The organism is Candidatus Allofournierella merdavium, from assembly GCF_944382735.1.
In the GTDB taxonomy this organism is placed as follows: domain Bacteria; phylum Bacillota; class Clostridia; order Oscillospirales; family Ruminococcaceae; genus Allofournierella_A; species Allofournierella_A merdavium.
In genome coordinates, this window is record NZ_CALWND010000006.1 from 170731 (window position 1) to 216985 (window position 46255).

Genomic DNA, 46255 nt, shown 5'->3' on the forward strand with positions numbered 1-46255 from the left:
GTGCTGCGCAGCGGCTGGTACATCCTGGGCCGCGAGGTGGAGCAGTTCGAAACCGAGTGGGCCGGGTACATCGGCGCCAAATACTGCGTGGGCCTTGCCAGCGGGCTGGATTCTTTGTGGATCAGCTTCAAGCTGCTGGGCATCGGCCGGGGGGACGAGGTGATCGTCTCCGCCAACGCCTACATCGCCTGCGTCATGGGCATCTCCATCAACGGGGCCACCCCGGTGTTCGTGGAGCCGGACCAGTACGACAACATCGACGCGGAGAAGATCGAGGCCGCCGTCACCCCCCGCACCAAGGCCATCCTGGCGGTGCATCTGTTCGGCCAGAGCTGCGACATGACCCGCATCATGGGCATCGCCGCCCGCCACGGCCTCCGGGTGGTGGAGGACTGCGCCCAGAGCCACGGCAACCACTGGCAGGGGCAGACGGTGGGCACCTTCGGGGACGTGGGCTGCTTTTCCTTTTATCCCACCAAGGGCTGCGGCGCCTTCGGCGACGCGGGCTGCATCGTCACGAACGACGAGGCCCTGGCCCAAAAGTTCCGGGTGTTCCGCAACTACGGCAGCGAAAAGCGCTACCACAATCAGGTGGTGGGCACCAACTCCCGGCTGGACGAATTGCAGGCGGGCCTTTTGCGGGTGAAATTGCAGCACCTGCCCCAGTTTGACGCCGAGCGCCGGGCCATCGCCGGGCGGTACCTTGAGGAACTGAAACACCCCCGCATCCGCCTGCCCCGGGTGCGCCCGGGGGCGGACAGCACCTGGCACCAGTTTGTGATCCATGTGGAAAAGGGCCGGGACGAGCTGGCCGCCTATCTGAAGGAGAAGGGCATCGGCACCATCATCCACTATCCCATCCCGCCCCATCTGTCGGAGGCCTACCGGTACCTGGGCAAAAAGCGGGGGGATTATCCCATCGCCGAGCGCTACGCCGACGAGGTGCTCAGCCTGCCCATGTACAACGGCATGACCGAAGAGGAACAGACCTATGTGATCGAGGCCATCAACGCCTGGGAGCCCTGATATGCTGAAAAACGACAATTACGACCGGGTGAAGCTGCTGTCCTTTGCCGACCTTGGCGACGAGCGGGGCAGCCTCATCGTGGTGGAGGGCGCGCAGCAGGTGCCCTTTGAGATCAAGCGGGTGTTTTACATGTACGGCAGCGACGCCACCGTGGTGCGCGGCCAGCACGCCAACCGGCGCACCGAGTTCGTGCTCATCAACGTGGCGGGCCGCAGCAAGGTGCGGGTGGACGACGGCTGCGGCCGCCAGGAGGTCTTTTCGCTGGACAGACCCAACACCGGCATCTACATCCCCCGCATGGTGTGGAAGGATATGTACGATTTTTCCCCCGACAGCGTGCTGCTGGTCCTGGCCAGCGAGCACTACGACGGGGGCGAATACCTGCGGGACTACGAGGGCTTCAAGGCCGCGCTGGCCGCGGGCGATCAGGAGTAAAGGGGTAAAACGATGGGAAAATTCAAATTCATTGAGACGGAACTGCCGGGGGTGCTCATCGTGGAGCCCACCGTCTTCGGCGACGCCCGGGGCTACTTCATGGAGACCTTCCAGAAGGAGGAGTTCGCCGCCGCCGGCATCACCGACGAGTTCGTGCAGGACAACCAGTCCCGCTCCTCCCGGGGCGTTTTGCGGGGGGTGCACTTTCAGAAGGAGCACACCCAGGGCAAGCTGGTGCGGGTGACGAAGGGCGAGGTGTTCGACGTGGCGGTGGACTGCCGGCCCCACAGCCCCTTCTTCGGCAAATGGACCGGCGTGACCCTGAGCGAGGAGAACAAGCGCCAGTTCTATGTGCCCAAGGGCTTTGCCCACGGCTTTCTGGTGCTGAGCGACGTGGCGGAGTTCTGCTATAAATGCACCGACTACTACGACCCCGCCTCCGAGGGTGGCATCCCCTACGACGACGCCACCGTGGGCATCCGGTGGCCGGACTGCGGGTGTGAATACCTTTTGAGCGAAAAGGACAAACACCACACCCCCTTCGCAAGCCAGAGCTTTGAGTATTTTGAGAGGTGGTAAAGCCCTTGGGCACGGTCAAATTGTATCTGAAGGATTTCATCCGCTACCGGTACCTGCTCTATAACCTCATCAGCCGGGACTTCAAGCTGAAGTACCGCCGCAGCGTGCTGGGCGTGGCCTGGAGCGTGCTCAACCCCCTGCTCATGTGCGGGGTGATGGTGGTGGTGTTCGGCAACCTGTTCCAGTTCCGGGGCGAGGGCATCACCAACTATCCGGTGTATCTGGTCATCGGCCAGCTGATGTTCACCTTCTTCCGGGAGTCCACCACCATGGCCATGGGCAGCGTGATGGCCAACGCCATGCTGCTGCGCAAGGTGTACATCCCCAAATACATCTTCCCGCTGGAGAAGACCTGCTTCGGCCTGGTGAACTACTTCTTCAGCTTTGTGGCCCTCATCATCATCATGCTCATCACCCGCAGCCCGCTGCACCCCACGGTGCTGCTGGCGGTGTATCCCATCCTCACCATGTTCCTGTTCAGCCTGGGGGTGGGGCTGGTGCTCTCCACCATGGCGGTGTTCTTCCGGGATGTCATCCATCTGTGGGAGGTGTTCACCACCATCCTGATGTACTTCTCCGCTATTTTTTACGACCCGGCCCAGTTCGGCAACCTGTATCTGGAGACGCTCATCAAGTTCAACCCGATCTACTGGTACATCACCGCCTTCCGCGCCGCCGTGCTGGAAGGCCAGCTGCTCACCTTCAACATGGTGATCATCTGCGGGGCGTGCAGCCTGGCCATGCTGGCCTTCGGCCTCTTGGTGTTCAAAAAGAACCAGGACAAGTTCGTCCTGTATATGTGAGGGAGGGCGAAGGATGGAACCCATCATCCAAGTAAACAACGTGTCCATGCGCTTCAACCTCGCCAAGGAAAAAAGCGAGAGCCTGAAGGAATACTTTTTGCAGATCGCCCACGGCAAGCTGAAGTTCGACGAGTTCTACGCGCTGAAAAACGTCAGCCTCACTGTGCAGCCGGGGGATTTCTACGGCCTGATCGGCCTGAACGGCAGCGGCAAATCCACCCTGCTCAAGGTCATCAGCGGCGTCTACAAGCCCACCAGCGGCAGCTGCACCGTGCGGGGCACCATCGCCCCCCTCATCGAGCTGGGCGCCGGCTTTGACATGGACCTCACCGCCCGGGAGAATATCTTTTTGAACGGCGCGGTGCTGGGCTTCACCCCGAAGTACATCAAGGAGCAGTTCGACGAGATCGTGGAGTTCAGCGAACTGCACGAGTTCCTGGACGTGCCGCTGAAGAACTACTCCAGCGGCATGGTGGCCCGCATCGCCTTCGCCATTGCCACCATCACAAAGCCCGACATCCTCATCGCCGACGAGATCCTGAGCGTGGGCGACTTTCTGTTCCAGCAAAAGTGCGAGGAGCGGATGCAGAAGCTGATGAGCGGCGGCACCACGGTGATCCTGGTGAGCCACTCCATCGAGCAGATCGAGCGGATGTGCAACAAGGTGGCCTGGCTGGAGCACGGGCGCATCAAGATGGACGGCGCCACCGACGAGGTGTGCGACGCCTACAAACAGACCACCCGGGACGCCGAGTGACCCAACCGAACAGCCAGGAGAGCAAGGCCCCCTGGCTGTTTTGCGCAAAAAGGAGAGAAGACCCAACATGCCGGACAAAAAAGAACTGGAGGCGCCCCTGCCCGCCGACGTTGCCAAAGCGGACAGCGTGGGCGGCATGGCCCGCCGTCTGCTGGACCCCGCCCACATCAGGCAGGTGGCCGCCTGGTGCGCGAAGGTGGGCCGGGAGGAGGGCCTTGAGGCCCTGTGGCGGGAGGTGGACTTCCGCGTGCGGCTGGCCTTTCACCGGGACACCTGGCGCTACCGGGCCGATCTGCCCACCCGCCGCCAGCTGAAGGCCCAGCGGGCCGAGAACCTGGCCGGGCCCACCATCAGCGTCTGCGTGCCTCTTTACAACACCCCGGCGCCCTTTCTGCGCCAGATGGTAAACAGCGTGCTGGCCCAGAGCTACCCCCGCTGGCAGCTGGTGCTGGCGGACGCCTCCGACGCCGCCCATCCGCAAGTGGGCCGCATCGCCCGGTGCTTTGCAAAAAAAGACGAGCGCATCCGCTATCTCAAGCTGGAAACGAACGGCGGCATCGCCGCCAACACCAACGCGGCCCTGGCCGCCGCCACCGGCGACTGGCTCACCCTGCTGGACCACGACGATGTGCTCTACCCCAATGCCCTCTACCGGGTGGCAAAGGAGGCGCTGGCCGGGGCGGATTTTGTCTACTCCGACGAAATTGTCCTCTCGGCGGACTTAAAGCATCTGGTGGACTACCACTTCAAGCCCGACTTTGAGCCGGACTATCTGCGGGGCTGCAACTACATCACCCATCTGGCCGCCTTCTCCCGGGCCCTGTTCGACCGGGCGGGGGGCGGCGAGCGCAGCGAGTACGACGGCAGCCAGGATTTTGAGATCATCCTGCGCCTCACCGAGCACGCCCAAAAGGTATCCCACATCCCCTATGTGCTGTATATCTGGCGCAGCCACGCCGGCAGCACCGCCGCCGGCATGGAGGCCAAGCCCTACGCCCTGGCGGCGGGGGAGAGGGCCATCGACGACCACCTGAAACGGGTGGGCCTGGAAGGAACGGCAACGCGCATCGAGGGCTGCCCCGGCGCCTACCGGGTGAAGTACGCCCTCACCGGCACCCCCCTCATCAGCGTGCTCATCCCCAATAAGGACCACGTCGACGACCTGGACCGCTGCCTTGCCAGCCTGTATGCAAAAGCGGGCTACGACAATTTCGAGGTGCTGGTGGCGGAGAACAACTCCGCCGACCCGGCCACCTTCGCCTATTACGAAGAGGCGCGGAAAAAGTACCCTCGCCTGCGGGTGGTGGTCTACGAGGGCGGCTTCAACTTCGCGGCGGTGAACAACTTCGCCCGGCGGGCGGCAAAGGGCGAACAGCTGCTGCTTTTAAACAACGACATCGAGCTGCTCAGCGATGGGTTTTTGGCCGAGATGCTCATGTACAGCCAGCGCCCGGATGTGGGCTGCGTGGGGGCCAAGCTCTACTACCCCGACGACCGCATCCAGCACGCGGGGGTGTTCCTCGGCATCGGCGGCACCGCCGGCCACAGCCACAAGAGCCACCCCCGGGCCTCGGCGGGCGACCTCTACCGGCTGGCCACGCCCCAGAACCTGCTGGCGGTCACCGGCGCCTGCCTGATGGTGAAAACCGCCCTCTACGACGAGATGGGCGGGCTGGACGAGGAGAACTTCGCCGTGGCCTACAACGACATCGACCTGTGCCTGAAACTGTGGAAAAAGGGCCTCACCAACGTGTTCACCCCCTACGCCGAGGCCTACCACTACGAGAGCAAGAGCCGCGGGCTGGACACCCTGAGCGAGAACGCCCGCCGATATGAGGGGGAGAAGGCCCGCTTCATCGCCAAGTACGGCGACATGATCGCCGCGGGCGACCCCTACTACAACCGGCATTTCAACCTTCTGTTTGAAAACTACGGCCTGAAGTGAGAGCCGCGGGGGCCGGATTTTGGAGACGAGAGCCATGAAACTGAAACTCAAACGCATCCGGGAACTGCTGGGCTACGCCGCGGAACTTGTGAAAAGCGAGGGCTTTTTTGCCATGGCCCGGCGGGCGCTGGGCTTTTTCCGTCGGCGTTTTTTCGGCAAGCGGGCCCGCTATCTGCCCAAACAAAAGGTCCTCCAGGCCCAGCGGGCGGATGTGGCGGCCCGCTGGCAGAACGGCGCGGCGCTGCCCCTCATCAGCGTCTGCGTGCCGCTGTACAATACGCCCGAGCCCTATCTGCGGCAGTTTCTGGCCAGCGTCTTTGACCAGACCAGCACCCGCTGGGAGCTGTGCCTGGCGGACGCCTCCGACGAACAGCACGCCTATGTGGGGGAGATCGTGGCCCAGCGGGCGGCCTTCGCGGAAAAAATCGCCCCGGCGGCCAGCCGGGTGAAGTATGTCAAGGTGGAGAACAGGGGCATCAGCGCCAACACCAACGCGGCGGCGGCCCTGGCCACCGGCGAGTATCTGGCCCTGGCGGACCACGACGACATCCTGGCCCCCCACGCCGTCTACACCCTGCAGATGGCCATCCTGGACAGCGGCGCCGATTTTCTCTACAGCGACGAGGCCCTCTTCAAAAAGAGCATCCGCCGGCCCACGGTGGCCCACTTCAAGCCGGATTTCGCCCCGGACTATCTGGTGTGCTGCAACTACATCTGCCACCTTTCCGCCTTCAAGCGCAGCCTTTATTTTGAACTGGGCGGCGAGCGGACCGAGTGCGACGGCAGCCAGGACCACGACCTCTTTCTGCGCATCACCGACCGGCTGGACGAGACCCAGATCTATCACATCCCCCAGGTGCTCTACTACTGGCGGGTGCACGGCGGCTCCACCAGCGGCGGCACCGCCGCCAAGCCCTATGTGGCCAAGGCGGCCAAAAAGGCCATCGCCGACCATCTGGAGCGCACCGGCCAGCGGGGCGAGGTGCGGGACGGCCTGTTCCCCAGCACCTACAAGGTGGACTACGAGATCGAGGGCGAGCCGCTGGTGAGCATCCTCATCCCCAACATGGACCATACGGACGATCTGGAAAAGTGCCTCTCCTCGGTGTACAAAAAGACCAGCTGGCAGAATTTCGAGGTCATCGTCATCGAGAACAACTCCAAAGAGGCGGCCACCTTCGACTATTACAAGCGCATCACCGGTCCGGAGGGATACCCCCGCTGCCGGGTGGTGGAGTACAAGGCCGAGGGGGGCTTCAACTTCTCCGCCATCAACAACTTCGGACGCAGGGCGGCAAAGGGCGACTACCTGCTGCTGCTCAACAACGACGTGGAGGTCATCAACCGGGGCTGGCTCACCGAGATGCTGATGCAGGCCAGCCGGCCGGGGGTGGCCATGTGCGGGGCGATGCTCTACTACCCCGACGACACCATCCAGCACGCGGGCATCATCACCGGCCTGGGGGGCTACGCCGGCCACAGCCACAAGTACCGGCCCCGCTCCTCCGGCGGCTACATGTTCCGGGCCGCCACCGTGCAGGATTTTTCCGCCGTCACCGCCGCCTGCCTGCTGGTGCGCGCCGCGGTGTTCGACGGCCTGGGCGGCCTGGACGAGGGCTTCACCGTGGCTTTCAACGACGTGGACTTCTGCCTGCGGGCAAGGCGGGCCGGCTGGCGGGTGGTCTGGACGCCCTACGCCCAGCTCTACCACTACGAGAGCAAGAGCCGGGGCATCGACGAGAAGGACAAGGCCAAAAAGCAGCGCTTTGCCGGCGAGCAGAAGCGCCTCACAGACCGTTTTGGCCGGGAGAACCTCACCCGCGATCCCTACTATAACCCCGGCCTCACCCTGGACCGGGAGGACTTTTCCGAGAGCGGCGATTTGCGCCACCTGCAAAACTGCATGCCGGGCTGAGAAGGCAGACGGCAAAACGTCTCCCCGCCGCCCGCGGGCCGAAATTCTTCCCGTGCCCCGGCAGGGGGGCGGCGTCTCACCCCCACGAGCGCCGAAGCTCTGTCCGGCCCGTCTCGGCGGAGGGGCGCTTTACCCGCCTGTTGCGAGCCCCGCCGTTCTTCTCGCCCTGGCGGAGAGCGGCGCTCTCCCCGTTCCGCCGCGTGTGCCGCGGCTCCGCCCGGCCCGCCCGGCGGAGGGCGGCATCTTCCTCGCCCCGCCGGCGTCGCTTCCCGGCGGGCGGCCCCAAAAGGGCAGGGGGGCCGCTTTGGGGCCCGGCCTTCGCCATATCTGCCCCGCGGCGCGAACAAGAGCAATAGATATTGTGTATTGACAAGCAAAAACGGCTGCTGTATACTGAATATTGTTTTCACAGCAAAACACCGCCCTCACAACTGACGGAATTTCGTGGGAGACCACGGGGGAGTGAGGCGCGGGCAATATGCCGACCGTCTGGGCAACACCGCATCGTCTGCGGTGCTGCCCTTTTTTGTTGGCAGCGCCGCCCGCCGAAAGGAGATCTTCGCAATGATGGAACAGTGGAACGGTTTTGTGCCCGGCGCATGGCAGAATAGTATCAATGTTCGGGATTTTATCCAAAAAAATTACAAACCGTATACCGGCGACGACAAATTTCTCGCCGGCCCTACCCCCCGCACCGACCGGCTGATGAAAAAGCTGAACGAGTTGATGGCCGCCGAGCGGGAAAAGGGCGGCGTGCTGGACGTGGACACCGAGACGGTCACCAGCCTGCTCACCTTCGCCCCAGGGTATCTGGACAGGGAAGACGAGCTGATCGTGGGCCTGCAGACCGACGCGCCCTTAAAGCGGGGCGTCAACCCCTTCGGCGGCATCCGCATGGCCCGCAGCGCCTGCGAGGCCTACGGCTACAAGCTGTCGGACAAGATCGAGGAGGAATTCCGCTACCGCACCACCCACAACGACGGTGTGTTCCGGGTGTACGGCCCCGAGACCCGGGCCGCCCGGCACTGCGGTCTCATCACCGGCCTGCCCGACGCCTACGGCCGGGGCCGGATCATCGGCGACTACCGCCGGGTGGCCCTCTACGGGGTGGACCGGCTGGTGGCGGAAAAACAAAAGGACATGGACGAACTGCACCGCCGGGACATGACCGACGACGTCATCCGCCTCATCGAGGAGGTGTGGCGGCAGATCGACTTTTTGAACAAGCTGGCCGAGATGGCAAAGGGCTACGGCTGCGACATCCGCCGCCCCGCCGCCACCGCCCGCGAGGCGGTGCAGTGGCTCTACTTCGGCTACCTCGGGGCCATCAAGGAGCAGAACGGCGCGGCCATGAGCCTGGGCCGCACCAGCACCTTCCTGGACATCTACTTCGAGCGTGACCTGGCCGCCGGCGCGCTGGACGAGCAGGGCGCCCAGGAGCTGATGGACCAGTTCGTGATGAAGCTGCGGATGGCCCGCCACCTGCGCACCCCCGCCTACAACGAGCTGTTCGGCGGCGACCCCATGTGGATCACCGAGTCGGTGGGCGGCATGGGCGAGGACGGCCGCACCCTCGTCACCAAAAATTCTTTCCGGGTGCTGCACACCCTCTACAACCTGGGGCCCGCCCCCGAACCCAACCTCACGGTGCTCTGGGCCGAGGCGCTGCCCGAGGGCTTCAAGACCTTCTGCGCCAAGGTCTCCTGCGACACCGACGCCATCCAGTACGAGAACGACGACCTGATGCGCCCCGTCTACGGCGACGACTACGCCATCGCCTGCTGTGTCTCCGCCATGCGGGTGGGCAAGGACATGCAGTTCTTCGGCGCCCGCACCAACCTGCCGAAACTGCTGCTCATGTCCCTCAACGGCGGGCGGGACGAGGTGAAAAACGAGCAGGTGGGCCCGGTGAGCCAGGTCTACCCGGGCGAGTATCTGGACTACGACGAGGTTTGCCGCCGGCTGGACTTCTACCGCGCCTGGGTGGCGCGGCTCTACGCCAACACCATGAACGTCATCCACTACATGCACGACAAATACGCCTACGAGAAGCTGCAGATGGCCCTGCACGACACCGAAGTGCACCGCTACATGGCCTTCGGCATCGCGGGCCTCAGCGTGCTGGCCGATTCCCTCTCCGCCATCAAATACGCCAAGGTGCGCTGCGTGCGGGACGAGGCCACCGGCCTCATCAAGGACTTTGCGGTGGAAGGGGAGTACCCCGCCTACGGCAACGACGACGACCGGGTGGACTCCATCGCCGCCGAGCAGGCCCGCCTCTTCTTTGAGGAACTGAAAAAGCACCCCCTCTACCGGAACGCCGAGCCCACCCTCTCGGTGCTCACCATCACCTCCAACGTGGTCTACGGCAAAAAGACCGGCGCCACCCCCGACGGCCGCAAGGCGGGCGAGCCCTTCGCCCCCGGCGCCAACCCCATGCATGGCCGGGAGAAGAGCGGCGCGCTGGCCAGCCTCAACTCGGTGGCGAAGATCAAATACGATTGCTGCAAGGACGGCATCTCCAACACCTTCTCCATCCTGCCCGAGGCCCTGGGCAAGACCGAGGCCGAGCGGTGGGGCAACCTGGTGGTGCTGCTGGACGGCTACTTTGCCCAGATGGCCCACCACCTGAACGTGAACGTGATGAACCGCCAGATGCTCCAGGAGGCCTACGACGATCCCTCGAAATACCCGAACCTCACCATCCGGGTCTCCGGCTACGCGGTGAACTTCCACAAGCTCAGCCGCGAGCAGCAGCGGGAGGTCATCCGCCGCACCTTCCACAGCGCGATGTGAGGCCGCGCAACGCCGGCCCCGGCGGCCCCGCGCACAAACCATCCGGCACGGCCCTTCTGCGGGCGCACCGCCCCGGCGGCCGCCTTTGCCCCGAAAGGAGGAAAATCCATGGAACCTTCCGCCCCCGTCGGGCGCGTCCACTCCTTCCAGTCCCTCGGCGCGGTGGACGGCCCCGGCCTGCGCTATGTGGTGTTCTTCCAGGGCTGCCCCTTGCGCTGCGCCTACTGCCACAACCCGGACACCTGGGCCTTTGACGGCGGGCAGCAGGTCACGGTGGAGGATGTGCTGCAAAAGGTGCGCCGCTGCGCGCCCTACATCAAGAAAAAGGGCGGCGTCACCCTCACCGGCGGCGAGCCGCTGGCCCAGAGCGGTTTCGCCGCGGCGCTGCTGGCAGCCCTTTCGGCGGAGGGCTACCACACCGCGCTGGACACCTCCGGCGCGGCGGGCCTGGAAACCGCCGCAAAGGTGCTGGAACACACCGACCTGGTGCTGGCCGACCTGAAATTCACCACCGAGGAGGACTATCGCCGAAACACCGGCGGCAGCCTGGCGCACACGCTGGAATTTCTCGACCTCTGCCGGAAGATGGGCCGCCCGGTGTGGCTGCGGCATGTGGTGGTGCCCGGCCTCAACGACGGCCCCGCCGCGGCGGAACGCCTGGCGGCGCTGGCAAAGCGGTATGAGAATGTGGAAAAGGTGGAACTGCTGCCCTTCCGCAACCTCTGCATTGAAAAATACGCCGCCCTGGGCATCCCCTTCCCGCTGCAAAACACCCCCCCGGCGGGCGAGGAGCACCTCAGGCCCTTTTACGCGGCGCTGGGCCACCTGGCCGCACCGGCGAAATAAAAGAGAAGCGCCCTTTGGAGAAACTCTCCAAAGGGCGCTTTCGCGTCTGTCACTTTTGGGGCCGCCGGGGATTTGCGCCAGGGGCGTCTTTGCCCCTCTGCGCGCCCGGCTTTCTGCCGCCGGGCTTTTTCTTTCGCACGCTCCAGCCGAACTTGCCCAGCTGTTTGCCCAGGGCGTAGTAGTCCCCGTGGGCGTAGGCCAAAAGGCCCGCCTTTTCCAGGTGCAGCTTGCCCGCGCTGTCCAGCAGGGCCTCGTCCACATCCACCGCCACCACGTCCGCCAGAAACAGGTCGTGGCTGCCCAGCTCAATGCGCTGGAACACCCGGCACTCCAGATTCACCGGGCTCTCCGCCAGCAGGGGGCAGCCCACCTTGGAGGCAGGGGCGGCGTGCAGGCCCATGGCGGAAAACTTGTCCAGTTCTCTGCCGCTCTTCACGCCGCACCAGTCCACCGCCCTGGCCAGCGCCACGGTGGGCAGGTTGATGACGAACTCGCCCGAATCCCGAATGAGGCCGTAGCTGTGGCGGGTGGGCCGAACAGAAATGGACACCCGGGGCGGCTGGGTGCACACCGTGCCCGCCCAGGCGATGGTGATGAGGTTGGCGCTCTGCCCCTCGCCGCAGCTCACCAGCACCGGGGGCACCGGGCCCAGCAGGGCGCTGCCCGGCCAGGCCAGCTTTTTCTCACTCATGGGCGCCCTCCCCGAAGGTGGTCTCGCTGATGATGTAGCGGGGCCGGGCCTTGGTCTCCATGTAAATTTTGCCGATGTACTCGCCGATCACCCCGAGGCAGAGCAGCTGGATGCCGCCCATGAAGCAGACGATGGAGATGGTGCTGGCCCAGCCGGCCACCGTGTGCCCCAGCAGCGCCGCCACCACCGCCCAGATCACCCCGATGAAGCTGATGCAGGAGACGAATATGCCAAAGCCGGTGATGAGGCGGATGGGCTTCACCGACAGGCTGGTGATGCCGTTGAAGGCCAGGGCCAGCATCTTCTTCAGGGGGTAGTGGCTTTCGCCCGCCAGCCGCTCGGCCCGCTCGTAGTACACGCTGGTGCTCTTGAAGCCCACCAGCGGCACCATGCCCCGCAAAAAGATATTCACCTCTTTGAAGTTGGCAAACTCCTTCAGCACCCGGCTGCTCAACAGGCGGTAGTCCGCATGGTTGAACACCACCTGCGCCCCCATCCAGTTCATCAGCTTATAAAAACTCTCGGCGGTGAAACGCTTGAAAAAGGTGTCGGTGTCCCGCCTGGAGCGCACGCCGTACACCACGTCGCAGCCGTCCAGATAGGCCTTCACCATCTCGTCCATGGCATTGATATCATCCTGGCCGTCGCAGTCGATGCTGATGGTGATGTCGCAGCGGTCCTTCACTGTCAAAAGCCCTCCCAGCAGGGCGTTCTGGTGGCCCCGGTTGCGGGAGAGGCAGATGCCCTCCGCCAGCTCCTCTTTTGCGGCGAGATCCCGGATGATGGGCCAGGTGTCGTCCTTCGAGCCGTCGTTCACGAACACCGCCCGGCTGCCCGGGGCGATGAGGTTTGCGGCCATCAGGTCCCGCAGCTTTTGCAGGAACATGGGGGCGGTGACCGGCAGCACCTGCTGTTCGTTGTAGCAGGGGATGACGATGTACAAAACCGGAAGTTTCTCCATTTTCTTTCCTCCAAAGCCTCAGCGCTGGTATTCCCGGGCGAGGGCCGCCCGATCCAGGATCTTGAAGCTGTTTTTATAGGTCTCGATCAGGCCCTGGGCCCGCATCCGGGAGATCTCCCGGCACAGGGCGCTGCGCTCGCAGTTCAGATACTCCGCCAGCCCCGCCCGGGAAAAGGGGATGGAGAAGGTGTCCGCCCCGGCGGCCTTCGCCTGCCCCAGCAGATAGGCACACAGTTTGGAGCGCAGGCTCTTCAGGATGAGCAGGTCCACCCGGCGGCTCAAATCAAAATATTTCTCCGAGATGGTGCGCACCAGGTTCTGCATCAGCTGGCTGTGCTCCGGGTGCATCGCGGCGCAGGGGCACAGCAGCTTGCGGCAGGAGATGAACATGGCCTTGGCGGCGCTGCGTGCGGTCACCGTCACCGGGCTTTTCACCGTGCTGCCCGCCAGCACATCCCCGAACACGCTGCCCGGAGAAAGGTCGGTGATGGCCACGGCGGAACCGTCCGGCGTGGTCTTCAGGGCGGTGGCGCTGCCCTCCAGCAGAATGCCGATCTCGCCGGTGTCGTAGCCGGCCAGCAGCAGGATGTCTCCCTTTTCATACCGGCGCACCGCCGGCGCGAAACAACCCAGCAGCCGGGTGAGGCCCTCCGGGGGGATGTCCGCAAAAAGCGGCGTGCCCGCCAGCAGGGGATAGTATTCTTTCACCGGCCCCGCTCCTTTCCCTGCCAAAGATAAATAAAAAAATCACAACTGTTGCGCAGGCAACAGCAATCCGATTCTTATTATAGTAAAATCAACAGGGAAAAGCAACGCAAAGTGGGGCGAAAGCGCCCCGGGAAAGGTGGAATTTTCATGAAACAGTACTACACCCGCTTCCTCACCCGCACCGCGCTGCTGCTGGCGCTCTGTGTGGTGGTGCAGCAGTTCAAGACCGTCAGCCAGTTCATCACCGGCCCGCTGGTGAACCTGATCCTGCTGCTGGCCGCCCTGGCGGTGGGCCTTGGCAGCGGGCTGTGCATCGCGGTGCTCAGTCCCATCCTGGCTTTCCTCATCGCACCTAGCCCCGTCATGCAGCTGATGCCCCAGCTCATCGTGCTGGTGGCGGCGGGCAACGCCGTCCTGGTGATGTGCGCCTGGGCGCTGCGCAAACAGGAAAAACTCTTCTGGCTGGGCTTTCTTTTGGGCGCGGCGGCCAAGGTGGCCGTGATGGCCGGCGGGCTGCAATTCGTGCTGCTGCCCCTCTTCGGCGGCGTGCTCAACGAAAAGCAGGTGGCCACCGTCAGCACCATGTTCGGCGTCAACCAGTTCATCACCGCCCTCATCGGCGGGGTGCTGTGCACCGTGCTCTGGCCGCTGCTGCGCAAGGTCAAGGGCTTTGTGCTCCAGAAGGCGTAATATCCCTTTGTGAAAAACTGCCTCTGCCCGCTGGGGCAGGGGCAGTTTTGCGCTGTGCAAAGAACCGCGAAAAAATTTTTCGCGGTTCTTTAATTTTGCCGGGGCTGGGCCCTATAAACCGGGTGCAAGACAAAAAAGCGGCGTGCCCGCCCCGGGCCGGCAGCGGACGAAAGGGCCGGCGGCGCCGCAGGGAGGAAACTGCCCCCCGCTGGCAGAGGAGAAAGGAGTTCTCTTATGAAAAAGCAAATGGGTTTGATGGCGGTGCTCTGCGGGCTGCTCTTTATGACGGCCTGCGGCGCGTCCCCCGCCTCGGATGTGAGCGCTGCGCAGCCCGCCGACAGCGCGGTGGCGGCCAGCGCCGACCGGGGCACCGGCGGGGAAAAGAAAGCGGCCGCCCCGGCGTCGGAAAAACAGACTGGCGCCCCCGCCGGCAGCACGCCTGCCGATAAGAGCAGCACGGCCCCGGAAAAGCCGGCGGCCTCGCCGGAGGCCGCCGGCAATGAAAGCGGGGCCGCCGGGGCGAAGACGGCCGTCAACGACAAGGCATCCGGCGGTTCCGCCGGCAGTGCGGCGGGAGGAAGCGCCCCGTCCGGCGACGGGGCGGCCCAGGCGGAAGCCGCCGCCCCCGCGGCGGAGAGCGGCCAGGACAGCCAGGCGGCCCCCGTCACCGAGCCGTCCGCGCCCGCGCCCACCCCTGTTCCCGAGGCGCCGGCGGACGACGGCAGCGCCTCCGGGCAGACGGCGCATCCCAACTACTACGACGAGAACGGCAACCTGATCCCCGGCGCGCTCAACGGCACCGGCATCACGGAGGTCCCGCCGGAGTATGTGGGGTCGGGCGTGAATCCCTGGGCGGGCGGGGCCGCCGGGCAGGGCGGGGACGCCATCATCCCCGGCGACGGCAGCTGGGCGTTCGACGGCGCCAACGCCACGCCGGACGAGGCGCCGCTGCCCCCGCCGGTGGAGGAGTGGACCATCTACGACCCCTCCACCGGCGTGACTACCGACTGGGAGGGCAACGTCATCTCCCAGGAACCGGTGGAGTGAACCGGAACAACCCGGACCAAAACAAAAGGGCCTGTGCCTTGCGGCACAGGCCCTTTTGCTTGGTCACTTTTTCTGTTCTTTGGCCCGCACAAGCTCGATGGCCTCCTTGCCGGTGATGTGGTCGATTTGCATCTCCAGCATGCACAGCGGCTCCCAGTCCCGGTCGACGGCCCGCTGCAGGCCCTCGGCGGTGTCCTGGGGGGCGTATTTGCGGCCCAGCTTTTCAATGGCCGCCCGCTTTTCGGCGGCGTCCTCGATCACCCGGATGGTGCCAAAGACGATCACGCTTCGAAAGTAGCTGGTATATTCCTCCGGCACCAGCTTGTCCTGATCCACAACACAGAAGGAGGCCCTGGGGTTTTGCCGGATGGCGTCCAGCTTGTGCCCGCTTTTGGCGCTGTGAAAGTACAGTTTATCTCCGTCAAAGACATAGCTGAGGGGAACGGCATAGGGATACCCCTCGTCGCCCGCCAGGGCCAGCACACCGCAGCTGCCCCGGCGCAGCACCGCGGCGGTCTCCTCCGCGCTCAGCAGCTGCTTTTTTCGGCGCATTTCTCGAAACATACAACACCTCTCCCTGTTGCAGTAAAGTGGCAGCCGCGCTCCCGTGGCGAATGGGCGCGCGGGCGTTTGGTCAGAGTATAACATGCCGCACGCAAAAAGTCAAGGCGCCGCCGGCAGCGGGCCGACCCCGCCACCGAACATTCGACCGCCCTTCAGTGCCTGTGGGGAACATGCAAACCGCGCCGCCGCAAAAACTGCGGCGGCGCGGCGGGAAGCGGGTCCGCGGGCGGCGGCTCAGTTCACCTTTTTCTGAAAGGTGGTGGGCTCAAAGGAGCCGATGGCGTGGCAGACGTCGCACACGTCCGGCCGCTTTTCGTAGGTGGCGCCGCAGAACATGCAGCGGTAGCCCTCCACCGTCACCGTCTGGGGTTCGGCGGGCGCTGCCGCGGCGGGGGCAGCCGGCCGGGGCGCGGCCGCCTTGTCGCTGCTCAGTTTGGCCAGAGCGGCCAGAAAACGGAACTCGTGGTCCTTTTCGATCCGGGAGATCTGCTCAAAGAGAAGTCCGACCTCCTCAAACCCCTCCTCCCGGGCGATCTTGGCAAAGGAGGGATACATGCTGCTCCACTCGCCGTATTCGCCTTGAATGGCCTCCTGCAGGTTGGCCGCGCTGCTGCCCACCCCTTTCAGGTGATGGTAGAGCAGCTGCCCGTGCACGCCCTCGTTCTGGGCCATTTTTTCAAAGAGTTCGGCCACCTCTTCGTGCCCTTCCTTGCGGGCCTTTTCAGCAAAAAAGAGATATTTGTTGCGCGCCATCGACTCGCCGCTGAACGCCGCGAGCAAATTTTGTTCGGTCTTGGATCCTTTGAATTCCATTGCTGTGCCTCCAAACAATATTGAGAATTGTTATTGTATATAATACTACTCCCGTTTCCAAAGATTGTCAAGTGGGCGGAAGAGCGGTGCAGTTCGGGGAATCGTCCGGGCCGGGGTGCCCCGGCCCGGACAGGGCGTGTGAAATGGCTGCGTCAACAGGGCAGGGGGAACATGAGCGCGGTCTCGTGCCCGCGCAGCACCGGGCACGAGACCGCGCCGCCGGAACGCACCGGAAACGCAGATTCCGGCAAGAAGACGAAAAAAGAAATCAAATTTTATTATGTATTACATAAATTTGTCTGTATTGACGAAATGAGAGGGAGATTCCCGTTAAAAAGTGCGTATTTACAAGAAGGAAGTTTTAAAATAAAAATGACATTTGATTTCATTTTTATATCGGACATTCACAGCGGAAAAATACGAAAAGGAGAGAAGAAGTCATGGAAAACAAGAAAAAATTGCGATTCCGGCGACGGTAGGTATTGCAAGTACCTGGTTTGGCATGCACTGCGGCTCGGGCTTTGCCACAGGCACCCAGTACACCATTTATTACAGCAAGTATGGCTGGCTGGCCCTGATCATGCCCATCTTCACCTGGGCGCTGATGGGGATCGCCTTTTATTTTATCTTCGAATACAGCCGGGTCACCAAGGTGACCTCCTACAAGGACTATGCGTCCAGGGTCTTCCTCAAGCGATTCTCCATTGTGTTCGTGATCCTGCTGGACCTCTGTTCGCTCTTCGCGCAGATCCTGGGGGCTTCCGGTATTCTGGCCGGTTCCGGTTCGCTGTTCCAGGATTACAACGTCAATTACTGGGTCGGCGTGGCGGCCGCCGGCGCAGTGGTGCTGGGAATGGTGATTTCCGGGGCGCGGGCAATGATGCGCTACTCCACCTACCTGACGCTGGGCCTGCTGATCTGCATCCTGATTTTGGGCATTGTGGGCACGGCCCAAAACTGGACCAACCTGGTGCAGGTCATCGGCAACCGGGAAAACGACGGCGGCAGCTTCTGGAATGCCCTGGGCTCCGCCATGACCTACGCGGGCGTTCAGATCGGCTCGATGTTCGCTGTGTGCTCCATGGCGCCTGAGCTGAAAAACAACAAGGAATCCGCCAAAACCGCCTTCGGCGGCGCGCTGCTGAACCTGATCATGCTTCAGATCCTGGGCCTGGTGATGATCGCCAACTATCCCGGCATCAACAGCGAGACCCTGCCCGTTTTGAGCGCGATGACCGCGATCAACGTGCCCATCCTGCGGCACATCTACGCCGTCATGCTCTTCCTGGCGCTGGTCTCCACCGGCGCGGGCTGCACCTTTGCCATTGTGACCCGTTTCAAGGGGTATGTGGTCAAACTTCTCAAGTGCAGCGAAACCGTGGCCAGTTCCATCGTGGCGATCCTGCTGATGGCCATCAGCGTGTTCGGGTCGCAGTTCGGCCTCATCGCGATCTTCTCCACCGGCTACGGCTATCTGTCCAAGATGGCGTGGCCCCTGGGCATCCTGCCGGCGGTCATCATCCTGCCCATCCGCCTGTACTACCTGAAAAAGAGCAACGGCAAATACGACTATCCCGCAAAGGCCGAAGAGGCCCAGGGCTGACAGCAAGCCGCGGGCAAAGGGCTTTTGACGGCGGGGCCCCGCTGTGACAGGGCCGCGGGCGGACCCGCCGGATGAACCGGATCAGCGACAACAGAGAACCCCCTGGCACAGGGCGCTCGTCCCTGTGCCAGGGGGTATCGTTGAAGAAGGGGGGGCCCAGGCCCAGGACGGGCTTGCGGGCATGGGCGGGCGCCGGCTCCGGCCGCCGGAAGGAGGATCACAGCAGCTCGGAAGCCTGCAGCTGTGAAAACACCGGGCGGCACTCCTCATACAGCTTTGCCAGCACGTTCTGGATCGTTGCGGCCAGAAGGGGGATGTTCTCGGCGGTCACCTGGTAGATGGTGCCGCTGATGCTGATGACAGCGAACACCTCCCCGTTGGAGATGTTCACCGGCAGGGCGACACAGCGCATGCCGAGCAGGGCCTCTTCGTCGTCCACGGCGTACCCGAGGGACTGGATCTTTTCCATGGCGGTTTCCAGCGCCTGCGGGGTGTACAGCGTTTTGGGCGTTACCGGCACCAGGTGATTCGCCTTATAGTAGCGCTCCCGCTCCTCCTGGGGCATGCCGCTGAGGAACACCTTGCCGCTGGCGGTGGAATACAGGGGAAACGACTGGCCAAGGTGGTGGTAGATGCGCACCATATGGCTGGTGGAAACCACCTCGTCCACAAAGGTCACGGCGTCGCCGTTGCGCACCGAAAGGGCGGAAGAAAGGCCCGTCTGCCGGGCGATCTCCGCCAGATAGGGGTGGAGCAGCTGGTTCAGCGAAAGGTTCTCCCGAATGGCCGTCCCCGCCCAAAGAAGCTTGTAGGTGAGCCCGTAAAGCTGCGTTTCCGGGTTTTGATACACATAGCCGTTTTCGATCATGGCATTCAGGATGCGCATGGCGGTGCTGGCGGATACGCTGCTTTTCTCGGCGATGTCGTTCAGGCGCATGGCCCTGCCGGTGACGGCAAGGGTCTCCAGGATCCGGAACATCCGGTCGATGGACTGGTTGGAGGAGGTCTTTTTCATAAATACACCTTGGTTCCGAAGAAAAATATTGTTGATTTTATGATAGCACATCCCCCAAACAGGTGCAAGACAAACTGAAATCAGGCAAAATCGCATTTCAAAATTAAGCGGCGGCCCGCGGCGGGGCAAAATGAACCGCGAGGGCGCGCCGCCGGAGGGGATTTGCCGGGAAAATCGGGCGGGTTTTGTCGAAAAGAACCAAAAACCAGGCCCGATTCTCTCCATAGTGGCCCGCGGTGTCTCTTGATGCGGGGGCACGCTTGCACTACAATTTTATTATAAAAATGAAATCAAATTTCAAAATTGCAAACAGGGAGGGGAATGAGACGCCGAATACGCACATTGTCGTGGGGCACTATGGCAGCGGCAAAACCGAATTTGCCGTGAATTACGCGCTCCAAAAAAGAAAAACAGGGTGTGAGGTGGCGCTTGCCGACCTGGACATCGTAAACCCGTATTTCAGGGCCCGCCAGGAGGCGGATATGCTGAAAGAGCGGGGGATCCACGTTGTATCCAGCAGCCTGGGCAACGACTGGCGGCAGGATCTGCCGGCGCTCAGCGGCGAACTGCAGTCGTTCTTTGTGGAGAGCGGCCGGGTCAACGTTGTGGATGTGGGGGGCGACGCCGTGGGGGCGCGGGTCCTGGCCCGGTTCGGCGACGCCATCGCCGGATGCGCCCATGACCTGTGGCTGGTGGTGAACGCGAACCGCTACGAGACGCAGACGGCGCGGCAGGCGGCGGCGTTCGCGGCGGACATCATGAACACCTGCGGCCTCCGGTTCACCGGCGTGATCAACAACACCCACATGCTCCGGGAGACGGAGATGGAGGACATTCTGCGCGGCAGCCGTGTGGTACAGGAGGCCTGCTCCCTCCTGAACGTGCCCTGCGTCTACACCGTGTGTCCCGAACACCTGCTGGAGCCCTGCCGGGAGGCTCGGGGGCACATTCCCGGCGAGTTGTTTCCCATCAAGCTGTATATGCGGCCTTCGTACCTGTGAGCACCGGGGGCGGAAAAGAAAAGGAGAAAAGATGAAAATACGCGCAAAAATGGAGATCGACACGGAGAGATGCAAGGGCTGCGGCCTCTGCGTTTCCGTCTGTCCGCTGAAGATCATGGAGATCGACAGGAGCGTCACCAACCGGAAGGGCTATCACGCCGCGCGCAATACCGCCATCGACCGGTGCATCGCGTGCGGAAACTGCGCGAGCACCTGCCCGGACGCGGTGATCACGCTGGAAAAAGAAGAGGGCTGACGGAGAAAGGAAAAGCTATGGCAAGAATACTGTTTAAAGGCAACGAGGCAATCGCGGAGGCGGCGCTGCGCGCCGGCGTCGACGCGTTTTTCGGCTATCCCATCACCCCGCAGAACGAGGTGCCGGAGTACCTGGCGCGGGAGATGCCCAGGCGAGGGGGCATCTTCCTGCAGTCGGAGAGCGAGCTGGCGGGCATCAACATGCTGCTGGGGGCGTCGGCGGCCGGCGCGCGGGCGATGACCAGCAGTTCCGGGCCGGGCCTGTGCCTGATGCTGGAGGCCATCTCCTCCATGGCGCTGACCCGCCTGCCCGCCGTTATTGTGGACGTGGTCCGTTCCGGGCCGGGCATGGGGGACCTCTCCCCGGCGCAGGAGGACTGGAAGCTGGCCGGCAACGGCGCCTACAAGATCCCCATTCTGCTGCCCGGCAACGTGCAGGAGCTGGCAAACATGGTCTTCGAGGCGTTCGACATCGCCGACCAGTACAGCACCCCGGTGCTGGTCCTGGCCGACGGGATGCTGGGGCAGATGATGGAACCGGTGGACTTTGACAAGCTGCCGGCCCCCCGGAAGGACCTGCCCGAGAAGACCTGGCGGCTGACCGGTACGCGGGAAAAGGGATACCGCACGATGATGCAGCTGACCTACGGCCATCCCCTGACGGAGTTCACCGACCGGTTCGAGCGGGAGACGATGCCGGCGATCATCGCCAATGAAACCCGGTATGAGGCCTATGGCCTGGAAGACGCGGATGTGGTGATCACCGCTTACGGCACCGCCGCCCGCATGGCAAAGGCCGCCGTCAAGGAACTGCAGACCGACCTCAAATTCGGCTTTATACGCCCGATGACGGCCTGGCCCTTCCCCCGGGAGCCCTACGAGAAGATCGGGCGCAACTGCAAGGCGGTCTTCTGCCCGGAGATCAACACCATCGGGCAGATGATCGACGATGTGCGCATTGCCGTGGCCGGCCGGATGCCGGTCTACCACGTCGGAAACACCGCTGCCGGCCCCTTGAACACGGAAAACATTGTGGATGCGCTGCGCGCGTATCTGGAGGAGGTAGCGAAATGAGCGTGGTTTACAAGCGAGCGAAGTGCCTTACCCCGGTGGAGTTTACATATTGCCCCGGCTGCGGCCATGGGATCGCCACCAACCTGATCGCGAAGGTGATCGACGAACTGGGGATCCAGCAGGATACCATATCCGTGTCCTCCGTGGGGTGCGGCGGCATGAACCCGCAGTTCTTTGACACCGACACCATCATCCCGATGCACGGCAGGGCGCCCGCCACGGCCACCGGCATCAAGCGCATTCATCCGGACAAGTTCGTCTGGACCTACCAGGGCGACGGCGACCTGGCCTCCATCGGCACGGCGGAGATCGTCCACGCGGCGCACCGGGGGGAAAAGATCACCGCCATCTTTATCAACAACGCCACCTGCGGCATGACCGGCGGGCAGATGGCCCCCACCACCCTGGTGGGGCAGCGCACCACCACCTCGCCCTACGGCCGCGACGAGGCGGTGAGCGGCCGGCCGATCCGCATGAGCGAGCTGCTGGCCACCATCGACGGGAGCAAGTTCATCGCCCGGGTCGCCATCGACACCCCCGCCCACATCCGCCAGGCGCAGAAGATGATTAAGCGGGCCTTTGAATGCCAGCTGCAGGGCCTTGGATTCTCCATGGTGGAGGTGCTGTCCACCTGCCCGACCAACTGGGGCATGACGCCCGCGGAAGCGATGGAGTGGCAGACGGAGCACAGGATCCCCTATTATCCGCTGGGCATCTTCAAAGATTACGAGTGAAAGGAGACGCGACCATGGTAAATGAAAAATTGATCGTGGCCGGATTTGGCGGCCAGGGCGTGTTGATGATCGGCAAGATGGTGGCGATCTCCGGCATGGAAAACGGCCTCGAGGTCAGCTGGCTGCCCTCCTACGGCAGCGAAATGCGGGGCGGCACCGCGTCCTGCAGCGTGAACCTGTCCACCGACCCGGTGGACTCTCCCACGATTTTGAAACCCACGGCGCTGATCATCCTGAATCTGCCCTCGCTGCTGAAATACGAGAGTTGGGCGGTTCCCGGCGCCAGGATGCTGCTGAACAGCTCTCTGGTGGAGGAAGAACCCACCCGCACCGACATCCGCGTCTACAAGATCCCGTTCAACGAGCTGGCCACCCGGGCGGGCAACGAGCGGGCGATGAACATGCTGGTGGCGGGCGCCTACGCCGCCATCACCGGCTACATCACGCTGGAAAACCTGTGCGACGCCATCGACCACACGTTTGTGGACAGCAAGGCAAAGTATGCCGAGGGCAACAGAAAGATGGCCGAACTGGGCTACAAATACGCGAAGGAGCACTTTCCGGAGTGACGAGGTGGATACAATGTACAAGATTCTGGTGCTGAACCCCGGCTCCACCTCCACCAAGGTGGCGTACTATGAGGACACGGTCAGCGTGAGCGAGCGAAACCTGGAGGTGGATCGGGCCGCCATTGCAAAAATGGAAAACATTTTTGACCAGATGGACCTCCGGAAAGAGGCGATCCGGAAATTCCTGGAGGAGGAGCACATCGACCCCGGGGAACTGAGCGCCGTCGTCTCCCGGGGCGGCGGCGGCAACCTGATGTCCGGCGGATACCTGATCGACGAAAACCTGGTGCAGCACTGCCACGATTACGACACGCCCCACGCGTCCTCGCTGGGGCCGGTGATCGCCTATGAGTTCGGGAAAAAGTACGGGATCCCGGCGTTCATTTACGACGGGGAGGGCGTGAACGAATTCATCCCGGAGGCGCTGCTCTCCGGCTTCAAGGAGTTTCCCATCGCGCCCGGCTCCCACACGCTCAACGCGAAGGCCGCCGCCCGCATCGACGCGAAAAAACTGGGTGGAACGATGGAGGATTACAACATCGTCGTCTGCCACCTGGGCGGCGGGAGTTCCACCTCCGCCCACCGCAAGGGCAGGCTGATCGACTCCACAAGCGACGCGTACAGCGCGGAGCGCGCCGGCGGCGTGCCCTTCATGGCCCTCATCGGATTTGTGGCGGGCTGTTTCAGCGGCCGGTACTCCCAGCGGGATATCCTCAGGATGATCATGGGCGGGGGCGGGCTGGTGGCCTACCTCGGCACCAGCGACCTGCGGGAGGTGGAGAAGCGGATCGACGCGGGGGATGCACAGGCAAAACTGGCCTTCGACGGCATGGCGTATGCCCAGGCAAAGGACATCGCCGCCATGGCGTCCACCATGGACATGGAGGTGGACGCCATCGTGCTCACCGGCGGAATGGCCTACTCCGGGCGGCTGGTGCAGGCCATCACCCGCCGGGTCAGCAGGATCGCCCCGGTCATCGTGGCCGCCGGGTCGCACGAGATGGATTCCCTTGCCGGGGGCACCGTCCGCCTGTTGAACAGGGAGGAGAAGTATCACAGGTTCGGCAAAGACAGTTCGGAGGATGCGTATGTCTGAAACAAGAAAAATCCGGGTGGATCTGGACAACCACCACGTCCATCTGCGGCAGGAAACCGTGTACCGGCTTTTCGGGGACGGGTATGTGCTGCCGCAGAAAAAGGATCTGGGCGGCGGCGAGTACGTCTCCACACAGACCATCGCGGTGCAGGGGCCGAAGGGGAAGATCGAAGGGGTGCGGGTCATCGGGCCCCACCGGCCGTTCGACCAGGTGGAACTGCTGGCCAGCGACGCCGTCAAACTGGGCGTCAGCGCGCCGATCGCGGAGTCCGGCGATCTGGCGGACGCCTGCGAACTCACCCTCGTCGGCCCCGCGGGCTCGGCGACGCTCCGCTGCGGGATCATCGCGGCGCGTCACGTCCACATCGCGACAAAGCTGCTGGAGGAACTGGGCCTGAAAAACGCCCAGGCCGTTTCCATCACGTCCGGCGGCCCCCGGTCGGTGACCTTTCACAACGTGATCGTGCGGGAGAACTCCGACAGCGATCTGAGCGTTATCCACATGGATTTTGAGGAGGGAAACGCCGCCGGGGTGAAAACGGGCGATTTTTTGGAATTGGAGTATTGAAAATGAAGTTCAACAGCCATCATTTTTGCATCAAGGCAGCCGATCTGCAGCGCTCCATGAAATTCTACCAGGAGGCGCTGGGGTTTGAGGAGCCGACGATCATCCGGCACATGCCGGGCGTCACCTCCTGCTTTTTGCAGGCGGGCGACCGCAACCTTCGGATCCAGCTTCTGGAGGGGGCGGGGCCCGCGGAGGGCGGCGCCGGATACGGCCACCTGGGGATGCAGACCGACGACATCCGCAAGAGTTTTGAGTTCCACGAGGGCCTCGGCTGCGTCAGCGACAAGATCGTGGAGCAGCCCTATCAGTTCGGCTATTTTATCCAGGATCCCGACGGCTACAAGACGGAGATCGTGCAGTTGAAAAATTAGCACGAGCAGTATAAAAAGGAAAGGAAGGGTCCCATGAAAATCACAAGCATCGATATTCTGAAAGCGATCGTCGATTCCCCCACGCCCGGATGGTTCCCGGTCTGCGTCCGGATCAACACCGACGAGGGCATCTGCGGATGGGGCGAGTCCGGCATCCCCGTGATGACCGGCCGCGACGCCACCATGGTGCTGATCTCGGAGATCGCCCCCTATATCCTGGGGATGGATCATCTGGAGCACGCGGTGATCTGGCAGAAGCTGTACCACGGCGCCTACTGGAGCTATGGCGGTGGCCCCATCCCCTTCGCGGCGATCAGCGCCCTGGACATTGCCCTGTGGGATATCAAGGGCAAGGCCACCAACCAGCCGGTCTATAAACTGCTGGGCGGAAAAGTCAACCCCAGGATCAAGGCCTATGCCAGCCAGATCCAGCTGGGCTGGGGCCCTGTGGACCACCCGATCGTGGCCCCGGCAGAGTATGCCCAGGAGGCGAAACGCGCCATCGCGGACGGGTATACCGCGGTGAAGGTGGATCCGCTGTGGACCGACGACAAGGGCCTGTGCACCAACCCGCAGCGCATCTACCGCACGGACAATTCCAGCTGGGAGTGGAAAAAACTGGCACCAAGTACCAGCTGAAGACGGTCTCCGACCGTGTGGCCGCCGTCCGCGAAGCGGTGGGCGACAACGTCGGCATCGTGGTGGAGCTCCACGGCATGACCGATGTGAACACCTCCATCCAGATCGGGCGGGAACTGGATCAGTACGACTGCCTGTACTACGAGGAGCCCGGTCAGTCGATGGATTACCGCTATGTGAAAGAACTGCACGACAATGTCAAGACCTGCACGGCCACCGGCGAGCGGATCGGTTCTCTGTGGGGGTTCAAACCCTTCATTGAAAACCGGGCTATCGACGTGGCGCAGCCGGATCTGGGCGTAGTGGGCGGCATCACCGAGATGAAAAAGGTGTGCGATTTCGCCAATGCCTACGACGTGGGCATCCAGATGCACTGCCTGGGCGGCCCCATCATGTGCGCCGCCACCCTGCACGTCGAAGCCGCCATTCCCAACTTCGTCTACCATGAATGCCTGCAGTGGAACACCCTGCCGGTGTTCACCAAGATCGGCAAGTACAACGACATGCTGCTGCCGAAGGACGGGTATTTCGAGGTGCCCGACCGCCCCGGCATCGGCCAGGAGCTCAGCGAGGAGGCGATCGCCAGTTCCGAGGTCATCCAGATCAAATAACATCTGCGCCCCGTCCTCCCGAAGGGCTGCCCGCCCAGCGCGCCGGCAGCCCCCGGGGCCGGATGGCGGAGCAACGGCAAAAGAAACGGCCGCCGCGGGGCGTTGCGGAGGCAGTGCCGGTTTGATGCCATAAAAAAACAAATCCGAACCCGTCGCCCACCGGCGCAAGGTTCGGATTTGTTTTGTTTGGTGAGCCATCGGGGATTCGAACCCCGGACACCCTGATTAAAAGTCAGGTGCTCTGCCAACTGAGCTAATGGCTCTTAATTTGAACTACAGCTTAACAATTATAGCAACCGCCGGGCTGTTTGTCAACACCGATCGTGGAAAAGCCGGGGCGTCGGGGGGCGACAACAAAGATTTTTTTTGAAACGGTGAAATTTTTTGCCCGTCTGCCACGTATAATTGTTACAAAGAGTTTACAAAACGGGCAAAAATGAGTATGATAAAAAAGGATACCACGTTTCAGCAAAGGGGGGACCGCCCATGAAACGACTGCCCGCGCGGGCGATCGCGGTGCTGTTCAGCGCGTTTGTGCTGATCGGCTGCACCGCCAGCCGGCCGGAAGAGCCGCAGGCCACGCCCACGCCCCAGCCGGACGCCGCGCCCGAAACTCTTGTGGAATACGAAGTGCCGCAGGACATCAATCCCTACACCGGCATGCCCCGGGGCGAAAACTACCCGCTGGGCCGCCGCGGCGTGGCGGTGATGATCAACAATGTGCGCGCGGCCTGGCCCCAGAGCGGGCTGAACAGCGCCGATCTCATCTACGAGGTCGTGACCGAGAGCGGCATCACCCGCCTGATGGCCGTCTATCGCGACTACTCCGCCATGCCGGTGGTGGGGCCCATCCGCTCCGCACGGGACCAGCATGTACAGCTGATGCTGCCGCTGCAGACGCTCTATGCCCACATCGGCACCTCCAACATCGCGGCACAGTACCTGGATCTCTACAAATACACCGAGACCAAGAGCATCGACGGCAAATACCGCAACTTTTACTGGATCGACGCCGAGCGCCGCAAGACCAAGGGCCAGGAACACTGTGTTTACACCGACGGCCCCACCTTCGCCGCGGCGGTGGAGCAGTTCGGCCTGCAGGTCTCCACGACCTATGAGCCGCCGCCGGTGTTCGACTTCGTGCGCTACGATCAGCCGGCCCGGCAACTGACGGGCGGCGAGGCGGGCGAGGTCTATCTGCGCTTCTCCGGTTATGCCGACGCCACCTTCCGCTACGACGCCGCCTCGGGCAAATACCTCAAGTGGCAGTATGATCAGCCCCAGACCGACGCGGCGGACGGCGGCGCCCAGTACGGCGCGGACAACGTGTTCGTGCTCTTTGCCCGGATCGACAAATACCCCGACGGCGTGCTGGCCCATGTGCAGTTCGGCCAGGGCGCGGGGCTCTACTTCAACGGCGGGCGCTACGAGCGGGTGCGCTGGATCAAGGAAGACCCGGCCAGCCCCCTGCGCGTTGTGGACAACGAGGGCAAGGAGATCGACATAAAGGTGAACCCCGGCACCAGCTACATCGCGGTGGTGGCGGACGAGCAGATCGAAAACTGCCGCATCGACGGGCTCGCGCTGGAAGAGCTTTTCGGCGGTTGACCGCGATGAAAATTTGCCGGCCAGGTTGCCCCCGGGCAGCGGGCCTGCTATAATAGAATCTGGAACCGGGCGGCGAGCCGCCTGCAATAAAAAGCGGAATACGAGGGAACAAATTCATGAAACGTTTGTTGTGCATCCTGATGGCGCTGACCATGTCGGTCAGTCTGTTCACCGCCTGCGGCGGCGACGAAAGCGGCACCACCTCCGGCGGGTCGACCAAACCGGCGGTGCAGGCCACCCCCGAGCCTACCCCCGAACCCTACGAGGCCAACGTGCTCACCGGCTATGAGAAGACCGCCGATTATCCCGAAGGCCAGCGCATCACCGCGGTGATGGTCAACAACATCCAGACCTGCCGTCCCCAGCGGGGCCTGTCGGCGGCGGATATGCTCTTTGAGATCAAGGTGGAGGGCGGCATCACCCGTTTCATGGCCCTCTTCACCGACTACAACCAGATCCCGGACATCGGCCCCATCCGCTCTGCCCGCGACCAGTTCTTCCGCCTGGTGCTGCCCTGGCAGCCGCTCTATGTCCACATCGGGCAGAGCGTGGTGCAGAAGGAGTATATCACCAACTACAACTACGACGAGTGGAACCTGGAGGGCAACTTCGACGGCAACCTCTATTACCGCAACCGCGACCGTGTGAACTGGGCGGGCAACCATGTGGACACCGAGCACACCGCCTACACCAACGGCCAGCTGATCGCCGAGTATGTGGAGCGTCACGACGTGGACGACCGCCGCAGCTATAACTCCACCTTCTTCGATTTCGTGGACTACCGCGAGCCCGCGAAGATCCTCACCGGCGAGAATCTGGACACCGGCACCCCCGACGCGGGCCGTGTGACCATCCGTCATTCCCAGTCCTACCGCACCCAGTTTGACTACGATTCCAGCCTGGGCCAGTACGCCATGGCCCAGTGGTATTACAGCAAAGGGTCCTACATGGACACCATCGACGAGAACAACGGCCAGCAGCTGATGTTCGACAACCTGCTCATCCTCTTCGCCGACATCCACACCTATCCCGGCCACGAGGCGAAGGATCTGCAGTACGCCGAGTACGGCTGGGGCGGCGTGGGCTACTACTGCTACGGCGGCAAGATCGAGCGCATCCGCTGGCAGAAGGGCACCCCGCTGGACACCCTGCGCATCGTGGACTTCGACACCGAGGAGCCTTTTGAGATCAACTGCGGCAAGACCTATGTGACCGTGGTGGACGAGGACGAGATCCCCGGTTTCACCTGGGAATCCCTGGAGACCGCGGTGGACGTGCAGGAAGCGCCCGGCACCAACGACTTTGTGGAGAACGAGGATTAAATCTTAACGCAGCCTGGGGCCCCGGCCGGTATCGGCGGGGGCCCTTTTTGAACAGAATAAGGAGAACACATCCATGAGATTTGCAAAGCGAGCCGCCCTGGCGGTTCTGGCCGCGCTGGTCCTGGCCGGGTGCGGCTTTATGCCCGGCGGCCCGGCCGGCAGCCCGGCTCCCCAGAGCCAGCCCGCCGGCGTCAGCCAGCCGGCCGAGCCCACCCCGGAACCCCACACGGCCAGCGCGGTGATGCCGCTGCCCGCCGCGGGCATCAGCGCCCTCACCGGGCGCCAGGCGGAAAACCCGGGGGAGAGGCCGGTGGCGGTGATGGTGTCGGGGGACGCGGCGGCCCGGCCCCAGTGGGGCATCGGCACCGCGGACCTTTTGATCGAGGCCAACACCGGCGGCGAGAGCACCAGCCTGATGGCGGTGTACGACAGCTGGCAAAAAGCGGTGAAGGTGGGGCCGGTGTGCCAGGGGCGGGACCTGTTCCTGCAGCTGGTGATGCCGGTGAACGCCATCCCCATGTACATCGGCAGCGACATCTACACCTCCAACCTGGTGAACTGGTACACCTACCAGCCCCTTGACGGCCTTTACATCGGCGTGAACGCCTACAACCTGGACGGCGAGCGGGACCAGACCGCCCCCGAGGAACTCAGCTGGTATGCGGATGCCCGCCTCATCCAGAGCGCGGTGGCGTCCTACGGCCAGTCCACCCAGGGCGACACCCCCACCTTCTTCTATTTCGATGAGGCCGCCGCGCCCGCCAATACCGGCGGCTACCGGCTGGAGATCGGCTATGGCGCCCAGCGCGCCGCCCAGCTGGTGTATCTGCCGGAGGAAGGGCGCTACTGCCTGCGGGAGAACGAGCAGGATACCACCGACGCCGCGAAGGAGGACGGCCTGGTGCGCTTTGACAATGTGCTGCTGCTGATGGCCTCCTCCGGTTTCAAGGATGACGGCGTCACCCGCGATTATGACCTGACCGGCGGCAGCGGATTGTACCTCTGCGGCGGCGGCGCGGTGCAGATCACATGGAAAAAGGGGGAGGCGAACCAGCCGCTGCAGCTGTTCGACGCGGCGGGCGAGTCCCTCTCCCTTCGCCCGGGGAGCAGTTACATCGGCGTCTGGGGCGGCTTTACGGGCCAGAGCCTGCGCCTGCTGGACGCCGCCGGCGCCGAGCAACCTCTGCCGGCGACCCCTGCCCCCATGACTCCGGCGGCGACCCCGGTGCCCGCGACCCCGGCGCCGACCCCGGCGCCGACGCCTGCGCCGGAGGCCCCCACGCCCGAGCCTGCCGCGCCCACCCCGGTGCCCGCGGCCTCCGCGCCCGTGGACCCAGCGGCGGCCTCCGCGCCCGTGGACCCAGCGGCGGCCTCCGCGCCTGCGGCCCCGGCGGCGACCCCCGCGCCCACACCCGCCGCTGCGACGGCCACCCCCATCCCGGTGCCCGCGGCGCCCAGCGCCCCTGCCGCTGCGGTGGGCTGACGGAGGAGCGGTATGGAAAACGCTCTGACGCCCAATACGAAACGGCAGTGGCTGGCCGCGGCCGGCTGCGCCCTGGCGGTGCTCGTCATCTGCGCGCTGCCCTTTGCCAACCGGGACCTGGTGGCCGGCCATGACGCGGTGTTCCATGTGCTGCGGCTGGAGGGGCTGGCAGACGCCCTGGCAGGCGGCGCATCCCTGCCGGTGCGCATCTATTCGCTGCTGCTGGGCGGTTATGGCTACGCCGCCGGCCTGTTCTACCCGGACCTGTTCCTCTACCCCGCGGCGCTGGCCCGGGTGGCGGTGCTGGGCCCGGAACTGGCCTTCAAATTCCTGCTGCTGGGCTGTGTGGCCCTGCAATGCGTCACCAGCTACTTTGCCGGCCGCGCCATCGGCAAAAGCCATTTTTCCGGCTGCGCCTTTATGGTGCTCTACGGCCTGTGTCAGTACCATTTCACCAACCTCTACATCCGCAGCGCGGTGGGGGAGGTGCAGGCCATGGCTTTCCTGCCGCTGGCCGTGTGGGGGCTGTGGGACCTCACCGAAGAGGGGGCGAAAAAACCCTGGCTGCTCTTCCTGGGCTTCACCGGCCTGGTGCTCAGCCACACCGTCAGCCTGGCGCTGATGGGCCTGGTGGCGGTGGTGTGGGTGCTGGTGCGGCTGCCCAAGGTGCTGCACCGACGGGCGATCCTGGGGGGACTGGGCGCGGCGGCGGTCTGCCTCGCGGTGAGCTGCTACTACTGGCTGCCGGTGCTGGAACAGTTCTCCGCCGACGTCTTCAAGGTTACCGCGAAACCGCTCACCCGCCTGATGTACAATGTGATGACCCTTGGGGCCATCTTCGACCCGGCGGACTACACCGGCCTCGGGCTGGGGGGCATGATCCTGGTGCCCCTTACAGCGGTGCTGGGGCTGTGGCTGGCCCGCCGGGGCTGCCGGAACCTCCGGGGCTGGGTGTTCCTGGCGGTGGGTGCGGCGCTCACCTTTGCCACCCTGGGCTGGGTGCCCTGGGGAAAGCTGGACGAGACCTTCCTCACCAGCGTCCAGTTCCCCTGGCGGCTGAACGCCTTTGGCCAGATGTTCCTGTGCCTGGGGGCGGCCTGCCTGCTGGCGGGCCTGGAGGGAAAAGGGCGCCGGGCGGCGGCGCTGGCGGTTTGTTTTGCCCTGTCGCTGGCAAACCTCGCCTGCCTCTGGCCCACCTTCCCGGAACTGGTGAACTACGACCGCAACTATTTCACCGGCCAGCGGGGGGAGACCTTCTATCTGGTGGGGGCCGAGTGGCTGCCCGCAGGAGTGAACACCATCGAGTACGCCTTTGAGCCGGAAGCGCAGTACACCAACGGCCGGGGCGCGTTCCAGGGAGAGTACCTGCCCAACGGGGACTTTACCGCCCCCTTCGACGGCACAGCCGGTCTGTGGGGCATCCCGAAGCTGTGGTATAAAGGCTACACCGCCCGGGTGGAGCCGGCGGACGGCGGCGCGGCCATCCCCGTGCCGCTGCACAAGGACGCCGGGGGCCGGGTGGAACTGGATGTGCCCGAGGGCCTGCCGGACGGGCGGCTGGTGGTGGCATACACCGGCACCGCCCTCCAGCACGCCGCCGATTGGATCAGCGGCCTGTCGGCCCTGGGCCTTGCCGGCGCGGCGGTGTGGTGCGCGGCGCGGAAGCGCCGGCGCGCGAAAGGACGCTGACCGCCCCGCGGCAAAAGCGAGGTGGCAAAAGGCGCCGCCGGGCGACAGCGCCCGGCGGCAGGAGAGAGGAGCGATGAAGGATGTCTCTGTTTGAACCCCGCACCCCCGTCTACGCCGGGGAGGGCGACGAACTGAAAAAGGTAGAAAAGCTGCTGCGCGACCACCAGATCGACTACAAGCTGAAGGCCGGCAGCGCCGGCACGCTGGTGATGGTCAAGCGCGGCCGCGCCGACGAGGCGGAGATGGAGATCCGTGAGGCGAAGGCCCGCAACTGGCTGTGGTGATACAACGAAAAGAAGGCCCGCTGCCTGTGGCAGCGGGCCTTCTCTTTATCATGGGGGAAAACGGTCAGTTCTTCTTGCCCTTCAGTTCCTTCATGCGCAGGTCGTGGCTCAAAATGCGCTTGCGGATGCGCAGGCTCTTGGGAGTGACCTCCAGCAGTTCGTCGGGGGCCAGGAATTCCAGGCAGCCCTCCAGGCTGAACTTGCTCACCGGCACCAGCCGCAGCGCGTCGTCCGAGCCGGAGGCGCGGGTGTTGGTCAGGTGCTTGGTCTTGCAGACATTCACGGTGATGTCCTCGCCGGTGGGGGTGTAGCCCACCACCATGCCGCCGTAGACCTTTTCGCCGGGGGTCACGATCAGGGTGCCGCGGCCCTGGGCGTTGAACAGGCCGTAGGTCACGGCCTCGCCGGTCTCAAAGCTGATCAGGCTGCCGGTGTTGCGGCAGACGATGTCGCCCTGCCACTCCTCGTAGCCGTCGAAGATGGTGTTCAGGATGCCCTCGCCGTGGGTGTCGGTGAGGAACTGGCTGCGGTAGCCGAACAGGCCGCGGCTGGGCATGCGGAACTCCAGCCGCACCCGGCTGCCGATGGGCTCCATCTGCTGCAGAATGGCCTTGCGGGCGCCCAGGGCGGTCATCACCGCGCCCTGGTAATCGGTGGGCACGTCCACCACAACCCGCTCCATGGGCTCCATGGTCTTGCCGTTCTCCACATGGGTCAGCACCTTCGGGGGGCTCACCTGCAGTTCGTAGCCCTCCCGGCGCATGGTCTCGATCAGGATGGACAGGTGCATCTCGCCCCGGCCCATCACCCGGAAGGAATCGCTGGTGGCGGAATCCTCCACCCGCAGGGCCACGTCCTTCAGCAGCTCCCGCTGCAGCCGGTCGCGGATCTGGCGGCTGGTGACATACTTGCCCTCCCGCCCGGCGAAGGGGCTGTCGTTCACCGAGAAGGTCATCTCCACGGTGGGATCGTTGATCTTCACAAAGGGCAGCGGCTCCACCTTGGCAGGGTCGCACAGGGTGTTGCCGATGGTCACGTCGGCGATGCCGCTGAAGGCCACGATGTCGCCGGCGCTGGCCTCCTCGATGGCCTCGCGGCCGTTGGCCTTGAAGTCATACAGTTTGGTGATGCGCCCGCGCAGCGCCACATCGGGGTTGTGCCAGTCGCACACCTGCACGTCCTGGCCCACCTTCACCACACCGTTCTGGATGCGGCCGATGCCGATGCGGCCGACGAACTCGTTGTAGTCCACGCTGGAGACCAGCATCTGGAAGGGGGCCTCGGGGTCGCCCTCAGGGCACTTGACGTACTGCAGGATGGTGTCGAACAGAGGCTTCAGGTCGGTGCCCGGCACGTCGGGGCTGTAGCTGGCGGTGCCGGCGCGGCCGGAGCAGAACACCATGGGGCTGTCCAGCTGTTCGTCGGTGGCGCCCAGGTCCATCAGGAGCAGCAGCACCTCGTCGATGACCTCCTTGATGCGGGCGTCCGGCCGGTCGATCTTGTTCACCGCGATCACCAGGCTCAGGTTCTGCTGCAGCGCCTTCTGCAGCACGAAGCGGGTCTGGGGCATGCAGCCCTCGGCGGCGTCCACCAGCAGCAGCACGCCGTTGACCATCTTCAAAACGCGCTCCACCTCGCCGCCAAAGTCGGCGTGGCCCGGCGTGTCCACGATGTTGATCTTCACACCGTTGTAAACGGTGGAGCAGTTTTTGGCCAGAATGGTGATGCCCCGCTCACGCTCGATGTCGCCCGAGTCCATCACCCGCTCGGCCACCTGCTGATTCTCCCGGAACGCGCCGCTCTGCTTGAGCATCTGGTCCACCAGCGTGGTCTTGCCATGGTCGACGTGGGCGATGATGGCAATGTTGCGCAGGTCTTTCCGTTCCATTAGCAAATCCTTCCTTTCATCCCGATCGGCCGCATCGGAAGCGCGGCCCTCTATTACTTCTATTATAATGCACAGTGAAAAGCACGCTATTTATAGTACGGCACCACCCGCCCTTTGTCAAGAATATACAAATAATTTTTGAATGTTCGGCCGAATAAACAAAATCCGCCGCACGCCTTGTTTTAACGCCTTCAGGCAGGGGAGCAAGAGCCCGTTTTTTCAAAAAAGGGCTTGCAAAATGCCGGTCGGTCTGTTATAATAACAAAGCTGTCATACGATATGGGCGGTTAGCTCAGCTGGTAGAGCATCTGCTTGACGTGCAGAGGGTCGGGGATTCGAGTTCCTCACCGCCCACCAGAGAAATAAGCTCTGGCGGACTTCTTAAATGAAGTTCGCCAGGGCTTTTTTGTTGTTATGCATCTGCTCATGCCTGCGGCAAGGATACCTGTGACGCCGCTGCTTTACCCCCGTGTGGAGAGCGGCGGCTTCGTAAGGGGCACAGCCCCGCACAGCAACCCGCCTAACCACGACCAGACGGAGGGAAACGTCAACCGAGAAACAGGCGTCAAAATTAAGAGATATAATATGCGGACAACGAGCGATATTCTGAAATTTGAAAGGAGTTGTCCGTTATGGTTTGCATGAATTGCAAGAAAATCGTGAGTGATGGTTTGTTTTGTTCCATCTGCGGATGGGATCAGCGAAAAGACCCTGCCCGCTGTACATTGAATGAAGTACACAACAGATGGAAAAAAAGAAAGCATTACCGCAGCCTTGGCCCGAAAGGGAAACGGGGATACGACTTGGCGTGGAACAAAATCGAATGTCTGGCAGAGCTTCCCATTCAAATGATCCAATACGATGATTACCAGAGGTGCCTGGATGAGATGGCCTGTTCGGGGCTGTCTCTCTCGACCCAGCAAAAAGTTCAGCAGCTCATCAGCCAGCTGAGCAAGCAAGCAATCATCGAAGGTCTCATCACTCAGAACTATGCTTCCGAACTGGTTCTGGAGGGGCGGGAAGCGCGGGAGACATTACCGTTTGAAATCAACCATATCCCGTTGCTTTACCAGTGCGCAAAAGGCGGGAAGTATGCAAAGACAGCGCAAATCGTTTTAGTTTTGATCACCACTGGCTATCGGCCGGAAGAACTTTTTTCCATTCGCTGTGAAGACATGGACCCTCGGATCCCTTTTCTTTGTAGCGGATCAAAAACGGTTGCTGGGCAAGATCGCATTGTGCCGATTTTGCCGCTTGTGCAGCCGTTTATCTCGCAATGGTATCTGTCCTGCCCTGTTGTAGCACATCAAAAACAGGGATACTTGGTGCGCGGGGCAAAGGGAGGCAAGAAAAACTTTGCAAATTGGCGGGCGAGGGAATTTTATCCCATGACCCTCGAACTTGGCATCAACCGGCCGGATCAGCTGAATGATAAGCGGAACATCCCCCATATCACCCCCTACTCTGCTCGACACAGTTTTGCGACATTCAGTGCCTACGCAGGAGTTGAGGAGGAGACCCTGATAAAGATGATCGGACATGCTGACATCAAGACAACACGAAAGCATTACATCCATGCAAATCTCATGGATCTGCCGGAAGTAAAACATATCCGGCAGGAAGCGCAAAAAATCGAAGACTACATCAAAATACACATGGCAATATAAAACCAAAAGGGCCGCAGAAACCACTGCGGCCCTTTTGCTTGTGTAAGGAGGAAAAAATGGTCATTGGAGTTGTTGCAGGCGAGCAGCTGTATGAGCAAATTAATAAGCTCAATTTTCGCGGCGAGTACGACATACGCTGGGTGGAGCCGAAGGAACCGACGGCGATCTGCCGGACACTGGAAGCGAATCAGGAGTTTACGGATGTGCTGATCGACGCCGGGAGCCTTAAAACAGCGAATGCCGATGAAGCGGTATCCCTGGTGGATCGACTGCTGCGCACGACACAACTGCACATCATGGTGCTGGCGGACGGGTATCTGCCAGAGAGCCGACTGATTCGCGATTTGGTTTCGGTGGGTGTGACGCAAAAAGATATTTTTCTGCAAACTGGCGTCAAACTGCAAATGAGGATCAGTAACCTGCTTCATACAGTGCCACCGGTTGAAAAAGCAGCGCAGGTGCCCACCGAGACGCCGGAGCAGAAAGAAGAAGCGCAAGCGGTTGAGCAGCCTGTGCCGGCTGCGGTTGTCCCACCCTCCCAGGTGGATGCGGCGACAGGGAAATCCATGCAGATCCGCAAACCGGCCAGGCCGGCGACGCGAGCGGTAACGATCGCTGTGGCCGGCGGCGGCCCGCGGATCGGCACCACCACCCAGGCGATGCAGTTGCTGCTGTACTTGACGGCCCAAAACTTCCGCTGCGCATATGTGGACATGCAACAGGCTGATCAGATGAGGCAGTATCTGACGGTTTACGACAAATGCGAGCAGCTTGGCCCTCACGAGTACACGATCCAGGGCTGTCACTTCCTGGATACCGGCAAGCTGCTGATGCAGGCACGGATGGAGTACGACTATCTGATCTGCGATTATGGCGACTATGCGGAGATTGCCGATACAGTGTCCTTTTGGGAAAAAGACATCAAGGTGCTGGTGGCCGGCATCAAACCGTGGGAGAGCGACCAGCTCAGTCGGGTGTTCGATGACGATGATGGCAGCCTGCACTATATTTTTTCCTTTGTTGCGCGAGCGGATGAGACGGATGTGCGCAACCAGATGGGCGACAGCGCAGCCAACACGCAGTTTGCTCCCTATGCGCCGGATTTTTTCTCCTACTGTGGGGATGATGAGTTCTATGCACAGATCGTTTCCTGTCAAAAGACCGAGCCTCAACAAAAGAAAAAAGGGTTTACATTTCATCTGTTCCGTCGGCGCAAATGACAGGAGGTACGACCGTCGGTCGTACCTCGTTGCATTTAGCAAGAAAAAGAAAGAGAGGATCATATCATGACAAACGTGGAACGCTTCAAACAACTTGTGGCACTGCGCGAAGGCAATGTGGATCATCAATACGTGGCAGCATTTTACATTTTGTCGTCAGACCCTGATTTGTTTAGCGCAGCACAAAAAGCAGTCTCATCGGACGGCATAGATTTTCGGACGATCCGCAAGGAAGTTCAAAAAACCGCGTCTGAGAACAAACAGCTGCTTTGCGAGATCGCCAACAATGTCTTTTCCTGGGACAGCGCATGCAGGGAAAATCCCTTCTGGAGCCTGGCGACGCTCCCGGCCAGGGACTACCTGCTGGCATGGGAGGCCATCGGCATCGCGGGCGGGAAATTGGAGCTGCGTGTTCAGATGGGCCGCTTTGACATCAGCGAAGAGCCCCTTGCCAAGGCGATCGCTTTTGAAAACCAGATTGACGCAATGCGCGAGAAGGCGTTTGCGGGAATGGAGCCATAAAATGAGAACAAAAGGCAAGCAGCTGCGAGCAGCGTGGGAACAGCAGAAGCAGCAGCAGATACTCCGTGATCAGTATGGCGTTTCAGACCCCAACACCATTGTGGTCGAGCGAAAAAACGTGGTAACCAACACACTGCGGTTGGCTGGGCGGGCTTCCATCATGGCAATCCGCTTTGCTGCATCTGTCGCGCTGGCCGGCCTGGCTCTGATCGGGCTGGCCGCGCTTATCTACCCGGACACCCGGCTGGCACTGCTGGGGCATGCGGTGGAGACCATGAACCAGCTGAACCAGTGGTTGCCTGCATAGGTACGACCGACGGTCGTACCTCGAAAACCGCATAACAAAGCCAAAAACGAGGTGCGACCAACGGTCGTACCTCGTTGCATTTAACAAGAAAAAGAAAGTGAGGATCAACACCATGAACAAGAAAAACACCATCATCGCCGTCGCCAATCAGAAAGGCGGCGTCGGCAAGAGCACCACGGTCATCAATCTCGCAGCGGCCCTGGTAAAAAAAGGCCGGAAAGTGCTGTGCATCGACCTGGACAGTCAGGCGCACCTGTCGCGTTTCCTGGGCTGGGAGGGCGGCTCGATCACGATGAGCAGCCTGCTTCGCCAGGCGGCCGCCGGCCAGCCGGTCGACGCGGATACCGCAGGTAAGGCGATCTGCCACCATGCCGAGGGCATGGACTACATCGCGGCGGACCTTTCGCTGGCCGAAGCCGACGTCTATCTGGTCACGGTGATGTACCGGGAGCAGGTCTTGCAGCGTCTGCTTCGGCAGCTGCCCATCGAGGAGTACGATTATGTGCTGCTGGATTGCCCGCCGTATCTGGGCCTGATCCTCACCAATGCCCTGGTGATCAGCACGGATGTGATCATTCCGGTGCAGGCCCAAAAGGCTGCGCTGGACGGCCTCGAAAACCTCCTTGCGATCGTCCAGAACATTGCTGGCATTACCGGCAACGCCCTCCGCGTCAATGGCATACTGCTCACCATGGCGGACGCCACCAACCAGAGCAAGGCTGTCGAACAGGCGCTGCACATGGACTATCCCGGCGTGGTCTACAACACTGTGATCCCCCGACTTGTGGAGGCGGCGGACAGCACCGCCCAGGGGCATAGCTGTGTGGCTATGGCGAAGAGCCGGATCGGGCAGCGATACATGAGCCTGGCCGATGAAGTGATGGAACGGGAGGGCAAGTAACATGGCTGGCAAAAACTTCAACTTCAGCAAAAGCTCCAAGCCGGCTGGAATGAACTACCAGGCGCAGTCCACGGTTCTTTCTTTGTTGAGCGGAGCGGGCGGCCAGGCCCAGTATCAGATTGTCGCTCTGGACTTGCTGGACGCCTGCCCCCTTCAGCCGCAGTTTTACAGTGTCAACCAAGACAAAATGCAGTCGCTGGCCGACAGCATTCGACTGAAAGGTGTCCTTCAGCCCATTGTGCTGCGCACCAAGCCAAACGGCAGATATGAGATTCTGGCTGGCCATTGCCGTACCGAGGCCAGCCGTATGGCGGGCAAAACGACCATCCCGGCGATGGTCTATCAGCAGCTTGACGACGCCTCGGCAGAGTACATTTTCCATGTCACCAATCTGGAAGATGGACACGACCTGCCGCCCAGTGAGCGTGCAAAAGGGTATGCCGCTGTGGCAAAACTGCTGGCAGAGAAGGGCCTGCCCAACGGGCAGAGCACGGCCGGCGTCGCAAGGGAGACCGGCGTGGACATTCGCACCGTGCAACGGTACAATCGGCTGGCCCAGCTGGATGCGGGGCTTCTGGAAAAGGTGGACGCCGGGCAGGTGTCGGTGAGGGCCGGCGCGCAGCTGTCCTATCTGAGCGAGAAGCAGCAGGCCAAGGTCGCAAAGGAACTGGAAAACGGCGCAACGATCACGGAGGAGCAGGCGGTGGCCATGCGTCGCAAAGCGAAGCAGGACATCCGGCCGGCTGCCATCAAAAAGCTTGATTTCGCGCCGTTTGCCAGGTTTTTTCCGCCGGACGCAACAAAGAAAGAAGTGGAGCAGCGGATCGTGGATGCGCTGGTTCAGTGGGAGGAGCATCATCGATGAAAATTGGTATCAAGAATTTTAAACTGACTGGGCCCGCGGCGGGGACGCTGAGGGCCACGGCTGATGTGCAACTGGCTTACAGCAACGGGAGGAAACTGCTGACTATCCGGGACGCAAAGGTGATCGAGGGCAAAGAAGGGCTGTTTGTGTCTCTGCCCTCGATCAAACGGGGCGAGCGATATCTGCACCTTGTTGTGGTGGAAGACCTGGAGCTGGAGGAGAAGATCAAAACGCTGCTGCTTGGGCAGTATGTGTTGGAAGCTGGCAAGAAAGAAGGGAAAAAGCAATGAAACAGGTGGTGACACTGCTGCTGGCAGCCGCCACATTGCTCGCTGGCTGTGCTGGCACGGCTTCCCGGCCCGCTGCGCCTGCCAGCGTGGTGAGCAATGAAGAACAGCAGGAACAAGCGCCGGCAGATCCGCGCCTGGCGGAGGCTCAGATCAATAATCCTGACACGGTCGCCTGGCTGACTGTGTCAGGCACCAACATCGACGGCCCGGTGCAGCAGGCTGAGGACAATGAATACTATCTGCGCCGTGATGAGCGGGGCGAGCCGAGCCACGACGGCTGCTACTTTGCAGACTACGAGTGCGATTTTTCCGGTGATACGCTCAGCACAAACACCATCATTTACGGACACAGCTTCACGGCCCCCGGCCAGGATCCGAACATCGGCTTCGGTCAGCTCAGTGCCTTCTTGGATGCCGACTTTGCGGCCGAGAACACAGAGATTTTTCTTTCTGTTGCGTCCAGACAGTACACATTTGAGATCAAAAGTGTGGGCATCGCCAGTGCGGAGCAGGACGGAGTGTGTATCCTGGCGTCGCCCGGCTGGGCGCAGCAGCAAGAGCTGGTGCGCCTGGCAAACGAACGAAACGTGATCGAGGGCCGGGAGCTGGAGGCGGTGGGCGGCCAAAAACTGCTCACTCTCGCCACCTGCACCGATGATGCATCCGAAAGACTGGTGATTGTGGCGGAGCTGGTACTGCCGCAGCAGCGATAATGGTGCGACCGACGGTCGTACCACAAAAATCGCATAAACAAGCCAAAAATCAGGTGCGACCGACGGCAGTACCTCGTTTTTGTATCCCGCATCCCAGCCCGCTTTCAGCGGCATTTCTCATGTTCAAAACAAAGGGAACAACTCAAAAACGCAGAGAGCGCAGCGACTCGGCGCGCTTTCTCTGTAAAGGAGGCAACGGTAAATATGATGTTTTCAAAAATGCGCGGTGCGATTCGGGATTATAAAGGGGAGCAGCATCTAAAACGGGAATTGAAATTTGCTAACTTGATTTTAGATGGAGACCTTGATATAGTAAAACTGCCTTTTCGGGTTCGGCGAAAGCGATATTTCAGCTATTATAATTATAGCTTTCGACGTGCCCGCGGCATGGGGGACTTCAAAAGGTTTTCAGAATTACGGGGAAGCCTGATGGTCGATATGCACCAGGAGAAGGATCCCGCTCAGCAGGAGCTGTTAAAAGATTTGATGAATAGTCTGGAGGCCGCCGAAAAGTATGTTCGGGAAAATTGTCGGTGATTTCAGCGAGTGGATAAGGCGCAGGAACATATATTATACGCTGTATTATGACCTGATCGACAAAATCCGAGCAGAACGCAGTGTGGTGGCCGACCTGGATCGGCAGCTTCATTGTGCAAACAGAAAGTATGATGCGCTGGTCAATTCCCTTCATGCAGTTACGCTGGAAGGATATACAATATCCAAGATTCAGAGGGAAAAAGGCGGGGAAACGCTGCTCTTTTTCACGAAAAGAGACTCCACTATAAGCGGAATCTCTTTTGACATTGCTGTTCGCCTATATGCCTATCAAGACACCGTTTTGGAAGAACGATTTCGAGCGGAGTTGACCTGTGATCCGGGTAAAGAGCGCATGACAATTATAGACAACTATGTAATTGGGGAACGCGGCCAAGGATACGGCAGTAAGGGTATGGAGGAAATAATCCATATCGCGAGGGAACAAAGGTTAAAGATCATTTCCGGAAGTTTGCATCCTGTTGATATAGGGTGCAATGCTGATAATGAGAATCGGGACCGTGTCCTTCGCTTTTATAAAAAGCATGGATTCACAGTGAAACTTGCAGAGGACGGAAACTCAGGGCATATCCGGCTGTATTTATAAAATTCACTTTCAGGTGCGACGAATCGTCGCACCTTGTTTTTTCTTGCCCCAGCCCGCATTCAGCGGGCGCTTTTTTACCCAAAACAAAAAAGGAGGGAACCGCGAAATGAAACAGCCAACGGAGAGATTGCAAAATGAGCTTCGATCAGATTCTAACATCTCGCAGCGCATGAATCCCAACTTCGCGGTTTTGGGAATGCCTTCAAATTACAGGAAAGAAGATGGGCAAGCAGCCAACACTGATATGCACCCGCAGATCAATCAGGGTGATGGCCGCTTTTCATATTTGCGTGAAATAATTCATCGAAGAGAGCCTGTGTTTGTTGTGGATATAAAAGGGAAACTGTTAGAAGAGGTGCGGGTACGACCGACGGTCGTACCTGAAAAACCGCATAACCAAGCGGAAAATCAGGTGTGACCGACGGGCGCGCCTCAGTGCAAAGGAGAGAACAATGGAGCGGATCACTTGTGCGGATTTGATGGGGTATCTTGAGAAAGAACCCGAAAAAGTAATGGTTTTGGACATCGAAACGACGGGCCTTCATGCACCGGAGGACGAAGTTCTGTCTTTGACGATCATTGATGGAACAGGGGAAACGTTGTTCTACGACAGCTTCAAGCCGGAACACAACACGGCCTGGCCGGAGGCTCAGGCCGTGAATGGGATCTCGCCGGACGATGTGGCTGACGGCTCGATCTTTACGGAAGAAACAGAGTATATCAACCTGCTCCTGGCTAAGGCGGCGGTGATCGTCGGGTACAACCATGAGGGCTTTGATTTGCCTTTTCTGGCCCAGTTTGGCGTTTGTCCGCCAGAAGATGTGAAGCTTGTTGATGTGATGATAGATTACGCGGAGATCAAGGGCGAATGGGACAAAAACCACCAGGACTGGAAATGGCAGAAGTTGACTGCCTGCGCGGCGCATTACGGCTATCAATACCAAGCGCATGACAGTCTGGAGGACGTGAAAGCAACATTGTTCTGCGCCCGTAAATGCGCGGAAGACCAACTCCGGCAAAAAGCTGTATATCAGATAGAAAGCGGAAACATCCTCTTTATCCAGGCTTGTGACGGCGGATACGACTACACCATTTACGATGCGGATAATAAAGCGATCGACGGCGGGCGGCTGGACAATGAGAGGCTCTCACTGCTTGATGTTCGTGACGAACTTCTGATGGAATTTGCCCCAATGGAAAGTGTGTACACTTACACAGAAGAGGCTGCCAATGGGTTCCTGGATGAAGTAGCCGAAGCGGAAGGAGCGCGCCCGGAACAAAAGAAGGAAATGCAGGTGTTGATCGTCCGGCCCGGTGAATACGCAAAAAGGGCTACGATTGACGGAACGCTTGAATCCATGCAGCACCTTGTCGGTGGCATGATCGAGGTTGTGTATCCGTGGGAGGAGCGGGCGGCCATCGTTTGCAATGATGAGGCGCTGCTGCTGAACATGAAGCCAAACCGCTTTGTTGCGGAGATCCAGGAGCCGATTTTCGGTTCTTTCTTTGTTTGCGGCCTGGGGGATGGGGATCTGGTCGGCCTCACGGATGAGCAGCTGGAGCGTTTCGAAAAAAAGTTCCACTATCCGCAGCTTTTCACCATGGCGGAGAACTGCTGCATAGTAACGGACTGCCGGCCTGAAGATCTCACGCAGCCGAAAGAACCGCTCTCGCCTTGACCGTCCATCCGGCATAGGGTACAATAACTTAAAAGGGGGCGCGTGTGTATGAGCCTTTTGGAACAGCTTTTGGAGGAAAAAAGCACCCGCCGAAAAGGTGGGCTGTACCACCAGACGCAGATCCTGTTTGCCTACAATTCCAACCGCATTGAGGGCAGCCGGCTCACCCACGAGCAGACGCGCTTCATCTATGAAACAAATACGTTTCTGCCGGATGGCGATACCCCCATCCGCACAGACGATGTGATCGAGACGATCAATCACTTCCAGGCGTTTGACTATATGCTGGACGTGGCCGGGCAGCCTCTTTCCGAAGAGGTCATCAAGGAGCTGCACCGCCTGCTGAAGCGGGGAACGTCGGATGAGCGGGATCCCCGCTTCCGGGTCGGGGAGTACAAGGCCCTGCCCAATATGATCGGGGAAATGGTGTACACGGCAGCGCCCGGGGAAGTGCCGGCCAGGATGCAGGCATTGCTGCGGGCATACCGGGAGAAACCTTCCGTGAACGAGCAGGACGTGATCGACTTTCACTATCGCTTTGAAGCGATACACCCCTTCCAGGACGGCAACGGGAGGGTCGGCCGTCTGGTCATGTTCAAAGAGTGCCTGGCTCACGGGCTGGTGCCCTTTGTGATCGACAGCGACCACAAGCTGTTCTACTATCGCGGCTTGCGGGAATACCCCCAGGAGCCGGGGTATCTGGTGGACACCTGCCTTTCGGCACAGGACAAATACCGTCAACTGATCGCATACTTCCAGCAGCCGCCTTTGGAGCCGTAACAACAAGAGAAGGGGAGGACGCAAATGAAAGTCTATACGATCATCGGGGGCGTGAACGGCACGGGAAAATCAAGCCTCACGGGTATGCTCCGCACAGAACGGACGGACTTGGGGATCGTCGTTGACCCTGATCGGTGTACTGTGCTTTGCAATGGGGATGAATATGAGGGTGGAAAACTCGCTGTGTCTCAAATTGAGAATGCTCTGAATGAGGGCGTCAATTTCACACAGGAAACAACCTTGTCGGGCGGCTATCCCAAACGGCTGTGCAGTCGGGCAAAAGATGCCGGATATTATATCCGTTTATACTATGTCGGATTGGACACGCTGGAAGAGAGCCTGCACCGCATAGAAAATCGTGTGGCCCATGGCGGACACAACATACCGGAAAAGGATGTGCGCAGCCGGTTTGCGCACCGTTTCCAGGACGTCGGAAAGATTTTGCCATACTGTGACGAAGCGAAGTTTTTCGACAACAACAACGGGTTTATGCTCGTGGCAGAATACAGAAACGGGCAGTTGTTTCCCATTGGAGCCCATACGCCAGGATGGGTGCAGGAATTATACCAGCAGCTTTACCCATATCAGCGTGGGATGGAGCCGTAACAGGTACGACCGACGGTCGTGCCTTCCAAAAAAGCAACTAAGGGGATAAGGGTATGGGCTATTATGGAAATCTGGGCACAGTAACAGGAAATGTTTATATAGGCACGCATGCCGGGGCGCACATGGAGGAGGCTGTACAAAAAGCAGAAAACAGTATCCATCTGATTAGCCCGTACATCGGAGAGACATATCTTGATTTGTTGGCCGAAAAGCAACGCCAGGGAGTTTCTGTCCAAGGGCTTTTTCAAGAAGTGAAAGCCCGGCCTCGCGGGGCAAGCACTGTCAAAAAAGGATACGGATATGTAAGGGATGATTTGGGCCTGAGAGATGTTATCACATCGTTCTTGAGGCTCCAAAAAGTGCCTTTGGCAGCCAATATAGCGATGAGAAAAAAGCAGCGAAGGACAGCCCGTGTGATGATGGGAATGCTGATTTTTCTGGTGGTCGGCTTTTGGGCCTTATTCATTCTGTGGCTCGCTGCGCAGGAGAAGCAGCTGCAAAGTCTGCAAGAGTTTCCAAGTTTGAAAAACATTACAGATAGCTTTCCGCTCCCTATGGAAGTAGTGCTGAGTGGAATTGGTGTGATCGTTGTTCTGTTTGCGGTTGCCCATGACCTCGAAAAGCGTGCCCGAAGCATTCCCACGGTGGAATACCATTTTGAACCTGTTGTAAATTTAAGGATGATTCGAAGGTATGCAGACAATTTTGTCCATTTAAAGCTGCTCATTGTGGATGACAAAATAGCCTTTTTGGGTTCTTTGAATCTCACGTATAGCGGCCTGAACCAAAACCTTGAAAGCTGTGTTGAGATTTCTGACCCGGGCGCTGTACAAAATCTGCTGAGGATATGCCGAGAAATACAAGCAAGGACAGAATGCTATGAGATTCATGAGATCGGCAAATATTACTTTGGTGAATACGGATACGATGAGACCATCTGAAGAAAAACTGTCATAGGTGAAAACCGCATAAACAAGCCGAAAACGAGGTGCGACCGTCGGTCGTACCTCGTTTTTTATACCCTTTTCCAGCCCGCTTTTAGCGGGCTTTTTTCCTTGCAAAGCCTTTTTATCGTACCCAAAATGTGCTATCATGGGTGAGTAAACCAAGGAGGAAGGAATCATGAAAAAGAAAGCGCTGATTTTTTCTTTTGTTGCGGCAACCCTTGCGCTGGCGC

General features: G+C 61.1%; 49 protein-coding genes, 2 tRNA genes and 1 riboswitch (1 of these 52 cut by a window edge). Of the genes, 43 read left to right on the forward strand and 8 right to left on the reverse strand.

The window, feature by feature from the left end; all coding sequences use genetic code 11:
* The 9 genes from ACH2A7_RS06610 to pflA form a co-directional block, all read left to right on the forward strand.
* A protein-coding gene (locus ACH2A7_RS06610; RefSeq protein WP_394960888.1) for a DegT/DnrJ/EryC1/StrS family aminotransferase crosses the window boundary here: on the forward strand, positions 1-1026 show its 3' portion. 75 nt of this gene lie to the left of the window's left edge; the window shows 1026 of its 1101 coding nt (coding positions 76-1101); the start codon falls outside the window, past its left edge; the stop codon is at positions 1024-1026.
* A gap of 1 nt (position 1027) precedes the next feature.
* Positions 1028-1462 carry a sugar 3,4-ketoisomerase gene (locus tag ACH2A7_RS06615; RefSeq protein WP_394960889.1) on the forward strand — a complete coding sequence of 145 codons (435 nt, stop codon included), beginning with the start codon at positions 1028-1030 and terminating at the stop codon, positions 1460-1462.
* A gap of 12 nt (positions 1463-1474) precedes the next feature.
* Entirely contained in the window at positions 1475-2041 is a 567-nt protein-coding gene (gene rfbC, locus ACH2A7_RS06620; RefSeq protein WP_394960890.1) for a dTDP-4-dehydrorhamnose 3,5-epimerase, read from the forward strand.
* A 5-nt stretch (positions 2042-2046) separates the two neighbouring features.
* A complete protein-coding gene (locus tag ACH2A7_RS06625; RefSeq protein WP_394960891.1) occupies positions 2047-2844 on the forward strand; it encodes an ABC transporter permease in 798 nt (265 codons plus the stop codon).
* A 13-nt stretch (positions 2845-2857) separates the two neighbouring features.
* Positions 2858-3601 carry an ABC transporter ATP-binding protein gene (locus ACH2A7_RS06630; RefSeq protein WP_394960892.1) on the forward strand — a complete coding sequence of 248 codons (744 nt, stop codon included), beginning with the start codon at positions 2858-2860 and terminating at the stop codon, positions 3599-3601.
* Positions 3602-3668: 67 nt separating this feature from the next.
* Positions 3669-5546, forward strand: coding sequence for a glycosyltransferase family 2 protein (locus ACH2A7_RS06635; protein ID WP_394960893.1), 1878 nt, complete (start codon positions 3669-3671; stop codon positions 5544-5546).
* A 34-nt stretch (positions 5547-5580) separates the two neighbouring features.
* A complete protein-coding gene (locus ACH2A7_RS06640) occupies positions 5581-7461 on the forward strand; it encodes a glycosyltransferase (RefSeq protein ID WP_394960894.1) in 1881 nt (626 codons plus the stop codon).
* A 417-nt stretch (positions 7462-7878) separates the two neighbouring features.
* Positions 7879-7963: riboswitch (ZMP/ZTP riboswitch) on the forward strand.
* A 62-nt stretch (positions 7964-8025) separates the two neighbouring features.
* A complete protein-coding gene (pflB, locus tag ACH2A7_RS06645) occupies positions 8026-10257 on the forward strand; it encodes a formate C-acetyltransferase (protein ID WP_394960895.1) in 2232 nt (743 codons plus the stop codon).
* A gap of 108 nt (positions 10258-10365) precedes the next feature.
* The gene (pflA, locus tag ACH2A7_RS06650) at positions 10366-11103 is read left to right on the forward strand and encodes a pyruvate formate-lyase-activating protein (protein ID WP_394960896.1); all 738 of its coding nucleotides are present in this window, start codon (positions 10366-10368) and stop codon (positions 11101-11103) included.
* Positions 11104-11152: 49 nt separating this feature from the next.
* On the opposite strand, the gene ACH2A7_RS06655 is transcribed toward pflA, so the two are convergent.
* From ACH2A7_RS06655 to ACH2A7_RS06665, 3 genes are read right to left on the reverse strand one after another with little or no spacing between them, the layout of a single operon-like run.
* Complete coding sequence (locus ACH2A7_RS06655) at positions 11153-11794, reverse strand: flavin reductase family protein (protein WP_394960897.1); 642 nt, start codon at positions 11792-11794, stop codon at positions 11153-11155.
* A complete protein-coding gene (locus tag ACH2A7_RS06660; RefSeq protein ID WP_394960898.1) occupies positions 11787-12755 on the reverse strand; it encodes a glycosyltransferase family 2 protein in 969 nt (322 codons plus the stop codon). Before ACH2A7_RS06660 ends, ACH2A7_RS06655 begins: the two co-directional genes overlap by 8 nt.
* An 18-nt stretch (positions 12756-12773) precedes the next feature.
* Positions 12774-13463 (reverse strand): Crp/Fnr family transcriptional regulator, encoded by a 690-nt coding sequence (locus ACH2A7_RS06665; RefSeq protein WP_394960899.1) that lies wholly within the window; start codon positions 13461-13463, stop codon positions 12774-12776.
* 147 nt (positions 13464-13610) lie between these two features.
* Between ACH2A7_RS06665 and ACH2A7_RS06670 the strand changes: the two genes are divergently transcribed.
* The gene (locus tag ACH2A7_RS06670; RefSeq protein ID WP_394960900.1) at positions 13611-14153 is read left to right on the forward strand and encodes an ECF transporter S component; all 543 of its coding nucleotides are present in this window, start codon (positions 13611-13613) and stop codon (positions 14151-14153) included.
* A gap of 234 nt (positions 14154-14387) precedes the next feature.
* Entirely contained in the window at positions 14388-15200 is an 813-nt protein-coding gene (locus tag ACH2A7_RS06675) for a hypothetical protein (RefSeq protein WP_394960901.1), read from the forward strand.
* Positions 15201-15263: 63 nt separating this feature from the next.
* Here ACH2A7_RS06675 and ACH2A7_RS06680 read toward each other — a convergent pair whose 3' ends face one another.
* Positions 15264-15764 carry a pyridoxamine 5'-phosphate oxidase family protein gene (locus ACH2A7_RS06680; RefSeq protein WP_394960902.1) on the reverse strand — a complete coding sequence of 167 codons (501 nt, stop codon included), beginning with the start codon at positions 15762-15764 and terminating at the stop codon, positions 15264-15266.
* 234 nt (positions 15765-15998) lie between these two features.
* The gene (locus tag ACH2A7_RS06685; RefSeq protein ID WP_394960903.1) at positions 15999-16577 is read right to left on the reverse strand and encodes a rubrerythrin family protein; all 579 of its coding nucleotides are present in this window, start codon (positions 16575-16577) and stop codon (positions 15999-16001) included.
* Positions 16578-17079: 502 nt separating this feature from the next.
* On the opposite strand from ACH2A7_RS06685, the gene ACH2A7_RS06690 reads away from it, so the two are divergent.
* Positions 17080-18180, forward strand: coding sequence for a hypothetical protein (locus ACH2A7_RS06690; RefSeq protein ID WP_394960904.1), 1101 nt, complete (start codon positions 17080-17082; stop codon positions 18178-18180).
* Between the two features lie 217 nt (positions 18181-18397).
* Here ACH2A7_RS06690 and ACH2A7_RS06695 read toward each other — a convergent pair whose 3' ends face one another.
* Positions 18398-19195, reverse strand: a complete 798-nt coding sequence (locus tag ACH2A7_RS06695) for an IclR family transcriptional regulator (protein WP_394960905.1) — start codon at positions 19193-19195, stop codon at positions 18398-18400.
* Between the two features lie 482 nt (positions 19196-19677).
* On the opposite strand from ACH2A7_RS06695, the gene ACH2A7_RS06700 reads away from it, so the two are divergent.
* Genes ACH2A7_RS06700 through ACH2A7_RS06745 form a run of 10 tightly spaced genes read left to right on the forward strand, consistent with a single transcriptional unit; the run spans position 19678 to position 26113 of the window.
* Complete coding sequence (locus tag ACH2A7_RS06700; RefSeq protein WP_394960906.1) at positions 19678-20196, forward strand: hypothetical protein; 519 nt, start codon at positions 19678-19680, stop codon at positions 20194-20196.
* Between the two features lie 31 nt (positions 20197-20227).
* On the forward strand, positions 20228-20452 hold the full coding sequence (locus ACH2A7_RS06705; protein ID WP_394960907.1) for a 4Fe-4S dicluster domain-containing protein: 225 nt from the start codon (positions 20228-20230) through the stop codon (positions 20450-20452).
* A 17-nt stretch (positions 20453-20469) separates the two neighbouring features.
* Complete coding sequence (locus tag ACH2A7_RS06710) at positions 20470-21525, forward strand: 3-methyl-2-oxobutanoate dehydrogenase subunit beta (RefSeq protein WP_394960908.1); 1056 nt, start codon at positions 20470-20472, stop codon at positions 21523-21525.
* The gene (locus ACH2A7_RS06715) at positions 21522-22259 is read left to right on the forward strand and encodes a thiamine pyrophosphate-dependent enzyme (protein WP_394960909.1); all 738 of its coding nucleotides are present in this window, start codon (positions 21522-21524) and stop codon (positions 22257-22259) included. Before ACH2A7_RS06710 ends, ACH2A7_RS06715 begins: the two co-directional genes overlap by 4 nt.
* Before the next feature lie 14 nt (positions 22260-22273).
* On the forward strand, positions 22274-22828 hold the full coding sequence (locus tag ACH2A7_RS06720; protein ID WP_394960910.1) for a 2-oxoacid:acceptor oxidoreductase family protein: 555 nt from the start codon (positions 22274-22276) through the stop codon (positions 22826-22828).
* A 13-nt stretch (positions 22829-22841) separates the two neighbouring features.
* Positions 22842-23924, forward strand: a complete 1083-nt coding sequence (gene buk, locus ACH2A7_RS06725) for a butyrate kinase (RefSeq protein ID WP_394960911.1) — start codon at positions 22842-22844, stop codon at positions 23922-23924.
* Positions 23917-24492 (forward strand): PduL/EutD family phosphate acyltransferase, encoded by a 576-nt coding sequence (locus ACH2A7_RS06730; protein WP_394960912.1) that lies wholly within the window; start codon positions 23917-23919, stop codon positions 24490-24492. The genes buk and ACH2A7_RS06730 overlap by 8 nt, the downstream gene beginning before the upstream one ends.
* Positions 24493-24494: 2 nt before the next feature.
* Positions 24495-24863 carry a VOC family protein gene (locus tag ACH2A7_RS06735; protein ID WP_394960913.1) on the forward strand — a complete coding sequence of 123 codons (369 nt, stop codon included), beginning with the start codon at positions 24495-24497 and terminating at the stop codon, positions 24861-24863.
* A gap of 33 nt (positions 24864-24896) precedes the next feature.
* Positions 24897-25502 carry a hypothetical protein gene (locus ACH2A7_RS06740; RefSeq protein ID WP_394960914.1) on the forward strand — a complete coding sequence of 202 codons (606 nt, stop codon included), beginning with the start codon at positions 24897-24899 and terminating at the stop codon, positions 25500-25502.
* Complete coding sequence (locus ACH2A7_RS06745) at positions 25472-26113, forward strand: mandelate racemase/muconate lactonizing enzyme family protein (RefSeq protein WP_394960915.1); 642 nt, start codon at positions 25472-25474, stop codon at positions 26111-26113. Before ACH2A7_RS06740 ends, ACH2A7_RS06745 begins: the two co-directional genes overlap by 31 nt.
* A gap of 187 nt (positions 26114-26300) precedes the next feature.
* On the opposite strand, the gene ACH2A7_RS06750 is transcribed toward ACH2A7_RS06745, so the two are convergent.
* Positions 26301-26376, reverse strand: a tRNA-Lys gene (locus ACH2A7_RS06750).
* A gap of 223 nt (positions 26377-26599) precedes the next feature.
* Between ACH2A7_RS06750 and ACH2A7_RS06755 the strand changes: the two genes are divergently transcribed.
* The 5 genes from ACH2A7_RS06755 (at position 26600) to ACH2A7_RS06775 (ending at position 32499) form a co-directional block, all read left to right on the forward strand.
* Positions 26600-27721, forward strand: coding sequence for a DUF3048 domain-containing protein (locus tag ACH2A7_RS06755; protein ID WP_394960916.1), 1122 nt, complete (start codon positions 26600-26602; stop codon positions 27719-27721).
* 116 nt (positions 27722-27837) lie between these two features.
* Positions 27838-29043 (forward strand): DUF3048 domain-containing protein, encoded by a 1206-nt coding sequence (locus ACH2A7_RS06760; protein WP_394960917.1) that lies wholly within the window; start codon positions 27838-27840, stop codon positions 29041-29043.
* 73 nt (positions 29044-29116) lie between these two features.
* The gene (locus tag ACH2A7_RS06765) at positions 29117-30526 is read left to right on the forward strand and encodes a DUF3048 domain-containing protein (RefSeq protein ID WP_394960918.1); all 1410 of its coding nucleotides are present in this window, start codon (positions 29117-29119) and stop codon (positions 30524-30526) included.
* Between the two features lie 12 nt (positions 30527-30538).
* The gene (locus ACH2A7_RS06770) at positions 30539-32215 is read left to right on the forward strand and encodes a hypothetical protein (RefSeq protein ID WP_394960919.1); all 1677 of its coding nucleotides are present in this window, start codon (positions 30539-30541) and stop codon (positions 32213-32215) included.
* 80 nt (positions 32216-32295) lie between these two features.
* The gene (locus ACH2A7_RS06775; protein ID WP_394960920.1) at positions 32296-32499 is read left to right on the forward strand and encodes a hypothetical protein; all 204 of its coding nucleotides are present in this window, start codon (positions 32296-32298) and stop codon (positions 32497-32499) included.
* Between the two features lie 64 nt (positions 32500-32563).
* Here the strand turns inward: ACH2A7_RS06775 and typA are convergent, their stop codons facing one another.
* A complete protein-coding gene (typA, locus tag ACH2A7_RS06780) occupies positions 32564-34387 on the reverse strand; it encodes a translational GTPase TypA (protein ID WP_394960921.1) in 1824 nt (607 codons plus the stop codon).
* A gap of 281 nt (positions 34388-34668) precedes the next feature.
* On the opposite strand from typA, the gene ACH2A7_RS06785 reads away from it, so the two are divergent.
* The 16 genes from ACH2A7_RS06785 to ACH2A7_RS06860 all read left to right on the forward strand — a co-directional run bounded on the left by ACH2A7_RS06785 (position 34669) and on the right by ACH2A7_RS06860 (position 46019).
* A tRNA-Val gene (locus ACH2A7_RS06785) sits at positions 34669-34744 on the forward strand.
* A gap of 275 nt (positions 34745-35019) precedes the next feature.
* Positions 35020-36054 carry a tyrosine-type recombinase/integrase gene (locus ACH2A7_RS06790; protein ID WP_394960922.1) on the forward strand — a complete coding sequence of 345 codons (1035 nt, stop codon included), beginning with the start codon at positions 35020-35022 and terminating at the stop codon, positions 36052-36054.
* A gap of 56 nt (positions 36055-36110) precedes the next feature.
* Positions 36111-37274: a hypothetical protein gene (locus ACH2A7_RS06795; protein WP_394960923.1), complete on the forward strand. Its 1164-nt coding sequence runs from the start codon at positions 36111-36113 to the stop codon at positions 37272-37274.
* 66 nt (positions 37275-37340) lie between these two features.
* A complete protein-coding gene (locus tag ACH2A7_RS06800) occupies positions 37341-37796 on the forward strand; it encodes a hypothetical protein (RefSeq protein ID WP_394960924.1) in 456 nt (151 codons plus the stop codon).
* Between the two features lies 1 nt (position 37797).
* Positions 37798-38103 (forward strand): hypothetical protein, encoded by a 306-nt coding sequence (locus ACH2A7_RS06805; RefSeq protein ID WP_394960925.1) that lies wholly within the window; start codon positions 37798-37800, stop codon positions 38101-38103.
* Between the two features lie 112 nt (positions 38104-38215).
* Entirely contained in the window at positions 38216-39004 is a 789-nt protein-coding gene (locus ACH2A7_RS06810) for a ParA family protein (RefSeq protein ID WP_394960926.1), read from the forward strand.
* A gap of 1 nt (position 39005) precedes the next feature.
* Positions 39006-39869, forward strand: a complete 864-nt coding sequence (locus ACH2A7_RS06815; RefSeq protein ID WP_394960927.1) for a ParB/RepB/Spo0J family partition protein — start codon at positions 39006-39008, stop codon at positions 39867-39869.
* Complete coding sequence (locus tag ACH2A7_RS06820) at positions 39866-40159, forward strand: septation protein SpoVG family protein (protein ID WP_394960928.1); 294 nt, start codon at positions 39866-39868, stop codon at positions 40157-40159. The genes ACH2A7_RS06815 and ACH2A7_RS06820 overlap by 4 nt, the downstream gene beginning before the upstream one ends.
* Complete coding sequence (locus tag ACH2A7_RS06825) at positions 40156-40872, forward strand: class B sortase (protein WP_394960929.1); 717 nt, start codon at positions 40156-40158, stop codon at positions 40870-40872. The genes ACH2A7_RS06820 and ACH2A7_RS06825 overlap by 4 nt, the downstream gene beginning before the upstream one ends.
* Before the next feature lie 204 nt (positions 40873-41076).
* Positions 41077-41409 (forward strand): hypothetical protein, encoded by a 333-nt coding sequence (locus ACH2A7_RS06830; RefSeq protein ID WP_394960930.1) that lies wholly within the window; start codon positions 41077-41079, stop codon positions 41407-41409.
* Complete coding sequence (locus ACH2A7_RS06835) at positions 41387-42013, forward strand: GNAT family N-acetyltransferase (RefSeq protein WP_394960931.1); 627 nt, start codon at positions 41387-41389, stop codon at positions 42011-42013. Before ACH2A7_RS06830 ends, ACH2A7_RS06835 begins: the two co-directional genes overlap by 23 nt.
* A 106-nt stretch (positions 42014-42119) precedes the next feature.
* The gene (locus ACH2A7_RS06840; RefSeq protein ID WP_394960932.1) at positions 42120-42431 is read left to right on the forward strand and encodes a hypothetical protein; all 312 of its coding nucleotides are present in this window, start codon (positions 42120-42122) and stop codon (positions 42429-42431) included.
* 34 nt (positions 42432-42465) lie between these two features.
* Complete coding sequence (locus ACH2A7_RS06845) at positions 42466-43692, forward strand: DUF3846 domain-containing protein (protein ID WP_394960933.1); 1227 nt, start codon at positions 42466-42468, stop codon at positions 43690-43692.
* A gap of 48 nt (positions 43693-43740) precedes the next feature.
* Complete coding sequence (locus ACH2A7_RS06850; RefSeq protein ID WP_394960934.1) at positions 43741-44472, forward strand: Fic family protein; 732 nt, start codon at positions 43741-43743, stop codon at positions 44470-44472.
* A 24-nt stretch (positions 44473-44496) separates the two neighbouring features.
* Entirely contained in the window at positions 44497-45078 is a 582-nt protein-coding gene (locus ACH2A7_RS06855) for a hypothetical protein (protein WP_394960935.1), read from the forward strand.
* Positions 45079-45131: 53 nt separating this feature from the next.
* Positions 45132-46019 (forward strand): phospholipase D-like domain-containing protein, encoded by an 888-nt coding sequence (locus tag ACH2A7_RS06860; RefSeq protein ID WP_394960936.1) that lies wholly within the window; start codon positions 45132-45134, stop codon positions 46017-46019.
* The last annotated feature ends 236 nt before the right edge of the window (positions 46020-46255 follow it).

What these genes read in the sequence shown, in the direction of transcription:
- ACH2A7_RS06615 (WP_394960889.1), top strand. Translation starts at nt 1,028, where the DNA reads ATGCTGAAAAACGACAATTACGACCGGGTGAAGCTGCTGTCCTTTGCC.
- rfbC (WP_394960890.1), top strand. Translation starts at nt 1,475, where the DNA reads ATGGGAAAATTCAAATTCATTGAGACGGAACTGCCGGGGGTGCTCATC.
- ACH2A7_RS06630 (WP_394960892.1), top strand. Translation starts at nt 2,858, where the DNA reads ATGGAACCCATCATCCAAGTAAACAACGTGTCCATGCGCTTCAACCTC.
- ACH2A7_RS06635 (WP_394960893.1), top strand. Translation starts at nt 3,669, where the DNA reads ATGCCGGACAAAAAAGAACTGGAGGCGCCCCTGCCCGCCGACGTTGCC.
- ACH2A7_RS06640 (WP_394960894.1), top strand. Translation starts at nt 5,581, where the DNA reads ATGAAACTGAAACTCAAACGCATCCGGGAACTGCTGGGCTACGCCGCG.
- pflB (WP_394960895.1), top strand. Translation starts at nt 8,026, where the DNA reads ATGATGGAACAGTGGAACGGTTTTGTGCCCGGCGCATGGCAGAATAGT.
- pflA (WP_394960896.1), top strand. Translation starts at nt 10,366, where the DNA reads ATGGAACCTTCCGCCCCCGTCGGGCGCGTCCACTCCTTCCAGTCCCTC.
- ACH2A7_RS06655 (WP_394960897.1), bottom strand. Translation starts at nt 11,794, where the DNA reads ATGAGTGAGAAAAAGCTGGCCTGGCCGGGCAGCGCCCTGCTGGGCCCG.
- ACH2A7_RS06660 (WP_394960898.1), bottom strand. Translation starts at nt 12,755, where the DNA reads ATGGAGAAACTTCCGGTTTTGTACATCGTCATCCCCTGCTACAACGAA.
- ACH2A7_RS06670 (WP_394960900.1), top strand. Translation starts at nt 13,611, where the DNA reads ATGAAACAGTACTACACCCGCTTCCTCACCCGCACCGCGCTGCTGCTG.
- ACH2A7_RS06675 (WP_394960901.1), top strand. Translation starts at nt 14,388, where the DNA reads ATGAAAAAGCAAATGGGTTTGATGGCGGTGCTCTGCGGGCTGCTCTTT.
- ACH2A7_RS06680 (WP_394960902.1), bottom strand. Translation starts at nt 15,764, where the DNA reads ATGTTTCGAGAAATGCGCCGAAAAAAGCAGCTGCTGAGCGCGGAGGAG.
- ACH2A7_RS06685 (WP_394960903.1), bottom strand. Translation starts at nt 16,577, where the DNA reads ATGGAATTCAAAGGATCCAAGACCGAACAAAATTTGCTCGCGGCGTTC.
- ACH2A7_RS06690 (WP_394960904.1), top strand. Translation starts at nt 17,080, where the DNA reads ATGCACTGCGGCTCGGGCTTTGCCACAGGCACCCAGTACACCATTTAT.
- ACH2A7_RS06695 (WP_394960905.1), bottom strand. Translation starts at nt 19,195, where the DNA reads ATGAAAAAGACCTCCTCCAACCAGTCCATCGACCGGATGTTCCGGATC.
- ACH2A7_RS06700 (WP_394960906.1), top strand. Translation starts at nt 19,678, where the DNA reads ATGCTGAAAGAGCGGGGGATCCACGTTGTATCCAGCAGCCTGGGCAAC.
- ACH2A7_RS06705 (WP_394960907.1), top strand. Translation starts at nt 20,228, where the DNA reads ATGAAAATACGCGCAAAAATGGAGATCGACACGGAGAGATGCAAGGGC.
- ACH2A7_RS06710 (WP_394960908.1), top strand. Translation starts at nt 20,470, where the DNA reads ATGGCAAGAATACTGTTTAAAGGCAACGAGGCAATCGCGGAGGCGGCG.
- ACH2A7_RS06715 (WP_394960909.1), top strand. Translation starts at nt 21,522, where the DNA reads ATGAGCGTGGTTTACAAGCGAGCGAAGTGCCTTACCCCGGTGGAGTTT.
- ACH2A7_RS06720 (WP_394960910.1), top strand. Translation starts at nt 22,274, where the DNA reads ATGGTAAATGAAAAATTGATCGTGGCCGGATTTGGCGGCCAGGGCGTG.
- buk (WP_394960911.1), top strand. Translation starts at nt 22,842, where the DNA reads ATGTACAAGATTCTGGTGCTGAACCCCGGCTCCACCTCCACCAAGGTG.
- ACH2A7_RS06730 (WP_394960912.1), top strand. Translation starts at nt 23,917, where the DNA reads ATGTCTGAAACAAGAAAAATCCGGGTGGATCTGGACAACCACCACGTC.
- ACH2A7_RS06735 (WP_394960913.1), top strand. Translation starts at nt 24,495, where the DNA reads ATGAAGTTCAACAGCCATCATTTTTGCATCAAGGCAGCCGATCTGCAG.
- ACH2A7_RS06740 (WP_394960914.1), top strand. Translation starts at nt 24,897, where the DNA reads ATGAAAATCACAAGCATCGATATTCTGAAAGCGATCGTCGATTCCCCC.
- ACH2A7_RS06755 (WP_394960916.1), top strand. Translation starts at nt 26,600, where the DNA reads ATGAAACGACTGCCCGCGCGGGCGATCGCGGTGCTGTTCAGCGCGTTT.
- ACH2A7_RS06760 (WP_394960917.1), top strand. Translation starts at nt 27,838, where the DNA reads ATGAAACGTTTGTTGTGCATCCTGATGGCGCTGACCATGTCGGTCAGT.
- ACH2A7_RS06765 (WP_394960918.1), top strand. Translation starts at nt 29,117, where the DNA reads ATGAGATTTGCAAAGCGAGCCGCCCTGGCGGTTCTGGCCGCGCTGGTC.
- ACH2A7_RS06770 (WP_394960919.1), top strand. Translation starts at nt 30,539, where the DNA reads ATGGAAAACGCTCTGACGCCCAATACGAAACGGCAGTGGCTGGCCGCG.
- ACH2A7_RS06775 (WP_394960920.1), top strand. Translation starts at nt 32,296, where the DNA reads ATGTCTCTGTTTGAACCCCGCACCCCCGTCTACGCCGGGGAGGGCGAC.
- typA (WP_394960921.1), bottom strand. Translation starts at nt 34,387, where the DNA reads ATGGAACGGAAAGACCTGCGCAACATTGCCATCATCGCCCACGTCGAC.
- ACH2A7_RS06790 (WP_394960922.1), top strand. Translation starts at nt 35,020, where the DNA reads ATGGTTTGCATGAATTGCAAGAAAATCGTGAGTGATGGTTTGTTTTGT.
- ACH2A7_RS06795 (WP_394960923.1), top strand. Translation starts at nt 36,111, where the DNA reads ATGGTCATTGGAGTTGTTGCAGGCGAGCAGCTGTATGAGCAAATTAAT.
- ACH2A7_RS06800 (WP_394960924.1), top strand. Translation starts at nt 37,341, where the DNA reads ATGACAAACGTGGAACGCTTCAAACAACTTGTGGCACTGCGCGAAGGC.
- ACH2A7_RS06805 (WP_394960925.1), top strand. Translation starts at nt 37,798, where the DNA reads ATGAGAACAAAAGGCAAGCAGCTGCGAGCAGCGTGGGAACAGCAGAAG.
- ACH2A7_RS06810 (WP_394960926.1), top strand. Translation starts at nt 38,216, where the DNA reads ATGAACAAGAAAAACACCATCATCGCCGTCGCCAATCAGAAAGGCGGC.
- ACH2A7_RS06815 (WP_394960927.1), top strand. Translation starts at nt 39,006, where the DNA reads ATGGCTGGCAAAAACTTCAACTTCAGCAAAAGCTCCAAGCCGGCTGGA.
- ACH2A7_RS06820 (WP_394960928.1), top strand. Translation starts at nt 39,866, where the DNA reads ATGAAAATTGGTATCAAGAATTTTAAACTGACTGGGCCCGCGGCGGGG.
- ACH2A7_RS06825 (WP_394960929.1), top strand. Translation starts at nt 40,156, where the DNA reads ATGAAACAGGTGGTGACACTGCTGCTGGCAGCCGCCACATTGCTCGCT.
- ACH2A7_RS06830 (WP_394960930.1), top strand. Translation starts at nt 41,077, where the DNA reads ATGATGTTTTCAAAAATGCGCGGTGCGATTCGGGATTATAAAGGGGAG.
- ACH2A7_RS06835 (WP_394960931.1), top strand. Translation starts at nt 41,387, where the DNA reads ATGTTCGGGAAAATTGTCGGTGATTTCAGCGAGTGGATAAGGCGCAGG.
- ACH2A7_RS06840 (WP_394960932.1), top strand. Translation starts at nt 42,120, where the DNA reads ATGAAACAGCCAACGGAGAGATTGCAAAATGAGCTTCGATCAGATTCT.
- ACH2A7_RS06845 (WP_394960933.1), top strand. Translation starts at nt 42,466, where the DNA reads ATGGAGCGGATCACTTGTGCGGATTTGATGGGGTATCTTGAGAAAGAA.
- ACH2A7_RS06850 (WP_394960934.1), top strand. Translation starts at nt 43,741, where the DNA reads ATGAGCCTTTTGGAACAGCTTTTGGAGGAAAAAAGCACCCGCCGAAAA.
- ACH2A7_RS06855 (WP_394960935.1), top strand. Translation starts at nt 44,497, where the DNA reads ATGAAAGTCTATACGATCATCGGGGGCGTGAACGGCACGGGAAAATCA.
- ACH2A7_RS06860 (WP_394960936.1), top strand. Translation starts at nt 45,132, where the DNA reads ATGGGCTATTATGGAAATCTGGGCACAGTAACAGGAAATGTTTATATA.